The sequence below is a fragment of the Massilia orientalis genome, from assembly GCF_030411975.2.
GTDB classification, from domain to species: domain Bacteria; phylum Pseudomonadota; class Gammaproteobacteria; order Burkholderiales; family Burkholderiaceae_D; genus Telluria; species Telluria orientalis.
Genome location: NZ_JASNRB020000035.1, coordinates 1 through 41,692, shown reverse-complemented (window position 1 = coordinate 41,692; position 41,692 = coordinate 1). Strand labels below are relative to the sequence as shown.

General features: G+C 66.3%; 35 protein-coding genes, 2 tRNA genes and 1 pseudogene. 18 read left to right on the top strand and 20 right to left on the bottom strand.

Annotated elements, in window-relative coordinates; translation table 11 throughout:
- Positions 1-2: 2 nt before the first annotated feature.
- From QPK29_RS30985 to QPK29_RS30945, 9 genes are all read right to left on the bottom strand, one after another.
- Positions 3-76: transfer RNA gene (locus tag QPK29_RS30985), tRNA-Asp, on the bottom strand.
- A gap of 72 nt (positions 77-148) precedes the next feature.
- The gene (locus tag QPK29_RS30980; RefSeq protein ID WP_160410885.1) at positions 149-472 is read right to left on the bottom strand and encodes an HU family DNA-binding protein; all 324 of its coding nucleotides are present in this window, start codon (positions 470-472) and stop codon (positions 149-151) included.
- A gap of 131 nt (positions 473-603) precedes the next feature.
- Positions 604-3,021: an endopeptidase La gene (gene lon, locus QPK29_RS30975; protein WP_056129431.1), complete on the bottom strand. Its 2,418-nt coding sequence runs from the start codon at positions 3,019-3,021 to the stop codon at positions 604-606.
- Positions 3,022-3,299: 278 nt separating this feature from the next.
- Positions 3,300-4,568: an ATP-dependent Clp protease ATP-binding subunit ClpX gene (gene clpX, locus QPK29_RS30970; protein WP_056129433.1), complete on the bottom strand. Its 1,269-nt coding sequence runs from the start codon at positions 4,566-4,568 to the stop codon at positions 3,300-3,302.
- A gap of 179 nt (positions 4,569-4,747) precedes the next feature.
- Positions 4,748-5,365: an ATP-dependent Clp endopeptidase proteolytic subunit ClpP gene (gene clpP / locus QPK29_RS30965; protein WP_166861694.1), complete on the bottom strand. Its 618-nt coding sequence runs from the start codon at positions 5,363-5,365 to the stop codon at positions 4,748-4,750.
- 83 nt (positions 5,366-5,448) lie between these two features.
- Positions 5,449-6,789, bottom strand: coding sequence for a trigger factor (gene tig, locus QPK29_RS30960; RefSeq protein ID WP_056129435.1), 1,341 nt, complete (start codon positions 6,787-6,789; stop codon positions 5,449-5,451).
- Between the two features lie 31 nt (positions 6,790-6,820).
- A tRNA-Leu gene (locus tag QPK29_RS30955) sits at positions 6,821-6,907 on the bottom strand.
- Positions 6,908-7,065: 158 nt separating this feature from the next.
- A complete protein-coding gene (locus tag QPK29_RS30950; RefSeq protein ID WP_371771721.1) occupies positions 7,066-10,170 on the bottom strand; it encodes an efflux RND transporter permease subunit in 3,105 nt (1,034 codons plus the stop codon).
- Positions 10,167-11,333: an efflux RND transporter periplasmic adaptor subunit gene (locus QPK29_RS30945; RefSeq protein ID WP_371771720.1), complete on the bottom strand. Its 1,167-nt coding sequence runs from the start codon at positions 11,331-11,333 to the stop codon at positions 10,167-10,169. Before QPK29_RS30945 ends, QPK29_RS30950 begins: the two co-directional genes overlap by 4 nt.
- Positions 11,334-11,453: 120 nt before the next feature.
- Between QPK29_RS30945 and hpnC the strand changes: the two genes are divergently transcribed.
- The 6 genes from hpnC to QPK29_RS30915 all read left to right on the top strand — a co-directional run bounded on the left by hpnC (position 11,454) and on the right by QPK29_RS30915 (position 16,507).
- Complete coding sequence (hpnC, locus tag QPK29_RS30940) at positions 11,454-12,263, top strand: squalene synthase HpnC (RefSeq protein WP_371771719.1); 810 nt, start codon at positions 11,454-11,456, stop codon at positions 12,261-12,263.
- Between the two features lie 51 nt (positions 12,264-12,314).
- A complete protein-coding gene (hpnD, locus tag QPK29_RS30935) occupies positions 12,315-13,148 on the top strand; it encodes a presqualene diphosphate synthase HpnD (RefSeq protein ID WP_371771718.1) in 834 nt (277 codons plus the stop codon).
- Positions 13,135-14,472 carry a hydroxysqualene dehydroxylase HpnE gene (gene hpnE / locus QPK29_RS30930; protein ID WP_371771717.1) on the top strand — a complete coding sequence of 446 codons (1,338 nt, stop codon included), beginning with the start codon at positions 13,135-13,137 and terminating at the stop codon, positions 14,470-14,472. Before hpnD ends, hpnE begins: the two co-directional genes overlap by 14 nt.
- Before the next feature lie 240 nt (positions 14,473-14,712).
- Positions 14,713-14,844, top strand: coding sequence for a hypothetical protein (locus QPK29_RS30925; RefSeq protein ID WP_371771716.1), 132 nt, complete (start codon positions 14,713-14,715; stop codon positions 14,842-14,844).
- A gap of 22 nt (positions 14,845-14,866) precedes the next feature.
- Positions 14,867-15,682 carry a DUF1700 domain-containing protein gene (locus QPK29_RS30920; protein WP_371771715.1) on the top strand — a complete coding sequence of 272 codons (816 nt, stop codon included), beginning with the start codon at positions 14,867-14,869 and terminating at the stop codon, positions 15,680-15,682.
- A gap of 6 nt (positions 15,683-15,688) precedes the next feature.
- Positions 15,689-16,507 carry a head GIN domain-containing protein gene (locus QPK29_RS30915; protein WP_056129457.1) on the top strand — a complete coding sequence of 273 codons (819 nt, stop codon included), beginning with the start codon at positions 15,689-15,691 and terminating at the stop codon, positions 16,505-16,507.
- Here the strand turns inward: QPK29_RS30915 and QPK29_RS30910 are convergent.
- Positions 16,482-17,732: a TIGR03862 family flavoprotein gene (locus QPK29_RS30910; protein WP_371771714.1), complete on the bottom strand. Its 1,251-nt coding sequence runs from the start codon at positions 17,730-17,732 to the stop codon at positions 16,482-16,484. The two genes, QPK29_RS30915 and QPK29_RS30910, sit on opposite strands and share 26 nt — an antisense overlap.
- 141 nt (positions 17,733-17,873) lie before the next feature.
- Between QPK29_RS30910 and QPK29_RS30905 the strand changes: the two genes are divergently transcribed.
- The 6 genes from QPK29_RS30905 to dctP all read left to right on the top strand — a co-directional run bounded on the left by QPK29_RS30905 (position 17,874) and on the right by dctP (position 22,824).
- Positions 17,874-18,275 (top strand): hypothetical protein, encoded by a 402-nt coding sequence (locus QPK29_RS30905; RefSeq protein ID WP_371771713.1) that lies wholly within the window; start codon positions 17,874-17,876, stop codon positions 18,273-18,275.
- A complete protein-coding gene (locus tag QPK29_RS30900) occupies positions 18,272-18,475 on the top strand; it encodes a helix-turn-helix transcriptional regulator (RefSeq protein WP_056129474.1) in 204 nt (67 codons plus the stop codon). Before QPK29_RS30905 ends, QPK29_RS30900 begins: the two co-directional genes overlap by 4 nt.
- A complete protein-coding gene (locus QPK29_RS30895; RefSeq protein ID WP_371771712.1) occupies positions 18,472-19,422 on the top strand; it encodes an alpha/beta fold hydrolase in 951 nt (316 codons plus the stop codon). Before QPK29_RS30900 ends, QPK29_RS30895 begins: the two co-directional genes overlap by 4 nt.
- A 77-nt stretch (positions 19,423-19,499) precedes the next feature.
- Positions 19,500-19,967, top strand: a complete 468-nt coding sequence (locus QPK29_RS30890; protein WP_056129476.1) for an MgtC/SapB family protein — start codon at positions 19,500-19,502, stop codon at positions 19,965-19,967.
- Positions 19,968-20,078: 111 nt separating this feature from the next.
- Positions 20,079-21,443 (top strand): M28 family peptidase, encoded by a 1,365-nt coding sequence (locus tag QPK29_RS30885; protein ID WP_056129478.1) that lies wholly within the window; start codon positions 20,079-20,081, stop codon positions 21,441-21,443.
- Between the two features lie 361 nt (positions 21,444-21,804).
- Positions 21,805-22,824, top strand: coding sequence for a TRAP transporter substrate-binding protein DctP (gene dctP / locus QPK29_RS30880; protein ID WP_056129480.1), 1,020 nt, complete (start codon positions 21,805-21,807; stop codon positions 22,822-22,824).
- A gap of 121 nt (positions 22,825-22,945) precedes the next feature.
- On the opposite strand, the gene moaD is transcribed toward dctP, so the two are convergent.
- The 6 genes from moaD to kbl form a co-directional block, all read right to left on the bottom strand.
- Positions 22,946-23,203, bottom strand: coding sequence for a molybdopterin converting factor subunit 1 (moaD, locus tag QPK29_RS30875; protein ID WP_371771711.1), 258 nt, complete (start codon positions 23,201-23,203; stop codon positions 22,946-22,948).
- 8 nt (positions 23,204-23,211) lie between these two features.
- Positions 23,212-24,420: a molybdopterin molybdotransferase MoeA gene (locus QPK29_RS30870; RefSeq protein WP_056129524.1), complete on the bottom strand. Its 1,209-nt coding sequence runs from the start codon at positions 24,418-24,420 to the stop codon at positions 23,212-23,214.
- Positions 24,421-24,443: 23 nt separating this feature from the next.
- Positions 24,444-25,925 carry a threonine synthase gene (thrC, locus tag QPK29_RS30865; RefSeq protein ID WP_371771710.1) on the bottom strand — a complete coding sequence of 494 codons (1,482 nt, stop codon included), beginning with the start codon at positions 25,923-25,925 and terminating at the stop codon, positions 24,444-24,446.
- A 146-nt stretch (positions 25,926-26,071) separates the two neighbouring features.
- Entirely contained in the window at positions 26,072-27,448 is a 1,377-nt protein-coding gene (locus QPK29_RS30860) for an L-serine ammonia-lyase (protein ID WP_371771709.1), read from the bottom strand.
- 192 nt (positions 27,449-27,640) lie between these two features.
- Complete coding sequence (locus QPK29_RS30855) at positions 27,641-28,603, bottom strand: NAD-dependent epimerase/dehydratase family protein (protein ID WP_371771708.1); 963 nt, start codon at positions 28,601-28,603, stop codon at positions 27,641-27,643.
- A 99-nt stretch (positions 28,604-28,702) separates the two neighbouring features.
- Complete coding sequence (kbl, locus tag QPK29_RS30850; RefSeq protein WP_371771707.1) at positions 28,703-29,908, bottom strand: glycine C-acetyltransferase; 1,206 nt, start codon at positions 29,906-29,908, stop codon at positions 28,703-28,705.
- A gap of 134 nt (positions 29,909-30,042) precedes the next feature.
- Here kbl and QPK29_RS30845 point away from each other — a divergent pair, with 134 nt between their 5' ends.
- The gene (locus QPK29_RS30845; protein ID WP_056129496.1) at positions 30,043-30,612 is read left to right on the top strand and encodes a helix-turn-helix domain-containing protein; all 570 of its coding nucleotides are present in this window, start codon (positions 30,043-30,045) and stop codon (positions 30,610-30,612) included.
- Between the two features lie 70 nt (positions 30,613-30,682).
- Here the strand turns inward: QPK29_RS30845 and QPK29_RS30840 are convergent, their stop codons facing one another.
- The 4 genes from QPK29_RS30840 to QPK29_RS30825 all read right to left on the bottom strand — a co-directional run bounded on the left by QPK29_RS30840 (position 30,683) and on the right by QPK29_RS30825 (position 34,694).
- On the bottom strand, positions 30,683-30,826 hold the full coding sequence (locus QPK29_RS30840; protein ID WP_156403778.1) for a hypothetical protein: 144 nt from the start codon (positions 30,824-30,826) through the stop codon (positions 30,683-30,685).
- A gap of 342 nt (positions 30,827-31,168) precedes the next feature.
- Positions 31,169-32,584 (bottom strand): tetratricopeptide repeat protein, encoded by a 1,416-nt coding sequence (locus QPK29_RS30835; RefSeq protein ID WP_371771706.1) that lies wholly within the window; start codon positions 32,582-32,584, stop codon positions 31,169-31,171.
- A 195-nt stretch (positions 32,585-32,779) separates the two neighbouring features.
- A complete protein-coding gene (locus tag QPK29_RS30830) occupies positions 32,780-33,415 on the bottom strand; it encodes a 3'-5' exonuclease (RefSeq protein WP_371771705.1) in 636 nt (211 codons plus the stop codon).
- Between the two features lie 28 nt (positions 33,416-33,443).
- The gene (locus QPK29_RS30825) at positions 33,444-34,694 is read right to left on the bottom strand and encodes an Hsp70 family protein (RefSeq protein WP_371766922.1); all 1,251 of its coding nucleotides are present in this window, start codon (positions 34,692-34,694) and stop codon (positions 33,444-33,446) included.
- A gap of 100 nt (positions 34,695-34,794) precedes the next feature.
- On the opposite strand from QPK29_RS30825, the pseudogene QPK29_RS30820 reads away from it, so the two are divergent.
- From QPK29_RS30820 to cphA, 5 genes and pseudogenes are all read left to right on the top strand, one after another.
- A pseudogene (locus QPK29_RS30820) lies at positions 34,795-36,401 on the top strand (cytochrome c oxidase subunit I).
- A gap of 16 nt (positions 36,402-36,417) precedes the next feature.
- Entirely contained in the window at positions 36,418-36,870 is a 453-nt protein-coding gene (locus QPK29_RS30815) for a DUF2244 domain-containing protein (protein ID WP_371771704.1), read from the top strand.
- 230 nt (positions 36,871-37,100) lie between these two features.
- Positions 37,101-38,015, top strand: a complete 915-nt coding sequence (locus QPK29_RS30810) for an isoaspartyl peptidase/L-asparaginase (protein WP_371771703.1) — start codon at positions 37,101-37,103, stop codon at positions 38,013-38,015.
- Entirely contained in the window at positions 38,012-38,944 is a 933-nt protein-coding gene (locus QPK29_RS30805; RefSeq protein WP_371771702.1) for a cyanophycinase, read from the top strand. Before QPK29_RS30810 ends, QPK29_RS30805 begins: the two co-directional genes overlap by 4 nt.
- Positions 38,941-41,532 carry a cyanophycin synthetase gene (cphA, locus tag QPK29_RS30800; RefSeq protein ID WP_160410860.1) on the top strand — a complete coding sequence of 864 codons (2,592 nt, stop codon included), beginning with the start codon at positions 38,941-38,943 and terminating at the stop codon, positions 41,530-41,532. The genes QPK29_RS30805 and cphA overlap by 4 nt, the downstream gene beginning before the upstream one ends.
- Positions 41,533-41,692 lie beyond the last annotated feature (160 nt).

The window sequence follows — 41,692 nt, the reverse complement described above, 5'->3', positions numbered from 1 at the left end:
GGCGGAGCGGACGGGGCTCGAACCCGCGACCCCCGGCGTGACAGGCCGGTATTCTAACCAACTGAACTACCGCTCCACGAAATACTGGGTGCTACTCGACTGACTGGAATCCAGCAGCGTCCTGCTGCGTGTCAGCGCAGCGGAGGCATTAGTTTACTGCATCTTTCAGTGCTTTACCAGCCTTAAATTTCGGGACCTTGGCCGCCTTGATCTTGATGGCTTCCTTCGTGCGCGGATCGCGGCCCGTGCGTGCGGCGCGCTCGCCGACGGTGAACGTGCCGAAACCGACCAGCGTGACGCTGTCGTTGTTCTTCAGCGTGTTGGTCACAGCGTCGATCATGGCATCGAGGGCGCGCGCCGCAGAAGCTTTGGTCAGGTCCGCGGACTTCGCGATTTCTTCGATCAGTTCAGTTTTGTTCACTTTCTTCCCTCGTTGTGCGTTCTGGACACGGCATGCGCGACCGGGTCGGATTGACGGTCGGCAAAAACCGCAAGGGCGTATTAAACAAGCCGACAATGCGTTGTGTCAAGTAACGCACGAGCAACAGCACGACATAAAAAAACGGCACCCGAAGGTGCCGTATTTCACGCTGCCCAGCCGGTTCAGTGCTTGACGACGCCGCCCTGGCCGTCACTCGCGGCGGTCGTCACCGACGACGAGGACGCCGCTACCGCCGGCACGTCGACAATCGGTTCCGGCTGGCGTTCCAGTGCCACTTCCAGCACTTTCTCGATCCAGCGCACCGGGACGATCTCGAGCTTGTTCTTGACGTTGTCAGGAATGTCCGCGAGATCCTTCACGTTCTGCTCGGGGATCAGGACGGTCTTGATGCCGCCGCGCTGGGCCGCCAGCAGCTTTTCCTTCAGGCCGCCGATCGGCAGGACTTCACCGCGCAACGTGATCTCGCCCGTCATCGCCACGTCGGCACGGACCGGGATACCGGTGAACACCGACACCAGCGCCGTCGTCAGGCCGATGCCGGCGGACGGACCGTCCTTCGGCGTCGCGCCTTCCGGCAAGTGAACGTGGATGTCGGTCTTCTCGAACACCTCGTTCTTGATGCCCAGGCGCGCTGCACGGCTGCGGACCACGGTGCGGGCCGCTTCGATCGATTCCTTCATCACGTCGCCCAGCGTACCGGTACGGATGACGGCACCTTTACCCGGCACCTGCACGGCTTCGATCGTCAGCAGGTCGCCGCCGACTTCCGTCCAGGCGAGGCCCGACACCTGGCCGATCTGGTTTTCCTTCTCGGCCACGCCGAAGTCGTAGCGGCGGACACCCAGGAATTTATCCAGGTTCTTCGACGACACGATCACGCGCTTGCTGTCCTTCTTGAGCAGCAGCATCTTGACGACCTTGCGGCAGATCTTCGAGATTTCGCGCTCGACCGAACGCACGCCGGCTTCGCGGGTGTAGTAGCGGATGATGTCGCGGATCGCGGCTTCGTCGACCTTGATCTCTTCATCCTTCAGGCCGTTCGCCTTGATCTGCTTCGGCAGCAGGTAGCGCTGCGCGATGCTCGTCTTTTCGTCCTCGGTGTAACCCGACAGGCGGATCACTTCCATCCGGTCCAGCAGGGCCGGCGGGATGTTGAACGAGTTCGACGTCGCCACGAACATCACGTCCGACAGGTCGAAGTCCACCTCGACGTAATGGTCCGAGAACGTGTGGTTCTGCGCCGGATCCAGCACTTCGAGCAGGGCCGACGACGGGTCGCCGCGGAAGTCCGCGCCCATCTTGTCGATCTCGTCGAGCAGGAACAGCGGGTTGCGCACGCCGACCTTCGCCAGCGACTGCAGCACCTTGCCCGGCATCGAGCCGATATAGGTACGGCGGTGACCGCGGATCTCGGCTTCGTCGCGCACGCCGCCCAGCGCCATGCGGACGTACTTGCGGTTCGTCGCGCGGGCGATCGATTCGCCCAGCGACGTCTTACCGACGCCCGGAGGACCGACGAAGCACAGGATCGGGGCTTTCAGCTTGTCGACGCGCTGTTGCACCGCGAGGTATTCGAGGATGCGTTCCTTGATCTTGTCGAGGCCGTAGTGGTCGGCTTCCAGGACTTCCTGGGCCTTTTCCAGGTCAATCGTGACCTTGGATTTCTTTTTCCACGGCAGCGACACGAGCGTGTCGATATAGTTGCGCACGACGGTGGCTTCGGCCGACATCGGCGACATCAGCTTGAGCTTCTTGATCTCGGCCTGGGCCTTGTCCAGGGCTTCCTTCGGCATCTTGGCGGCGATGACTTTCTTCTCGAGTTCCTCGATGTCGGCGCCCTCTTCGCCCTCGCCCAGTTCCTTCTGGATGGCCTTGACCTGTTCGTTCAGGTAGTACTCGCGCTGCGATTTCTCCATCTGGCGCTTGACGCGGCCGCGGATGCGCTTTTCGACCTGCAGGATGTCGAGCTCGCCTTCCAGCTGGCCGAGCAGATGCTCCAGGCGCTTGGCGACGTTGAAGATTTCCAGGATGACCTGTTTCTGCTCGAGTTTCAGCGGCAGGTGGGCGGCGACGGTATCGGCCAGGCGGCCGGCGTCGTCGATACCGGCCAGCGAAGCCAGGATCTCGGGCGGGATTTTCTTGTTCAGTTTGACGTACTGGTCGAACTGCTGGACGATCGCACGGCGCATCGCCTCGACTTCGGAATCGTCGCCGATTTCCGAATTGATTGGGGTCAAGTCAGCGATGAAATGGCTGGGACCGTCGTTGATGTGATTGATACGGGCACGCTGCGCGCCTTCGACCAGCACCTTCACGGTGCCGTCCGGCAGCTTCAGCATTTGCAGAATATTGGCCACGCAGCCGATCTCGTAGATGTCTGCGGCGGAAGGCTCGTCCTTGGCAGCGGCCTTTTGGGCTGCGAGCATGATGCTCTTACCCTGTTCCATGGCGGCCTCGAGCGCCTTGATGGATTTCGGGCGGCCGACGAACAGCGGTATCACCATATGCGGGAACACCACCACGTCGCGCAGGGGCAGCAGCGGCAGCGTCATTTGCTCGGTCAATTTGGAAGTTGTCATGGCATACCTTATAGAAAGCGTGTAGACGATGTGGGAGCACACTGTCGAAACACAATACCGGCCCGGAAATATTTTCTACAAGTAAAAAAACTTTAACTTGATACGAATACTAGCCGTTTCTACAAAAGTCCTGAATTCAAATAAAAAAGCCACTTCACAGCATCGGCCGCGAGTGGCTTTTCGATTGAAGCCGTCTTTTGTTGAGATTGATTGTACCGTCTCAACTCAGCGATTCAATACCTTTGTTGTGTTTGCGCCCGGAAATTTTCAGCAAATTTTCAGTTCTCGCCTGCAGCCTTTGGCGATTCGCTGTAAATCAGCAAAGGTTTCGCGCCATTCGTGATCGTATTTTCATCGATAACGACTTTCACGACATTTTGCTGGCTCGGCAATTCATACATCACGTCGAGCAGAGCGTGTTCCAGGATCGAACGGAGGCCACGTGCGCCGGTCTTGCGCGCCAATGCCTTCTTGGCAATCGCGTGCAGGGCCGCCGGGCGGATTTCCAGTTCGGCGCCTTCCATATCGAGCAGTTTCGAATACTGCTTGATGAGGGCGTTCTTCGGCTCGACCAGGATCTGGATCAAAGCCTCTTCCGTGAGCTCGCTCAGGGTAGCTACGACAGGCAGACGGCCAACAAGTTCCGGAATCAGGCCAAACTTGATCAGGTCTTCCGGTTCCGCTTCCAGCAGGATGTCGCTGACGGAACGCTGCGTCTGGCTCTTGACGCTGGCCGCGAAGCCGATGCCGCTCTTTTCCGAACGGTTCTGGATGATCTTGTCCAGGCCGTCGAATGCGCCGCCGCAGATGAACATGATGTTCGTCGTGTCGATCTGCACGAAATCCTGGTTCGGATGCTTGCGGCCGCCCTGCGGGGGCACCGACGCCATCGTGCCTTCGATCAGCTTCAGCAGCGCCTGCTGCACGCCCTCGCCCGACACGTCGCGGGTGATGGACGGGTTGTCGGACTTGCGCGAAATCTTGTCGATCTCGTCGATGTAGACGATGCCGCGCTGGGCTTTCTCGACTTCGTAGTTGCAGCTCTGCAGCAGCTTCTGGATGATGTTCTCGACGTCCTCGCCGACATAGCCGGCTTCCGTCAGCGTGGTCGCGTCGGCGATCACGAACGGGACGTTCAGCATGCGCGCCAGGGTCTGGGCCAGCAGGGTCTTGCCGGAACCGGTGGGGCCGACCAGCAGGATATTGCTCTTGGCCAGCTCGACGTCGTCCTTCTTGCCCAGGTGCTTCAGGCGCTTGTAATGGTTGTAGACCGCCACCGACAGGATGCGCTTCGCCGTCTGCTGGCCGATGACATATTGATCGAGCAGTTCGGCGATCTCGTGCGGAGTCGGCAGGTCGGACTTGGCGCCCGCCACCGACTCGACGTTCGAGGTCTCGTCGCGGATGATGTCATTGCACAAGTCGATGCACTCGTCGCAGATGAAGACCGAAGGTCCCGCGATGAGCTTCTTGACCTCGTGCTGGCTCTTGCCGCAGAACGAGCAGTACAGGAGTTTTTCGCCGCTAGAGGATTTTTTGTCTGACATGGGGCAGGTTTCAGTTGAATTGCTATGAATATAACGCTAATACGAGGGCGCAACAAGTGCGCACGACACCATGCTACCCGATTTGAAAACAAAACGCCCGAAGCGCTGTCGCGTCCGGGCGTATTTGAGCAACAGTTGTCGAGAGCACCACGCGATCTCGAAAACCGCGCGGTTTAACCTCAGCCGCGGTTCGTCAGAACCTTGTCGATAAGGCCATATTCCACGGCCTCTTCGCTCGACATGAAACGGTCGCGATCGGTATCCTTGTGGATCTGTTCGATCGTCTGGCCGGTGTTGTCCGCCATGATGCGGGCCAGGCGTTCGCGCAGGTACAGGATTTCCTTGGCCTGGATCTCGATGTCCGACGCCATGCCCTGCGAGCCACCGGACGGCTGGTGGATCATGACACGCGAGTTCGGCAGCGAGAAGCGCTTGCCCTTGGCGCCGGCGGCCAGCAGGAACGCGCCCATCGAGGCGGCCAGGCCGGTGCACAGCGTCGACACGTCGGGCTTGATGAAGTTCATCGTGTCGAAGATGGCGAGGCCGGCCGACACGGAACCACCCGGCGAGTTGATGTACAGCGAGATGTCCTTGTCCGGATTCTCGCTTTCCAGGAACAGCAGCTGGGCCACGATGAGGTTGGCCATCTGGTCGTTGACAGGACCGACCAGGAAAATCACGCGCTCCTTCAGCAGGCGCGAGTAGATGTCGTAGGCACGCTCGCCGCGGCCGCTCTGCTCGATCACCATCGGCACGAGGCCGAGGGCTTGGGTATCCAATGCCGGATTACGATTCATACCTGTCAATTCCTTTGTAAAAGTTACGAAGCCGCACTATCTCAGATTTCTCAGGAGAATGTCGTACGGCTTCATCAAGGAAGTTAAGCCTGAGCAGCGCTTCCCATCAGTTCGTCAAAGGCGATGTCCTTGGTCGTCACCTTTGCCTTGCCGAGCACATAGTTAACGACGTTTTCTTCCAATACAAGAGCTTCCACTTCGCCCAGGCGGCGACGGTCGCTGTAGTAGTACTTCAGGACTTCCTTCGGATCTTCGTAGCTCTGCGAGAAGTCTTCGATCTGGGCCTTCACCTGCTCTTGCGTCGCTTGCAGGTTGTTTTCCGAGACCAGCTGCGACAGGATCAGGCCCAGGCGCACGCGGCGCTCGGCCTTGGTGGCGAACAGGTCGGCCGGGAACGGCAGGCTCTGCACGTCCATGCCGCGCTGGGCCATGTCCTGGCGGGTCTGCTCGGCCAGGCGCTGCGAATCCTGCTCGATCATGACCTTCGGCACGTCCATTTCGGTGTGCTTGACCAGGGCGTCCATCACGGCTTCCTTGTTGCGGGCCTTGATGCGGGCGTTGACTTCACGCTCCAGGTTGACCTTGATGTCCTCGCGCATCTTCTCGATGCTGCCGTCTTCGATGCCCAGCGTCTTGGCGAACTCGGCGTCGACTTCCGGCAGGTGCGCCCATTCCAGCTTCTTCAGCGTGATGGTGAACTCGGCGGTTTTACCGGCCACGTCCTTGCCATGGTAGTCTTCCGGGAATGCCAGCGGGAAGGTCTTGCTCTCGCCCACTTTCAGGCCGACGGTCGCGGCTTCGAATTCCGGCAGCATGCGGCCTTCGCCCAGAACGAATGCATAGTCTTCGGCTTTGCCGCCCGGGAATTCGACGCCGTCGATGACGCCGACGAAGTCGACGGTCACGCGGTCGCCGTTCGCTGCGACCGGCTCGCCGCCGTCACCGTGCTCACCGGCTTCGCCCTTGGTGTGGTAATGCACGCGCTGCTTGCGCAGGATGTCGATGGTCTTGTCGATCTCGGCGTCGGTCACGTCGGTCTTGACGGTCTCGATCTCGATCCCCTCCAGGCCCGGCAGCGACACTTCCGGATAGATCTCGAAGGTCGCGTCGAAGGCCAGCATGCCTTCCGGTGCGTCCTGCTTCGGCTCGATTTTCGGCATGCCGGCAACGCGCAGCTGGGCTTCGTTGGCGGCGTCGTTGAATGCCTGGCCAACTTTGTCGTTCAGCACGTCGGATTCGATCTGGTAGCCGTACTGGGCCGCCACCATCTTCAGCGGCACCTTGCCCGGACGGAAGCCCGGAGCACGCGCGGTCTTGGCCTGCTTCTTGAGGCGCTTTTCAACTTCCGTACGTACGTCGCTCAGCGGAAAAGAGAGAGTCAAGCGACGCTCGAGTTTACCCAGGTTTTCGACTGCAGTTGCCATTGTAAAAATCGTCCAAAAAAATAATTGTTCGTGGTGCGAGGAAGGGGACTCGAACCCCTACACCATTGCTGGCGTCAGGACCTAAACCTGGTGCGTCTACCAATTTCGCCATCCTCGCGCAGGATTGCTGATCTTGCCACAAAAACAAAGGGCGCCCGACAATGAAACCGGCCGCCCTGAATCCAATGTCTAGGGGCTACAACTTCAACCCGATATTTTACTGGATTTTCTGACACCATTGGGCAGATTTTAAATCGTAGTAAATCGCCCGATATTTCAAGGATTTAGAGCCGCCTCCCGCGCACGCACGGGCCGCTTTACCCGGAACCATGCCGCATACAGCGCCGGCAGGAACAACAGCGTGAGCGCCGTGGCGACCAATAATCCACCCATGATCGCGATCGCCATCGGGCCCCAGAACACGGAACGGGACAGCGGGATCATCGCCAGCGCCGCCGCGGCCGCCGTCAGCAGGATCGGCCGGCACCGCCGCACGGCGCTTTCCACGATGGCTTCCCAGGCAGGATGCCCGGCCGCGATGTCCTTTTCGATCTGGTCGACGAGGATGACGGAATTGCGCACCACCATGCCGAACAGCGCGATCACGCCGAGGTTCGCGACGAAGCCGAACGGCGCGTTGAACACCAGCAACCCCATCGCGGCACCGGCGATGCCCAGCGGCCCGGTCAGGAACACCATCACGGCGCGCGAGAAGCTGTGCAGCTGCAGCATCAGCAGCGTGAACACGATGAACAGCACCAGCGGCACGTTCGCCGAGATGGACTCCTCCGCGGTCGAACTGTTCGCGGCCGCGCCTTCCAGCTTGATGCGGTAGCCGGCCGGCAGCTTCGCCCGCAGGACGTCCAGTTTCGCATTGACCTGGTCGGACACGGTCGGCCCCTGCACGCCTTCGACGACGTCCGACTGGACCGTGATCGCCCATTCGCGCCCGTAGCGCTGCACGACGCCCGGCTCCCACACGAATTCGATGCGCGCCAGCTGCGACAGCGGCACGGCCCTGCCCGAGGGCGTCGGCACGTTCGTGTTGGCGAGCACGGACATGTTCGAGCGCTCGTCCAGCGGCTGGCGCACCACGATGTCGATCAGGCGGTTGCTCTCGCGGAACTGGCCCACCGTCGTCCCGGAAAGGAGGGTGGCGATCGTGCGGCGCACGGTCTGCGACGTGACGCCCAGCGCGCGCATCTTGTCCTGGTCCAGCTCCAGCCGCAGCACCTTGACGGACTCGTTCCAGTTGTCGTTCACGCCCACCGTGTTCGGGTTGGCGATCATGATCTCCTTGACCTGGTCGGCGACCTTGCGCACGACGCCGATGTCCGGCCCCATCACCTGGAACTGCACGGGGTAAGGCACGGGCGGTCCGTTCGGCAGCAGTTTTACGCGGCCCCGCACTTCGGGGAAATCCGACTTGAACTTGTCTTCGATCTTGCGCTTGAGGGCATCGCGCTGGTGCACGTTCTTCGGCAGCACGACGAATTGCGACACGTTCGACGCCGGGAAGATCTGGTCCAGCGGCAGGTAGAAGCGCGGGCTGCCCGTGCCGATGTACGACGTCACGCTGTCCGTTTCCCGCTGCGCGCGGGCGAAGGCTTCGAACTTCTTCGCCAGCGTCTCGTTGACGGCGAAGCTCGTCCCTTCCGGCGCCCACATCTCGACCATCAGTTCCGGGCGGCTGGAGTCCGGGAAGAACTGCTTCTCGATGAACTTGAAGCCGAACACGCCGAGGAAGAACACGGCCAGCGACAGCACGATCGTCGTCTTGCGCCATTCCACGCAGCGGTCGACGAGACGGCGGAAGCGCTGGTACATCGGCGTGTCGAACACGTCGTGGTGCCCTTCTCCGTGCGGTTTCACCCGCAGGAGGATGAAGCCGATGTAGGGCGTGAACGTCACGGCGACGACCCACGACACGAGCAGCGCGATCGCGTTAACGGAAAACATCGAGAACGTGTACTCGCCGGCCGCCGATTTGGCGAGGCCGATCGGCAGGAAGCCGGCCGCCGTGATCAGCGTGCCGGTCAGCATGGGGAACGCGGTCGACGTGTACGCGAACGTGGCCGCGTCGAAGCGCGACATGCCCTCCTCCATCTTACGCACCATCATCTCCACGGCGATGATGGCGTCGTCCACGAGCAGGCCCAGGGCGATGATCAGCGCCCCCAGCGAGATCTTGTGCAGCGAGATGTCGAACACGCGCATGAACAGGAACGTAATCGCCAGCACCAGCGGAATCGTCAGCGCGACGACGAGGCCGGGGCGCACGTCCAGGCGCAGCTTCGGCTTCGTGTGCAGGCCCAGCGCGACGAACGACACGACCAGCACGACGACGACGGCCTCGATGAGACTGTGCATGAATTCGCTGACGGACGCCGTGACGGCCGCGGGCTGGTTCGACACGCGCTCCAGTTCGATGCCGACGGGCAGTTGGCGGCGGATGCGCTCGACCGTCTGCTCGAGGCCCTTGCCCAGCTCGATGATATTGCCGCCCTTCTCCATCGATACACCCAGGCCGATCACATCCTTGCCGTTGAAGCGCATCTTGTCGTGCGGCGGATCCTCGTACGCGCGCTCGACCCTGGCGAAATCGCCGAGGCGGAACGTCGTGTTCCCCGCGCGCAGGCTCAGGTCTTCGAGCTGTTTGGCGGTCTTCAAGCCGCCGGTCACGCGCACCTGCAGGTTTTCCAGCGGCGTCACGAGCACGCCGGCCGATTCGATGCCGTTCTGCGTGGCGATCTGGTTCACGATCTGCTCGAACGGTATGCCCAGCTGCGCGAACTTCTGCTGCGAGAACAGGATGTTGACCTTTTCCTGCTGCACGCCGAACTGCTCGACCTTCGAGACGAGCGGCACGGCGAGCAGCTGCTGGCGCACGAAGTCGGCGTAGTCGCGCATCTCGGCATAGGTAAAACCATCGCCGGACAGCGCGAAGATGGAGCCGTAGGTGTCGCCGAATTCGTCGTTGAAGAACGGCCCGATCACGCCGGGCGGCAGGGTCCCCGCGATGTCGCCGACCTTCTTGCGCACCTGGTACCAGACGCCCTGCACCTCCGCCGGCGGCGTGGATTCCTTCAACTCGATGATGATCGTCGTCTCGCCCGGCTTGGAAAAGCTGCGCAGCTTGTCGATGTGCGGCGTCTCCTGCAGCTTCTGTTCGAGCTTGTCGGCCACCTGCTGGGCCATCTGCACGGACGTGGCGCCCGGCCAGTACGCCGTCATGACCATCACGCGGAAAGTGAACGGCGGGTCCTCGTCCTGGCCCAGTTTGCCGTAGCTGATGATGCCGCCGATGAGCAGCGCGGCGATCAGGTAGCGGGTCAGCGGGATGTGCTCCAGCGCCCAGCGCGACAGGTTGAAGCCTCTCATTTCAAAACCTCTTGAGGGCCCCCGACCGGTGCCCCCCGGGCACCGGTCGCTTCGGCCTCGGCATCGCCGCGGCGCGCGACGTCCGCCGTCAGCACTTTCACTTTCTGGCCCGGCTTGAGCAGGTGCACGCCCGCCGTGACGACCGTCTGGCCCGCCTTCACGCCGCCCGCCAGCACCACGTCGTTGCCGGACACCCCGCCCACCTGCACGGGCACGAGGTGCACGGCGCCGTTCTCGATCACCCACACCGACGTCGCGCCCTTGTTCTGGTACAGCGCGGACAGCGGCACCTTGATCGCGGCGCCCGTGTCCGCGTGCGCCAGCTGCACGACCGCCGTCATGCCGAGGCGGATGTCGTCCTGCGCCGGGATCGCCACTTTCACGGTGTACGTGCGCGTGGCGGGATCGGCCACCGGCGCCACTTCGCGGATCTTGCCCGGGATGCTGCGGTCCGGATCCGCCCATAGCCGGACTTTCACGTCGCTCACCTTGCGCAATTCGTCGACCTGGTCTTCCGGCACGCCGATCACCACTTCCTTCTCGTCCGTCCGCGCCACGCGCACGACGGGGGTGCCGGCCTGCACGACCTGGCCCACTTCCGCATCGATGCCCGTCACGACGCCGTCCGAGTCGGACACGAGGTTCGCGTAACCGGTCTGGTTGGCCTGCTCGCTCGACGCGGCGCGGGCCGCCTCCACGTTCGCCTGCGCCGAGCGCGCGGCCGCCACTTTCTGGTCGAGCACGGCCTGGCTGACGAAGTTCTGGCTGCGCAGGTCCTGGTAGCGCTTCAGGTCGGCGCGCGCCAGCTCGTACGTCGTTTGCGCCGCGCGCAGGTTCGCCTGGGCCTGGGCCTGGCCCAGGCGCAGATCTTGCGGATCGAGCTGCATCAGCACCTGGCCGCGCTTGACGACCGTGCCCACGTCCACCTTGCGGGCGCTGATCTTGCCGCCGACGCGGAAACCGAGGCGGGATTCGTAACGGGGGCGGACGTCGCCGGAAAATTCCGCCGACGAGCCGACCGTGCCCGTCGCGAGCGTCAGGGCACGCACGGGGCGTACGTCTTCGGCGCGGGTGTCGTTGCGGGAGCAGCCTGTCAAGGTGAGCGTCAATGCGCCGCTGGCCAGGACCAGGATCAAAGGAAGGGCGAACGAAATGGCACGCATTGGTTTCCTCATGGTGGCCCGGCCGGGACGGCGAGGCACTGTCGTGGATTTAACCAAGCAATTATAATCATGCAATTATCGCCAGTAAATGACTTTAGAGTCAGCAATCTACAGAGCCGCATGGCCGTCGACCATTACGAAAACTTCCCTGTCGCGTCGATCCTCCTCCCCCGCCGCCTCGTGCCCGCGGTGGAGGCGATCTATGCGTTCGCCCGCAGCGCCGACGACCTCGCCGACGAGGGCGACGCCAGCCCGGCCGAACGCCTGGCCGCCCTGCAGGCGTACGAGGCGGCGCTGGAGGGCATCGCCGCCGGCACGCCCCCGGCCGAGCCCATGTTCCAGCGCCTCGCCGCCGTGCTGGCGGAATACAGGCTGCCCATGCAGCCGCTGCGCGACCTGCTCTCGGCCTTCAAGCAGGACGTCGTCACGACGCGCTACCCGGATTTCCCGCACCTGCTGGATTACTGCCGCCGCTCCGCCGATCCCGTCGGGCGCCTGATGCTGGGCCTGTACGGCGTCGACGATGCGACGAGCCTGCGCGAGTCCGACGCCATCTGCACGTCGCTCCAGTTGATCAACTTCTGGCAGGACGTCGCCATCGACATCGCCAAGGGCCGCATTTATCTGCCCCTGGACGACCTGGTTCGCTTCGGCGTGACCCAGGACGTCATCGAGGAGAGCCGCATGGGCCCCGCCTGGCGCGCACTGATGCGCTTCGAGGTGGACCGGGCGCGCGCGCTGATGCTGGAAGGCGCGCCGCTGGCCACGCGCCTGCCGGGCCGCATCGGCTGGGAGTTACGGATGGTCGTCCAGGGCGGCCTGCGCATCCTGGAAGCGATCGAACGCGTGGATTACGACGTGTTCCGGCGCCGTCCGCGCCTGAAACGCCTCGACTGGCTCACGGTAGGCTGGCGCGCACTACGTATGTGACGCCTCATCGGCTAAGATAGCGGACTTGCTCCGCGCAATAACAACCTAATTATGTCCCCCGACGAATACTGCCAACAAAAGACCGCGCAAAGCGGCTCCAGCTTCTACTACAGCTTCCTGTTCCTGCCACCCGAGCGCCGCAGGGCGATCACGGCGCTGTACGCATTCTGCCGGGAAGTCGACGACACGGTCGACGACGCCACCGACCAGTCGGTCGCGCGCATCAAGCTCGCATGGTGGCGCAACGAGGTCACGCAGATGTATTCGGGCACGCCCACGCATCCCGTGATGCTGGCGCTGAAGCCGCACATCCAGCCGTACGACCTGAAACAGGAACACCTGCAGGCCATCATCGACGGCATGGAGATGGACCTCGACCAGTCGCGCTACCTCGATTACCCGAACCTGAAGAAATACTGCTGGCACGTGGCCGGCGTCGTCGGGATCCTGTCGGCCAGCATCTTCGGCGCGACCAATCCGCAGACCCTGAAATATGCGGAAACGCTGGGCCTCGCGTTCCAGCTCACGAACATCATCCGCGACGTGGGCGAGGATGCGCGCAAGGGCCGCATCTACCTGCCGATCGACGAACTCCAGCAGTTCAACGTGACCGCGGCCGACCTGCTGAACGCGCGCCACAGCGAGAAGTTCGAAGCGCTGATGAAATTCCAGGCCGCCCGCGCGCAACAGCTGTACGACGACGCGTTCGCGCTGCTGCCGAAGGAAGACCGGCGCGCGCAGCGCCCCGGCCTCATGATGGCCGCCATCTACCGCACCTTGCTCGACGAGATCGAGCGCGACGGCTTCCACGTCCTCACCCAGAAGATCTCCCTGACGCCGCTGCGCAAGCTATGGCTCGCGTGGAAGACCTATGTCCGCGGATAACAAGCGGGTTGCCATCGTCGGCGGCGGCTGGGCCGGCTGCGCGGCGGCCGTCGCGCTGCTGGACGGGGGCTGCGGCGTCACCCTGTTCGAAGCGGCGCGCACCCTGGGCGGCCGCGCCCGCGCGATCGAGACGAACGGGCGCCTGCTCGACAACGGCCAGCACATCATGCTGGGCGCCTATGCGGACACGTTGCGCCTGATGCGCCGCGTCGGGGTCGACCCGAAACAGGCGCTGTTGCGGCTCCCACTGCAGATGCGCTACCCGGCGGGCGCCGACGGCATGGATTTCGTCGCCCCGCGCCTGCCCGCGCCGCTGCACATGCTCGTCGCCCTGCTGCGCGCCCGTGGGCTGGACCGCGCCGACAAATTGGCCCTCGCCCGATTCACGACGACCGCGCGCTGGATGGGCTGGCAGCTGCACACCGATTGCAGCGTGGCGGAACTGCTTGTCCGCTACGACCAGACCGAACGCCTGAATCGCCTGATGTGGCGCCCGCTGTGCCTCGCCGCGCTGAACACGCCGCCGGAACGCGCGTCCGCGCAGGTCTTCCTGGCCGTGCTGCGAGACAGCCTGGGCGCAAAACGGGCCGCGTCCGACATGCTGATTCCGCGCGTGCTGCTGGACGCCCTGTTCCCGCAAGCGGCGCGCCGCTACCTGGAAAGCCGCGGCGCCGCCGTGCACACGGGCCGCCGCATCGATGCGCTCGGCCCCGACGGCGGCACGTGGCGCGTGCGCGCGGGCGCCGACGTGCAGACGTTCGACGCCGTCGTGCTCGCGGCCCCGCCATGGCAGGCGGCGGCGCTGCTGCGGCCTCTGGACGGCACCGCTGGCATCGTCTCCCGGCTCGATGCGCTGGCCTATGAACCGATCGCCACCGTGTACCTGCAATACGCGGCCGGGGTCCGCCTGCCGCTGCCGTTCTGCGCGCTGACCGATGCGCCGCACGACAACCGCTGGGGCCAGTTCGTGTTCGACCGCGGCCAGCTCGATCCGGGCCAGGACGGGTTATTGGCCGTCGTGATCAGCGGCGCGGATCCGGCCGGCGACATCGGCCCGGAGGCGCTGGCGGCCAGCGTCGCCGCCCAGTTGGCCACTGCATTCGGACAGCCGGGCCTCGCGTCTCCCGAGTGGAGCCGCGTGATCACGGAAAAGCGCGCCACGTTCGCGTGTTCGCCCGCCCTCGACCGGCCGGCCAACGCCACCGAGCTGCCGGGCCTCGCGCTGGCGGGCGACTACACCGCGTACGACTATCCCGCCACGCTGGAGGCGGCGGTGCGCAGCGGGGTCGCCGCGGCGGGCGTCATTACAGGAGCCGGACGATGAGCGGCCAGTCGCCCGCAACCTCGATACCGTCATCCCCGCGCAGGCGGGGATCCAAGTTCTGCGTCCAGGCCCGCGGAAATCGGGGTCCCGCCTCCGCGCGAACGACGGGCTGGGGCAGCCGGTCATCCCGCCTCGGTGCGCCCTGCCCCGTCAAATCCGCAGCCTGTCGCACACCGGTAGCACTCGCCGCCCCGGATCCGTACAGTGTCAACATCGAAACGAGTGTTGGCGGAAATGCAAATGAACATCCATCTCGGCGTACGTACCCTTGTCCTGCTGGCGGTCGTGGCGGCCGCGACGGTCATCCTTGTGCACGCGGGCGGGGCGCCCGATCCGGCACTGAACGCCATGCTATTGCTGGGCCGAAATTAATACCGCCCTGCCGGGAGTAACGATGGGCAAACTGGAATACCTCGAGGCGCTCAAGCGGGCCATGCTCGGCCTGCCACCCGACGTCCAGGCCAAGACACTGGCCTATTACGAGCAGCGCTTCGTCGACGGCGTCGCTGCCGGACGGGGCGAGCCGGACGTGGCGCGCGAGCTCGACGATCCGACCAGGATCGCCATGACCCTGCGCGCGAGCGCCCACCTGGACGCGTTCACCGAAAAGAAGAACCCGGCGAACGGGTTCGCCGAAAAGCGCAACCCGGCCAACGTGCTGCGCGTCGCCGTATCCGCCGTCGGCCTGGCCATCTTCAACCTGTTCATGATCGTGCCGGCGATGGTCTACTCGGCGCTGCTGTTCGCCCTGTACGTGTGCGCGCTGACGTTCTACCTGGCCGGCATCGCGACGACCGCGAGCGGCCTGGCCGGCGCCAACGAACTCGTACTGGACTGGCCGAGCCGCTTCGTCACCATCGACGACGACGGGCGCGGGCGCCAGATGCGCATCGAGATCGGCAGCCACGGCATCAACGTCACGCAGGAGCGGCCGCAGATCGCGGACCCGCTGCCGCCCGCCGAGGCCGACCGGGGCAGCCGCCTGGAGCGCTCGCGCGCCATGCGCGGCGCCGAGGCGCTCGCGGACAGCACGGTGCGCATCAGCACGGAGATGGACGCGGAATCGCGCACGACGCAGACCCTGTTCGGCTTCGGCCTCGTGCTGGGCGGGATCGCGCTGTTCCTGCTGTCCCTCGTGATCACGCGCTATACCTTCGTCGGCCTGAAACGCTACCTCCAGATGAACCGTTCCCTGCTCAAGGGGAGCTGACCCACCATGCGCGCGCTACTCAAAGTCGGCTTCACCCTGCTCCTCATCGCCTTCCTGCTGATCGGCGTCTCGTACAGCATGCTGCGCGCCCACGGCACGAACGGCCCGTCGAACCCGGGCGGCCGCCTGCTCACCACCGAACACCGCACGCTCGCCCAGCCGGTTGCCAAGGTCGACCTGTCCGGCCCCGTCAATCTCACCCTGCGCCAGGGCCCGACGCCGGCGCTGGAAGTCCGGGGCGAGCAGCGCCTGCTGGCCAACATCGACACGACCGTCGACGGCGACATGCTGCACATCGGCCCGCGCGGCATCCTGCTGCGCCACCGGACCCCGATCGAAGTGACGGTCACCTTGCCGGCGCTGGAATCCCTCAGCATCAACGGCAGCGGCGAGCACACCGTCAGCGGCTTCGCCGGCGACCACCTCGACGTCGCGCTCGATGGTTCCGGCAGCATGCGCTTCAACGGCCGCTACCGCGAGATCATGGCCGCGATCCACGGCAGCGGCGACATGGAGCTGACGGGCGGCACGAGCGACACGGTGGATGCCGCCGTCATCGGCAGCGGCCGCCTCACGCTCGTCGGCTCGACGCGCGCGCTGCATGCGGAGTTGCGCGGGTCCGGCGACCTGGATGCGCGCCACCTGCGCGCCGACGAGGTCGACCTCGCGCAGGAAGGTTCCGGCGACAGCGCGGTGTATGCCCGCAAGCGCCTGCATGCGGACCTCACCGGCAGCGGCGAGGCGCGCGTCTTCGGCAATCCGGACGAGCGCTCCGTCAGCCGCAACGGCAGCGCGACGGTCAGCTTCGACGACAAGCGCGATTGAGCAGCCAGTCCAGCGCCGCGCGTCCCGCCGCGCGGCCGCTGCCGAAGCAGGCCGTCAACAGGTAGCCGCCCGTCGGCGCTTCCCAGTCGACCATCTCGCCCGCCACGAACACGCCCGGCAGGCCGCGCAGCATGGCGCCGTCGAGGGCCTCGAAGCGCACGCCGCCCGCGCTGCTGATCGCTTCAATGATCGGGCGCGGACGTTTCAGCACGAGCGGCAACGCCTTCAGCGCCCGCGCCAGCTTCACGGGGTCCGCGTAGTCGGCCTTGCCCAGGCATTCGTGCAGCAGCCCCGATTTCACGCCCTTGATGCCCAGGCGGCTCTGCAGATGGCTGGACATCGAGCGCGTGCCGCGCGGGCGCATCACTTCGTCCAGCACGCGCTGCGGATCATGGTCGGGCAACAGGTCCAGCAGCACGGTCGCCTGGCCGTCCTGCGCGATGCGGTCGCGGATGCCCGCCGACAGCGCGTACACGAGGCTGCCCTCGATGCCGGTCGCGGTCACGACGAACTGGCCCTTGCGGAACGGGCCGCCGGCCAGCGCCAGCGCGACCGTCGTCAGCGGCGCGCCGGCGTGACGCGCCGCGAAGTGATCCGACCAGTCGGCGTCGAAGCCGCAATTGGCCGGCACGAGGGGCGCCACGTCCACGCCGCGCGCGGCCAGCAACGGCACCCACGCGCCGTCGGACCCGAGCCGCGCCCAGCTCGCGCCGCCAAGGGCCAGCACGGTCGCGGCGCCCGCCGTCTCCACGGTCGTTTCTGCGTCGGGCGTATCGAATACGAGGGCGCCGTCGCGCCAGCCGGTCCAGCGGTGGCGCATGTGGAACACGACGCCCGCCTCGCGCAGCCGGTGCAGCCACGCGCGCAGCAGCGGCGCGGCCTTCATGTCGGTCGGGAATACGCGGCCCGACGTCCCCACGAACGTATCGACGCCCAGGCCGTGGATCCATTCGCGCAGCTGCGCCGGGGGGAACGCTTCGACCCACGGCTTCACCGCATCGGCGCGGGCGCCGTAGCGGCCGACGAACGCGTCATGGGGTTCCGCATGCGTGATGTTCATGCCGCCCTTGCCGGCCAGGAGGAACTTGCGGCCGACGGACGGCATGGCATCGTACACGTCGACGCCGACGCCGCCCGCGGACAGCACCTCGGCCGCCATCAGGCCGGCGGGGCCGCCGCCGATGACGATGGCGCGATGGGGACGGGTTTCGATTGGCTGGGACATGGCGGTCGCGGGAGGGAAACGAGAAAACGCGGAGGCGAGCATTGTAGTCGAACGGGCGCCAAAAAAGGATGTAAAGGAAGCTTGACATCGCCTTGCACGCGACCTACGATGTAAAGCATACTTTACATGAGGAGGTGTGTGATGCATGAGAAGCGTGTCGGCCGGGCCTACCGCAGCGAATTGTTGACGGCCATCGCCGTGTATGTCGTACTGCTGCTCGCGTCGATCCGGTACGGCCGCCCGCTGGACGACGGGGCGCTGCGCACTGCCGCCTTGCTGTCGCCGATGATCGGTTTCTGCCTGATGATCCGCGCCATCGCCCGCCACGTGGCCCGCATCGACGAATACCAGCGCATGCGTCTCCTGGAAAGCCTGGCGCTCGCGTTCGGGATCACCGGCGCGGTCACGTTCAGCTACGGCTTCCTCGAGACGGCGGGCTTCCCGAAGCTGTCGATGTTCAGCGTGTGGATGGTGATGGGCGTCAGCTGGGGTGTCGCGAGCACCATACTGTCGCTGCGCGCCCGCCGCGCCGTCGAATCATGAAGAACGCCATCCGCGACCTGCGCGCGGCGCGCGGCTGGAGCCAGGCGCACCTGGCCGAGCTGCTGGACGTCTCGCGCCAGACCGTCATCGCCATCGAGACGGGCCGCTACGACCCGAGCCTGCCGCTGGCCTTCGCGCTGGCCAGGCTGTTCGAACAACCGATCGAAACCATCTTCTTCCCCGACCAGGAGACCGCATGAACCTCGTACGCAACAAGACACTGTTCGCCGCCATCGTCGTCACGCTGTGCATGAGCACCGCCCATCACAGCCGCGCCGCCGACGCCGCGCCGGCGACCAACCGCTACGCCGCCACCATCGCGCCGGCCGAGCGCTTCGAAGTGGGTGGCGTATTGGTCGAGCGACACGGTGGCAAGGGACGGCCGCTGGTCCTGATCCCGGGGCTGGCGAGCGGCAGCTGGGTGTGGCAGGACACGATCCGCGCCTTCGCGCCCGACCACGCCGTCTACGTCCTGACCTTGCCCGGCTTCGACGGCCGCCCGCCGGCCGGCCCCGCGCCGTTCGCGGCCGCGCGCGCCGCCGTCGAGGAGCTGATCGCGAGCCGCCGGCTCGACAAGCCCGTCATCGTGGGCCACAGCCTGGGCGGCATCCTCGCGCTCGCGGTGGGCGAGGACAAGCCGGCGCTGGTCGGCGGCATCGTCAGCATCGACGGCCTGCCCGTGATGCCCGGCGCGGAAGACATGACGCCGCCGCAGCGCGCCCAATTCGCCGAGCGCATGCGCGCCCAGGTCGGCAACCAGCCGCCGGAGCGGTTCGCGCAGCAGCAGCAGGGTTATATGCGCACGATCGGCGTGATGGACATGGCCAGGGCCGACGCGCTGGCCCAGCTGACGGCGCGCAGCGATCCGGCATCCGTTGGCGCATGGGCCGCCGACGTCGTGACCGTGGACCTGCGCCCCGGCCTCAAGGCGATCCAGGCGCCGGTGCTGGCGATCGTGCCCTACCTGGACCTGGACAGCAGCCAGCAGGGGCTCACACCCGCAGCCAAGGCCGACTACTACCGCGCGCTGATGGAAGGCACGCCGAAACTGCAGGTGGTGACCGTCGCGCCGTCGCGCCACTTCGCGATGGTCGACCAGCCGCAGGCCGTCACCGCCGCGATCCGCACCTTCCTCGATACGCTGTAAGCGCGTGCGCCGCCGTAAGGGCTGCGCTGGCATCATGATCGTCATCGCCATCGAGGAGACGGCAGGAAGGAGATGACATGAGCTGGGACGATGTGTGGGGCACGGTACGCGAGGAATTCACCGACATCGGCGACGGCGCGAGCATCGTGCGCATCGTCGTGCGCCTGCTGGTGGCGGTGGTGCTCGGCGGGGTGCTGGGCTGGGAGCGCGAATCCGTCGGCGCGCCCGCGGGCCTGCGCACGCACATGCTCGTGTCGCTCGGCTCCGCGCTGTTCGTCCTGATCCCGCTGCAGGCGGGCATGAAGATGGAAGACCTGTCGCGCGTGCTGCAGGGTGTCACGGCCGGCATCGGCTTCCTCGGCGCCGGCGCGATCCTCAAGCAGCGCGACCGCAACGACGTACGCGGCCTCACGACGGCGGCCAGCATCTGGCTGACGGCCGCCCTCGGCGTCGCGGCGGGCATGGGCCGCGAAGCGACGGCGCTGCTGTCGACCTTGTTCGCCCTCGTCATCCTCGCCATCCTGCGGCGCTGGTCCAAGACCTGACGCTGTAAAGATTTCCCGGTTTGCCGCCGTCGGGTACAGTGCATGGCGGTGACGCCCGCGCATCCGCACGTCGCCCCACCATACAAAAAGCCCAACCGGCCAAGGAGTCCCATGCATCCCGTTCACAAGACCGCCCTCCCCATCCTGCTGCTGCTCGGCGCCGGCGCCCACGCCGCGCCGCTCACGGACGCCACGCTGCCCGCGCGCCAGGCCGACGTCGACACCATCGTGCGCGAGATCTCGCCGCAGCGCATCCACGCCTACGTCGAAAAACTCGTGAGCTTCGGCACGCGCCACACGATGTCCGACACGGCGTCCGACACGCGCGGCATCGGCGCCGCCCGGCGCTGGATCAGGGCCGAGCTGGAACGCTGCGGCGCCGGCAAGCTGGACGTGCAGTTCCAGAGCCACGTCCACCCCGTCGCCAACCGCATCACGCGCCCGACCGAGATCGTCAACGTGGTGGCCACGCTGCCCGGCACGCAGCCGGCGTCGAAGGACCGCTACTACGTCGTCAGCGGCCATTACGATTCGCGCGTGACGGACGTGATGAATGCCACGGCCGACGCGCCTGGCGCCAACGACGACGCCTCGGGCACCGCGGCCGTCATCGAGATGGCGTGCGTGATGTCGCGCCACAAGTTCGACGCCTCGCTCGTGTTCATGACCGTCGCGGCGGAAGAGCAAGGCCTGTACGGCTCCGGGGACTACGCGGCGAAGGCGAAAGCGGCCGGCATGAACATCGCGGGCATGCTGAACAACGACATCATCGGCAGCTCGCACGACGAGAACGGCAAACTGGATAACGCGGAAGTCCGCCTGTTCGCGGAAGGCGTCCCGCCCGTGAAGGAGACGACGCCGGCGCTGCGCACTCTGCTCCAGACGGGCGGCGAGAACGACTCGATCACGCGCCAGCTCGCGCGCCACGTGAAGGAAACGGGCGAGCGCTACGTCCCGAACTTCAAGGTGAACATCATCTACCGGCGCGACCGCTACCTGCGCGGCGGCGACCACAGCCCGTTCCTCGACGCCGGCTACGCGGCCGTGCGCTTCACGGAACCGCACGAGGACTTCAACCACCAGCACCAGGACCTGCGCACGGAGAACGGCAAGAAGATCGGCGACCTCGTCGAGTACGTCGATCCGGACTACGTGGCCCAGGTCGCGCGCGTCAACGCGGCGGCGCTCGCGTCACTGGCGCTGGCGCCGGCCGCGCCACAGGACGTCAAGGTGAAGACGGCGAACCTCGACAACGGCACGGACCTCGTGTGGAAGGCGAACGCGGAGCCCGACCTGGCCGGCTACCGCATCGTATGGCGCGACACGACGGCAGCGCAGTGGCAGGGATCGAAATTCGTCGGCAACGTGACGACGTACCGCGTCGACCTGTCCAAGGACAACCTGCTGTTCGGCGTGCAGGCCGTCGACAAGGACGGCAATGTGAGCCCGGCCACGTATCCGTTCCCCGCACGCTGATTCTCCCCCGGTCATGCAGGGCGCATGTCCCACCCTGCATGATCTGTCAAAAAACGCCGCCGACCGCCTGGCGACGGATGTCACATTCGCGGCGCCGCAGCACGCCGCACTTCAGATCCAGCGCAAACCTCCTCGACTCTGCGGCGCGATACTGCGCCCTTGACGGCGCCCTTGTGCAGCCTGTGTTTATGCTGCGCTGCATGGTTTTTCAGCGCAATATTTTCTTGACAAGGCCACTGCTGAGCCTATTCTTATAGGCTACAAAAAATGTAAAAAGCTCGAACGATGTACGCCCATGGCGGTCGTCAAGAGGCGTCCACGATTCGTCCGGTAGTCCGCAATATCATCTTGGAGGATGTGTATGTCGGTTATCACCCGTAGGACAATGCTGGTTGGAATTGCGGCCAGTCCGCTCTTGTTGCACGCTGCATGGGCCCAGCCCACGAACCTCAAGATTTCCCATCAATTCCCCGGCGGCAGTGTCGCCGAAGGTGATTTCCGTGACCGCCTGTGCCGCATGTTCGCGGCCGAGACGGAGCGGCGGACCAAAGGCAAAGTCAAATTCTCGATCTACCCCCGCTCCACCCTGATGAAGAGCGATGCGCAGATCCCCGCCCTGGCCAAGGGCGCGCTGGACATCTCGCTGGTGCCGCTGTCGTACGCCGGCGCCGACCTGCCCGAAGTGAACATCGGCCTGATGCCCGGCCTCGTCACCTCGTACGAACAGGGCTATGCGTGGAAGAACGAAGAGATCGGCAAGGAATTCAATCGCGTGCTGGCCGACAAGGGCCTGATCATGCTGAGCTGGATCTGGCAGGCCGGCGGCATGGCGTCGCGCGGCAAGCCGATCGTCGATCCGGAAGACGCGGCCGGCCTGAAGGTGCGCGGCGGCTCGCCGGAAATGGACATGATCCTGAAGGAAGCCGGCGCCACGGTCGTCACGCTGCCGTCGAACGACATCAAGGGCGCGATGGAAAAGGGCCAGCTCGACGCGGCCATGACGTCGTCGTCGTCGCTGATCTCATTCCGCCTCGACGAAGTGAGCAAATCCGTGACGACCGCGCGCGGCGGCACTTACTGGTTCATGCTGGAACCGCTGCTGATGTCGCGCGCCGCCTTCGAGCGCCTGCCGAAGGACCAGCAGGCCGTGCTGCTGGCGGTAGGTGCCGACCTGGAAGCGTTCGCGCGCAAATCGGCCCAGCAGGACGATGCGGCCGTGGCCGCGCTGTTCCAGGGTGCCGGCGGGCGCACGGTCGACCTGAACCAGGACTCGCTGCGCAAATGGCAGGAGCTCGCACGCGCGACGGCGTGGCGCGACTATGGGGAGCGCAATGCGAATTGCGCGAAGCTGCTGGCGCTGGCGGAGAAGACGATCGTCTAATCCACCGTCGTCCCCGCGAACGCGGGGACCCATACTGAGCCCCCGACAGCAGTACCAGTGATACGTGTTTGCGGCTTCGGAAGCTGTGAATGGATTCCCGCCTTCGCGGGAACGACGTGCATTATCCGCCGGTGACTGGCGGGAAGAACGCCACTTCCCCGCCCTCCTGCACCGGCGTCCCCGCTTCGCACATCACATGGTTGAACGCCATGCGCAGCGCCCGCTCGTGCGCGAGGGCTTCGGCCCACACGCCGCCGCGCGCAATCAGGAAATCACGCACGGCGCCCACGGTCGCCACGTCCGCAGGCAGGTCCACCGACTCGCCCGACGTGCCCAGCGCTTCACGCACGCTGGCAAAGAATCGCAGATTGATTTTCATGACATCTCTCAGTACTGCAGCGACGCGAACGGAATGAAGCGCACGATGTCGCCCTTCGCGATCGCCTGGCCCGGCGGATTGTCGATCAGGCCGTCGGCCCATACCGTCGACGTCAGCACGCCGGAGCCCTGGTTCGGGAACAGATCCAGCCCGCCGGCGTCGTTGACGCGGGCACGCAGGAATTCGTTGCGGCGGTCCGGCTTCGTCCAGTCGAAATCCGCGCGCAGCGGAATCGCCTTCGGTGCCATGGCGCCCGTGACGCCCTGCAGGCGCAGCAGGAACGGCCGCACGAACAGCAGGAACGTGATGAAGCTCGACACCGGATTGCCCGGGAGGCCCAGGAAGAACGCGGAGCCCGCCCCTTCACGATGCACTTCGCCGAACGCCAGCGGCTTGCCCGGCTTGACGGCGATTTGCCACATGTTCAGGCGCCCTTCCGCTTCCACGGCCGGCTTGATGTGATCTTCCTCGCCGACGGAGACGCCGCCCGACGTGATGATCAGGTCGTGCTCTGCGGCCGCGGCACGCAAGGTGTCGCGCGTGGCCTGCAGCGAATCGGGCACGATGCCGTAGTCGCTGATCTCGCAACCGAGGTTTTCGAGGAGGCCGCGCAAGGTAAAACGGTTCGAGTTGTAGATGGCGCCCGGCGCCAGCGGCTCGCCCGGCATCGCCAGCTCGTCGCCCGTGAAGAACACGGCCACGCGCACGCGCCGGCGCACGGGCAGGCGCGCGAGGCCGACGGAGGCAGCCAGTCCCAGCTCCTGGCTGCGCAGCCGCGTACCGGCCGGCAGGATCACGGCACCGGCGACGATGTCCTCGCCGGCGCGGCGGATCCACTCGCCCGATTGCGGCACGTGCTTGATGGTGACCTGGTCGCCGTTCGCTTCGCACTGTTCCTGCATCACGACGGCATCCGCGCCCTCCGGAATCAGCGCGCCCGTGAAGATGCGCGCGGCGGTGCCCGGTTCCAGCGGCTGGCCGACGGTGCCGGCCGGGATGCGCTGGGCGATGCGCAACGTGGCCGATCCGCTTGCGCAATCGGCCGCGCGCACGGCATAGCCATCCATCTGCGTGTTGTCCGCGGACGGCACGTTCAAGCCCGACACCTGGTCGCAGGCGAGCACGCGGCCGTTGGCGGCAAGCGTGTCGACGTCCTCGACGCCGTCGACGGCACGCGCCGCCGCCAGCAGGAAGTCCAGCGCCTCGCGCACCGGCATCAGGGGCCTGCGCGCAGGCTGGTTCACTTGGCGAGCCCCGTATGCGCCGCGATGAATTGCTTCATCTCGGCGACGTTCGGCTGCATGACGACGAAGCGCTGCGGCAGCGTTTCGATGTCCTCGAAGCCGGCCGGACGGGCGGCATCGGTGCCCAGCGCTTCCAGGATCGTCTCGTTGAACTTGGCGGCGAGCGCCGTCTCCAGCACGATCATCGGCACGCCCGGTTCGACGTGTTCGCGCGCGACCTTGATGCCGTCGGCCGTGTGCGTGTCGATGGTGATGCCGTAGTCGTCGAACACGTCGCGGATCGTCGCGAGGCGGTCTTCGTGCGTCGAGCAGCCCGACTGGAACCCATAGTTCGCGACCAGCTTGAATTCGTCGCCGTCGCTGCCCGGCGCGCCGGACAGGTCGAAGCCGCCGTGCGTGTCGACCTTGCGGAACAGCGCGTGCGTGCGGTCGGCGTCGCGGCCGACGAGGTCGTACACGAAGCGCTCGAAGTTCGATGCCTTCGAGATGTCCATCGAGGGGCTCGACGTGTGGTACGTTTCGGACGATTTACGCACGCGGTACACGCCCGTGCGGAAGAATTCGTCCAGCACGTTGTTCTCGTTCGTCGCGACGACCAGCTTCGCGATCGGCAGGCCCATCATGCGCGCGATGTGGCCGGCGCAGATATTGCCGAAATTACCCGACGGGACTGTGAACGACACTTTCTGGTCGTTCGACGTCGTCGCGCTCAGGTAGCCGCGGAAGTAGTACACGACCTGCGCCACGACGCGCGCCCAGTTGATCGAATTCACGGTGCCGATCTTCTGGCGGACCTTGAATTCGAGGTCGTTCGACACGGCCTTGACCATGTCCTGGCAATCGTCGAACACGCCTTCGACGGCGATGTTGTGGATGTTCGGGTCCTGCAGGCTGAACATCTGCGCGGTCTGGAACGCGCTCATCTTCTTGTGCGGCGACAGCATGAACACGCGGATGCCGCGCTTGCCGCGCATCGCGTATTCGGCCGCGCTGCCCGTGTCGCCGGACGTGGCGCCGAAGATGTTCAGCTCGTCGCCATTCTTCGCCAGCGCATATTCGAACAGATTGCCCAGCAGCTGCATCGCCATGTCCTTGAAGGCCAGGGTCGGGCCGTTCGACAGGCCTTGCAGGATCAGCGTGCGTTCCGGCGACTGTTCCAGCACGCGCAGCGGCGTGATCTGGCTGGCGGACTCGTCGGCGCGGGCGTTCTTGTAGACCTCCGGGGTGTACGTCTTCGCCGTGAGGGCCTTCAGGTCCGCATCCGGAATGTCGGTCGCGAACTTGCGCAGGATCTCGTACGCGAGTTCCGCGTAGGACAGCTTGCGCCAGGCGTCGAGTTCGGCGCTGGTGACCTGCGGGTACTGTTCGGGCAGATACAGCCCGCCGTCCGGCGCCAGGCCGCCCAGCAGGATGTCGGAAAATTGTTGGGGATTACGTGCAGCGGACGCGCTCGTTGCGCGGGTGGACACATATTGCATACGATAGAAAAGATCGGGGTTGGCTGGCGTTGGATATTTATTATAGTCCGGACGAGCAATATTGTCTTTTTACCGAATATTGTTTTGTTATTTCGTTGGAAAATGATGCACTGCAATGCGGCGGGCGTGAAAGCCCACCGTTTGCATCAGCACGCGGCGTGATTCACCGTCACCACGTGGATCGCCAGGCCGCCCAGCGACGTCTCCTTGTACTTGGCCTGCATGTCGAATCCCGTCTGGCGCATCGTCTCGATGACGTCGTCCAGGCTGACGAAGTGCGTCCCGTCGCCTTTCATCGCCAGCGACGCCGCCGTGATGGCCTTGATCGCGCCCATGCCGTTGCGCTCGATGCACGGGATCTGCACGAGGCCGCCGATCGGGTCGCAGGTCATGCCCAGATGGTGTTCGATACCGATCTCGGCCGCGTTTTCGATCTGGCCGTTGGTGCCGCCCAGCGCCGCGACGAGTCCCGCCGCCGCCATCGCGCACGCGACGCCGACCTCGCCCTGACAACCGATCTCGGCGCCGGAGATGGACGCGTTCTTCTTGCACAGCATGCCGATCGCGGCCGCCGTCAGCAGGAAGTCGTGGATGCCGCGGCGCGCATCGCTCGGACGGCAATCCTCGGCGTAGTAGCGCAGCACGGCCGGGATGATGCCGGCCGCGCCGTTCGTCGGCGCCGTCACGACCCGGCCGCCGGCCGCGTTCTCTTCGTTGACGGCCATCGCGTACAGGCTGACCTGGTTGACGGCGTCGTGCGGCAGGTGGTTCGTCGCGTTGCGCGCCGCCCGCTCCTGGCGCCACAGCTTCGCCGCGCGGCGCTTGACGTTCAGGCCACCCGGCAACTCGCCTTCCATGACGAGGCCGCGTTCGATGCAGCCGCGCATCACTGCCCAGATGCGGTCCAGGCCCGCATCCAGCGCGTCGTTCGTCATGCGCGCGCACTCGTTCGCGCGCAGCATGGCGGGGATCGTCAGGCCGTCGCGGCTACCCTGCTCCAGCAGCTCGCGCATCGTCGAAAACGGGAACGGCACCGCGACCGTCTCGCGCGCCGCCTGCGTTTCGCCCGGCGCCGTGATGAAGCCGCCGCCGACCGAATAATAGATGCGTTCGATGACGCTGCCGTCCGCCAGCTTCAGGACGAAGCGCATGCCGTTCGGGTGGTCCGGCAGCGTGGACTGCTTGTGCCACACGAGGCCCGTGGCGCGGGTGAACGGCACAGGCTGCGTGCCGAGCAGGTTCAGCACGCCGTCCAGTTCCGCTTCCGCGAGCTTGTCCTCGACCGCGTCCGGCTCGACGTCCTGCGGCGTCTCGCCCATCAGGCCGAGGATCACGGCCTTGTCGGTGGCGTGGCCGATGCCCGTCAGCGCCAGTGAGCCGTACAGATGCGCTTCGACGCCGACCGCGTCATCCAGCGGCCCGCATTCGGTGAGGAAGCGGCGCGCGGCCACCATCGGGCCGACGGTGTGCGAGCTGGAAGGCCCGATGCCGACCTTGAACAGGTCAAATACACTCATGTCCATGAGCTGTCTCCTTGTTGTGTAGCGGGCTGTTGAAACGTCTCGTGGACGCCGCCCTCAAAAAGCGTCATTCCCGCGGAAGCGGGAATCCATGCTGAATCGGCAATGCCAGCTCAGCTCGGATTCCCGCCTTCGCGGGAATGACGGTGCATATGTTGTCCACTTATGGTGAATCCACACATGCGCATAGTGTACTCAAGCCGCCTTGCTCATCCCGACATCGACATTGGCCAGCATGTCCTCGACCATCTCGTCGACCTTGACGCGCGCCTTCCAGCCCCAGTCCGCGGCCGCGCGGCTGTCGTCGAGGCTCTTCGGCCAGGAATCGGCGATCTGCTGGCGGCTGTCCGGCTGGTATGCGATACGGAACGCCGGCAGTTTTTTCTGGATCGCGGCGGCCAGTTCGCGCGGGTTGAACGACACGCCGGCCACGTTGTACGAGGAACGGATGACGACCTGCTCCGCCGGCGCGTCCATCAGCTCGATGGTGGCGCGGATCGCGTCCGGCATGTAGATCATCGGCAGCGTCGTTTCCGGGCCGAGGAAGCATTCATACGTCTCGCCGCGCAGCGCCGCGTGGAAGATCGCGATCGCGTAGTCCGTCGTGCCGCCGCCCGGGGGCGACTTGTAGCTGATGATGCCGGGGTAGCGGATGCTGCGCACGTCCACGCCGTACTTCGCATGGTAGTACTCGCACAGGCGCTCGCCGGCCAGCTTGCTGATGCCGTAGATCGACGTCGGGTCCATGATCGTGTACTGCGGCGTGGATACACTCGGCGTGTTCGGGCCGAACGCGGCGATCGAGGACGGCCAGAAGACCTTCAGCGGCTTGCCGGCTTCGCCCCGTTCGCGCGCGATCTCGAGGATGTTCAGCAGGCCGTCCATGTTCAGCGTCCACGCCTTCAACGGCGCCTTTTCGCCCGTGGCCGACAGCAGCGCCGCCAGCTGGTACACCTGGGTGATGTCGTCGTCGGCGATCAGGCGCGCCACCGCGTCCTTGTCGAGCACGTCGACGCGGACGTAGCGCGCGGCGCCGTAGATATTGTCGGTGCCGATGTCCGCCGCGATCACGTTGGCCGCGCCGTGCTGCTGCGCGAGGGCGGTCACCAGTTCACTGCCGATCTGGCCGTTGGCGCCGATGATGAGGATGCGTTCCATGCTTGTTTCCCTTGCTCTTTGTGCGGCTTCGTGAGCCGGTTCCCGGCGCTTCGCTTCGTGGGCGGCGCATCCGGTCGATCGATGGTCCAGCGGCCGCGGTCAGGCGGCCTTGAGGATGCCCAGTTCGCGGCCGGCCTGCTCGAAGGCGCCCAGCACCTTGTCCAGCTGTTCGCGGGTATGCGCGGCCGACAGCTGCACGCGCACGCGCGCCTGCCCCATCGGCACCACCGGGTAGAAGAAGCCCGACAGCAGCACGCCCAGTTCGAACATGCGGGCCGCGAATTTCTGCGCGACGGGTGCGTCGAACAGCATCACCGGCACCACCGGGTGCGTGCCCGGCTTGATGGTGAAGCCGATGCGTTCGATCTCGCGGCGGAAATAGGCGGTGTTCTCGTGCAGGCGGTCGCGCAGCTCGGTCGACTTGCCGATGCGGTCCAGCACCGCGAGCGACGCGCCGGCGATCATCGGCGCCAGCGTGTTCGAGAACAGGTACGGACGCGATTTCTGGCGCAAGGTCTCGATGACTTCCTTGCGGCCCGAGGTAAAACCGCCCATCGCGCCGCCCAGCGCCTTGCCCAGGGTGCCCGTGATGATGTCGATCTTGCCGATCACGCCGCAGTGCTCGTGCGTGCCGCGCCCCGTCTTGCCCATGAAGCCGGACGCGTGCGACTCGTCGATCATCGTCAGCGCGCCATATCGTTCGGCCAGCGCCACGATCCTGTCGAGTTGCGCAATCGTGCCGTCCATCGAGAACACGCCGTCCGTGACGATGATCTTGTGGCGCTTGCCCGCGTCCGTCGCGGCCTGCAGCTGCTGTTCCAGGTCGGCCATGTCATTGTTGGCATAGCGGTAGCGCGCGGCCTTGCACAGCCGGACGCCGTCGATGATCGACGCGTGGTTCAGCGCATCCGAGATGATGGCGTCGTTCTCGTCGAACAGCGGCTCGAACACGCCGCCGTTGGCGTCGAAGGCGGCGGCGTACAGGATCGTGTCTTCCGTGCCGAGGAACTCCGACAGCTTGCGTTCCAGTTCCTTGTGCACCGTCTGCGTGCCGCAGATGAAACGCACGGACGACAGGCCGTAGCCGTATCGCTGCAGCGCCGCTTCGGCCGCCTTCTGCGTCTCCGGGTCGCCCGACAGGCCGAGGTAGTTGTTGGCGCACATATTGATCAGCGTGCGGCCATCCTCGGCGACCACTTCGGCGCCCTGGCGCGAAGCGAGCACGCGTTCGGGCTTGAACAGGCCTTCGGTCTTGAGCGTGTCGAGTTTCTGCTGGAGGCCGCTATAGAATGCTTGATCGCTCATGTTTCCTCGTCCTTGTCGGTTGGCGAATGGTATAGTGTGGATTCGTTCGATGTATGGAACTTGTTCTATATTTCGAACAGAAATTCAATATATTGAATATTACTCCCAGCCATTGAACTTGGCAAGCAAGCTCCATGAACAACAATACCAGCGCTCCGCCGGAAGTCGGCGCCACCCTGCAGCGGCTGCGACTCGCGCGCGGCCTGACCCTGGAAGACCTGTCGCGCATCGCCGGCGTCTCCAAATCGATGCTGTCGCAGATCGAACGCGAAAAGGCCAACCCCACCATCGCCATCACGTGGCGCCTGGCCAATGCGCTCGGCGTGCAGATCGGCGAATTACTATCGTCCGAAGTGCGCGCCGTCGACCTGATCCGTGTCGTCGACGCCCACGAAATCCCCACCTTGCCCGGCAGCCACGCGGGCTACTCGCTGCGCATCCTGGGACCGATGGACCTTGCCGGCAAGTATGAATGGTATGAACTGACGTTGCAGCCGGGCGGCGAACTGGCGTCGCAGGCCCATGATCCTGGTACCAATGAGCATTTGACCGTGGTAACTGGGACGGTGGAATTGGAGGTCGGGGCCGAGAAGCGAAAAATCAAGCACGGTGCGACGGCGCGCTATCCGGCCGACCAGAATCATGCCATCCGGAATGCCGGCAAGACGGAGGCGAAGGCCTTGCTGGTGGTTGTGCACCGGTAAATGAAAAAACCCCGCACACGGCGGGGTTCATTCCTGGCGCCTGGGCGCCCGTAATACCTGCGGCTCGCGCTTACAGCGGCGGCGTATGGCGATACGACGCGCCGACGGTTTCGATGGCGCGGCGGGCTTCCTGGCAGAATGCGCGGAACAGACGGCCGAGCTTGCTCTCAGCGGTCAGGCGGGTCGAGGTCGGGATCGTGGTCGTGGCGTTCATGGCAACTCCATTCATCATTTCGTTCAGTGATGAATCCAGTGTACGCCGCCGGCAGATATCAATCCAATTTCCTTTTTCGATCACCACGATACGTTTTTGTGATGACTCCCCGCTGTCATATTGCGTGCGATGACAGCAGGGATCACGCAAGCTTATATCTCCGCGCCGCCCGCGGCGGTGGGCGACACCTCCACGTCGAGCGCCTTCGTCAGGAAGCCCCAACGGTCGGCCACTTCCTCGATCTGCTTGCTCGTCGGCTTGCCCGCGCGACGATGGGTTGTCGGCGGATGCCGCTGAGCACGAGAACCCGCCTCAGCTGTCAGGACGACAACACCACGAGACTCACGCGGCACGCCGCTCCGGTCCCGCGTACGACCGGGCACTCTGCCACCGGCGCCGCATGTCGTCCGCGCTCGCGATCTGTTCCTCCGACAGGCGGCGCGCGACGATCGCCTTGTTCGCGCCGGCGGCCGGGTCGCCGGCGTCGGCCGCCAGCAGCATCCACATGTACGAGCGCACGGTATCGCGCGCGACGCCGCGGCCGCTGTTGTACATGCCGCCCAGGTTGTACTGGGCCAGCGCGTGGCCCTGTTCGGCGGCCAGCCGGTACCAGTGCACGGCCTGCGCGTCGTCCTGCGCCACGCCCTGGCCGTTCGCATACATGACGCCGAGATTGTTCTGGGCGCTCGCGTCGCCCTGCTCGGCGGCGCGCCGGTACCACGCCGCCGCCAGCGCCTCGTCGCGGCGCACGCCCTGGCCGTTCGCGTACATCACGCCGAGCGTGAACTGGGCCTTCGCGGCGCCCTGCTCGGCCGCGCGCCGGTACCAGTACAAGGCCTGCTCCGGATCGCGCGCAACGCCGCGCCCGAACGTGTAGCGGTTGCCCAGGTTCACCTGGGCCAGCACGTGGCCCTGCTCGGCCGCGGCCAGCGTCCACGCCAGCGCGGGGCCGCTCCAGCGCGCCCCATCGCCCGCGCCCGCGAGCGCCTCCGCGTCGGCCGCGCCCAGCAGTTGGGCGAGGCTGAACTGCGCTTCCGCGTCGCCCTGCTCGGCGGCGCATTCGAGCCAGGCGCGCGCGCCCTGCGCGTCGAACGGCAACCCATGCCCCACCAGGTACGCGAGCCCCAGCAGGCGCTGCGCCGGCGCATGGCCGCGCGCGGCCGCACGCCGGAACCAGTACAGCGCCTCGGCCTCGCTGCGCGCCACGCCCTCGCCGCCGCGGTACATCAGGCCGAGGAAGACGGCGGCCTCGGCATCGTCCAGCAGCGCGGCCTTGCGGAACCACGCCATCGCGAGCGGCAGGCTGCGCGCCACGCCCTCGCCGTCCCGGTAGCACGTGCCGAGCAGCCGCTGGGCGCTGGGCAGGTCCTGCTCGGCGGCCTTGTAGTACCAGGCGACCGCCTCGGCGGCATCGCGCACGACGCCCCGCCCGGCCCGGTACAGGTCGCCCAGGTTCTGCTGCGCCGACGCGTCGCCCTGGGCGGCGGCGAGGCCGAACCAGTACGCCGCTTCGTCGTCGGACTGCGCCACGCCCCGCCCCAGGAAATACATGCTGCCCAGGTGGTTCTGGGCGAACGCGAGGCGCTGGCGCGCGGCCCGCTCCAGCCACCGGCAGGCGGCGACGTCGTCCTGCGGGGCACCGTCGCCTTCCTTGTACATCATGCCCAGGTTGAACTGCGCATAGGCATCGCCACACGCGGCGGCGCGGGCGAACCAGGCGAGCGCGCCGGCGCGCGGGAGGGACTCGTGACTGTGCATGCGGTAGCTCCTGACGGACTCGCGTTGAGGTCAAAGAATTGCAAAAAGTGTAATGACGAGATGCATTACGGATTTGACTTGCGCCAACGTGGAGGGGATGGACGACGGCAAAAACGACGCCGGCGCGACGGCTCGGCCGGCGGGGACAGTGCCACGCGACGAAGCCCTACTGCGTGCAGGAAATAAGAGGCCGGATCAGGCCGTTGCGCGCCGCCCGGACGCGTACACGCCCATGAACGCGTCGACCTTCGCCGCCGCCACGCGGTTCAGCGCGACGAGCAGGTCCGGATCGACGCCCGCCAACCCGTAGGCGTCGCCGAGGTGGCGGCCGATATGCAGCAGCAGCTGGGCGGCCGCTTCGGCGTCGGCCTCGGCCCGGTGGGCGTTGCCTTTGAAGACGATGCCGAGCGCGCGCGACAACTGGCCCAGCTTGTAGCTCGCCATGCCGGGGAACACGCGGCGCGACAGCTTCAGCGAGCACACGAGCCCGGCATGCCGGCAACCGTGTCCGAGCAGCGCGCCCTCGGCCTTGAGGAATTTTTCGTCGAAGCTGGCATTGTGCGCGGCCAGCACGTCGTCGCCGATGAAGTCGATGAGCGCGGGCACGACCTCGGTGGCCGGCGGCGCGCCGTCGACCATCGCCTGCGTGATGCCCGTCAGCTGGGTGATGAACGACGGCACGCGCACGCCGCAGTTCACCAGCGAGACGTAGCGCTCGACGATCCGGCCGTCCGCGATGCGCAGGGCCGCGACCTCGGTGATGCGGTCGCCGGCGCCGGGCGACAGGCCGGTGGTCTCGAAGTCGAGCATGACGATGGGACGTTCGAACACGGTACTTCCTTTCTTCAACCAGATCGCGTTAACCAAACTTGCGGGCGGCGTCGATCGCCAGTCCGGCGCCGATGCTGCCGAACAGGTCGCCCTCGACGCGGCGCGCGTCCGGGACGATGGCGGCGATCCGCTCGCGCAGGCTCGCCACGCCGCTGGAGCCGCCCGTGAAGAACACGGTATCGACGCGCTCGGGCCCGATGCCCGCTTCGTCCAGCAGGCGCTGCACGGTCGCGCCGACGCTGTCGATCATGCCGGCGATCGCGCCCGTGAACAGGTCGCGGTGGATGCGCAGCAGTTCGGGCGGTTCGAGGCGGTCGAGGTCGAGCGCCACTTCCGGCGTGTCGGACAGGCCGATCTTCGCTTCTTCCACGCGCATCGCGAGCCAGTGGCCGGCGCGGTCGTCGATGAGGCGCTGCAGGCGCTTGAGCTTGTCCGGCTCGGCCGCATCGCGCACGAGGTCCGCGAGCTGCGCGACGCTCTTGCGCGTATAAGCCTGGTTGATCGTGTGCCACGTCGCCAGGTTGAAATAATAGCTCGACGGCACCGAGGCGCCCGACAGCAGCGTGCTGCCATGACCCAGCAGCGGCATGACGGACGCGAGGCTCAGGTATTTGTCGAAGTCCGTGCCGCCGATGTGCACGCCGCCGGTGGCGAGGATGTCGTCGCGGCGGTCCAGGCGGTTCGCGCGCGCCGGCCCCAGGCGCACGAGCGAGAAGTCGGACGTGCCGCCGCCGATGTCGGCGATCAGCACCAGCTCCTCGCGTTCGATGCGGGATTCGTAGTCGAACGCGGCCGCGATCGGTTCGTACTGGAAGCCGATCTCGGCAAAGCCCACGGAACGGGCGATGTCGGCGAGCGTGTCCTCGGCGAGGCGGTCCGCCTCCGGATCGTCGTCGACGAAGTACACGGGGCGGCCGAACACGGCGCGGTCGAAACCGCGGCCCGCCTCGCGCTCGGCGCGGCGCTTGACCTCGCCGATGAAATGCCCCAGCAGTTGACGGAACGGCAACGCGCGCCCCGCGACTTCCGTCTGGCCATCCATCAGGCTGGTGCCCAGCAGGCTCTTCAGCGACCGCATCAGGCGCCCGTCATAGCCCTCCAGGTAGTCGGCCAGGGCGGCGCGGCCATAGCGCACCTGCTCGTCGTCCGCGTTGAAGAACACGACGGACGGCAGGGTCGCCTTGCCGTCCTCGAGGGGCAGCAGCGTGGGTTGGCCGGGCCGCACCCAGCCGACGGTGGAATTGGACGTGCCGAAATCGACGCCGCAAGCGTTGGCCATGGAAGTCTCTCGATGAAAGGGGCGAGATGTTACCAGATTCCGGCCGCGGAACCAACGCCGGCCCGGCTTGTCTCATGCACACGACGCCAACGGAGCAGACATGACGACGACGGCAGGCAGTTCCGATTACGCCCCCGGCGGCCATTCCGGCGCGCACGCGCACCCGCACGGGTGGCGGCGCTGGCTGTTCGCGACGAACCACAAGGACATCGGCACGCTGTACCCGTGGTTCTCCGTCACCATGTTCATGGTCGGCGGCGTGCTGGCCCTGCTGATCCGGCTGGAACTGTTCCAGCCCGGCCTGCAATTCTTCCAGCCGGAGCTGTACAACCAGTTCGTCACCATGCACGGCCTCGTGATGATCTTCGGCGCCATCATGCCCGCCTTCGTCGGCTTCGCGAACTGGATGGTGCCGCTGCAGGTCGGCGCGGCCGACATGGCGTTCGCCCGCATGAACAATTTCTCGTTCTGGCTGCTGCCGCCCGCCGCGATCCTGCTCGTCGGCTCGTTCTTCGTCGCCGGCGGCGCCAACGCGGCCGGGTGGACCATGTACCCGCCCCTGTCAGTCCAGATGGGCCCGGGGATGGACATGACGATCTTCGCCGTGCACATGATGGGCGTGTCGTCCATCATGGGCGCCATCAACATCATCACGACGATCCTGAACCTGCGCGCGCCCGGCATGTCGCTGATGAAGATGCCGATGTTCTGCTGGAGGTGGCTGATCACCGCCTACCTGCTGATCGCCGTGATGCCGGTGCTGGCGACGGCCGTCACGATGATCCTCACCGACCGCCATTTCGGCACGACGTTCTTCAACGCGGCCGGCGCCGGAGATCCCGTCATGTACCAGCACATCTTCTGGTTCTTCGGCCACCCCGAGGTCTACATCATGATCCTGCCCCGCTTCGGCATCATCTCGCAGGTCATTCCGGCGTTTTCGCGCAAGCCCCTGTTCGGCTACGCGTCGATGGTCTATGCGACCGCCGCCATCGCCATCATCTCGTTCATCGTGTGGGCGCACCACATGTTCACGACCGGCATGCCCGTCACGGGCCAGCTGTTCTTCATGTATGCGACGATGCTGGTCGCCGTCCCAACGGGCGTGAAGGTGTTCAACTGGGTCGCCACGATGTGGAAGGGGTCGCTCAGTTTCGAAAGTCCGATGCTGTTCGCCGTCGGCTTCATCTGGGTGTTCACGATCGGCGGCTTCACGGGCCTCATCCTCTCCGTGGCGCCGATCGACGTCCAGGTGCAGGATACTTACTACGTGGTCGCGCACTTTCCACATTTTCTTTCCGTGCTGGCGGCGGGGTAGCTATCGTCCTGGACGCCGGTTATTACGACTGGGCGCCGAAATGGACCGGACACATGATCGACGAACGACGGGGGCCTTTTCACTTCTGGAATTCGCTCGTCTGGGTCAACGTGACCTTTTTCCCGATGCACTTCCTCGGGCTGGCGGGCATGCCGCGCCGCTACGCCGACCATCCCGTCCAGTTCACGGACTTCCATGCCATCACGTCCGTCGGCGCCCTGCTGTTCGGCCTGTCGCAGGTGTACTGGCTGTTCCGGGTCGTGATTCCGAACATCCGCGGCGGCGCGCCTGCGCCGCCGAAGCCGTGGGAAGGCGCGGAAGGCCTCGAATGGACCGTCCCCAGCCCGGCGCCCTTCCACACGTTCGAGACGCCGCCGCTCGTCAAGTGAACCCGGGAGTGCGTCCATGACGCGCGAATGGACATTGCGGCGCAATTGCTCCCTGTCCCCGCGCCAGGTCGCGCGCGCGTATGCCGTCCTGTGTCTCGGCTCGCTCGCCGTCGCGCTCGGCTTTCTCCTCCACGGCATCTGGTTCGTCCTCGCGTTTTCCCTGCTCGAACTGGCACTCGTGGGGCTCGCCCTCCTCGTCTATGCGCGCCACGCGACGGACCACGAGCGCATCGCCCTGTCCGAGTCCGGCCTGCTCGTCACCTGCGTCCAGGCCGACCACCGGGAACTCGTGCGGCTCGATCCCCTGTGGACCCGCGTCGTCGTGCCGGACGAACGCCGCCGCACGCTGATCCAGCTGGAATCGCGCGGGGTCAAGGTGGAGATTGGACGCTTCGTGGACGATTCCCGGCGCCGCCAGGTGGCGCGCGAACTGCGCCAGGCGCTGCGCAGCGTGTCCGCGATGCGGTAGCGCAACGTTGTCAAGACATTCCTGGCTGAAACGAAGCAAGCTGGGATATCCGCATTCCCACTCCTTCGGACGGCTTTCTCGTCGAGCTGATCCGTGTAAGCCGCGTCCGACAACCACACGGCAACGCGACCGATGTTTCTATTTTTTTATGTTTTGCATAATGCGGTATCTGCTTTGCCGCACCGCGTTGGTGCGCCCATTGCGCAAGTTTCCCAGGAGAGAAGAACAACATGAGCGTTACGCAAGGATATGCAATCGTCGTGCACGGCGGCGCCGGCAGCCCGCGCGCGTACGACGACGGCTGCGAGCGCGCCGCGCAGCGGGCCGTCGAGGAGCTGGCCATCAGCGCCGACGCGCTCGAGGCCGCCATCGCGGCGGTCGTATCGATGGAAGACGACGGCCGCTTCAATGCCGGCAGCGGATCGGTCCTGTGCCTGGACGGCGCGACCGTCGAGATGGACGCCTCCATCATGGACACGCGCGGCCGCCTCGGCGCCGTCGCCTGCGTGCAGGGCGTCAGGAACCCCGTGCTGCTGGCGCGGGCCGTTGCCGAGACACCGCACTGGCTGCTGGCCGGCGACGGCGCCGCCCGCTTCGCCGCCGCCATCGGCCACCCGACGCACACCACCATCTCCGACCACCAGCGCCAAGCGCACGAGAAAGTCGTGCGCGAACTGGCGGGCAGCGTGCCCGCGATGCCCGGGATCTCGGAAGAAGCGAAAGCCTTCCTGCGCTTCTGGAATTACCAGACGCCGCTCGACCTGCCCGCGCACGCCGCATGCGACACCGTCGGCGCCGTCGTGCGCGGACCGGACGGCCACTTCGCCGTCGCGCTGTCCACGGGCGGCTCGGCGCCGTCGCTGCTCGGCCGCGTGGGCGACACGCCGATCATCGGCAGCGGCTTCTATGCCGGCCCGGAGGGCGCCGTCGCGGCCACCGGCATCGGCGAACAGATCGTGCGCCACCTGCTGGCGCGCACGGTGTACGGCTGGATCGAGGACGGCATGCCGCTCGAACAAGCCCTCCAGCGCGGCGTCGACCTGTTCGATCCGAAGGTGCCCGTCGGCCTGATTGCCGTGACGCGCACCGAAGCCGCTGCGCACAGCAACCAGGACATGCCCCACGCAAGGATCGTCCAACCATGACCGCACAGGACAAGAACGCCATCGCCCTGGCGGAACAGGCGGATCAGGTCGCCAAGAGCCATGGCCACCTCGTCATCATCGGCGGGGGCGAAGACAAGCAGAACGACATGGCGATCCTGAAACGCTTCGTCGAGCTGTCCGGCGGGCCGGGCGCGAAGATCGTCGTCATCACGGCGGCGAGCAGCGTCGCGGTGAACATGTGGGACACGTATGACCGCGCGTTCGCGGACCTGGGCGTCACCCGCCACTCGCACATGCACCTGCAGAGCCGCCATGACGCGAACGACGACAGGCATATCCGCGACGTCGCCGACGCCGACGGCATCTTCATGACGGGCGGCGACCAGAAACGCCTGCTCGCGGTCATCGGCGGCACGGCGCTGGACGCCGCGATGCACGCCGCGCTCAAGCTGCGCGGCGCCTGTATCGGCGGCACGAGCGCCGGCGCCTCCGCCATGTCCGGCCACATGCTCGCGCAGGGCCGCGCGGAACTGCATCCCGAAAAGGGTTCCGTGAGCCTCGGTGCGGGTCTCGGCTTCCTGCACAAGGTCGTCATCGACCAGCATTTCTCCGAACGCCAGCGGCTGTCGCGGCTGTTGTCCGTCGTCGCCCAGAACCCGTATTTGCAGGGGATCGGGATCGACGAGGACACGGCCCTCGTCGTCGAGCGCGGCGTCGGCATCGAAGTGGTGGGCCAAGGCGCCGTCACCATCGTCGACGGCCGGACGATGTCGACGAACGTGGCGGAGATCGCCAATCACGAGACGCCGGAACTGATCGACGTCCGCCTCCACCTGCTGCCGGCCGGCAGCAAATACGCACTACCCGGCAATGACGGCGACGACGCAAGCCGTGGCGACGGACCGCGCATCCCGCAGCCCCTGCTCGAGTTCCTGGAAAACATCACGAAACGGAATCCGATCTCATGAACATCGTAGAACAACGCTTCCTGCGCGGCCCGAGCCTGTATGCCGCGACGCCCTGCCTGCTGGCCGTGATCGACCTCGCCGGCCAGCAGAACGCGGCCGGCCTCGGCGCGCGCCTGCTGGCCCTCCTGCCGGCGATGCCGGCCGAAGCGGCGGCGCGCCTGTCGGACTGCCAGGCCGCGCACGAAGCGCTCGAACCCGTCGTGATGGAATTGCAGCGCCTTGCCGGCGCGCCTGGCACCTTCGGCATGACGAAGACCGATCCCGCCAGGCCGGGACAGGGTCGCGTCGTCTGCGGCTACACGGTGGAACAGGTCGCGGGCCAGGCGCTGCGCACGGCGGCCGCGCTGATCGATGCATGCGCGGGCCATGTGCCGTTCGACCTGGACGCCGCGCTGGACGACCTGCGCGACACCGCACACCGCCACGCCATCGGCACGAGCACCGCGGCTGTTCTGGCGGCCGCGCACCGGCGCGGCATCCCGAGCCTGCGCCTGATCGAGGAAGCGAACCTGTTCCAGCTGGGCTGGGGCAGCCGCCAGAAGCGCCTGCAGGCGACGATCACGGGCGCGACCAACCACGTGGCCGTCGGCATCGCCAGCGACAAGCAGCTGACCAAGACGCTGCTCGACCAGGCCGGCGTCCCCGTGCCGGCGGGTTCCACGGTCACCACGCTCGAACAGGCGCTGCGCGAGGCGCGCCGCATCAAGGGACCGGTGACGGTGAAGCCGCTGGACGCGAACCAGGGCAAGGGCGTGACGGTCAACTGCGCGACCCAGGACGAGATCGCGCGCGCGTTCGAATTCGCCTGCAAATACGGGCGCCACGTCATCGTCGAGGAATTCCTGCAGGGCCGCGACTATCGCGTGCTCGTCACGGGCCGCAAGGTGGCCGCCGCGTCGTGGCGCCGGCCGCCGCACGTGACCGGGGACGGCGTGTCGACGGTGCGCGAACTGGTCGAGAACGAAAACCGCAACCCCGCGCGCGGCGACGGCCATGCGAACATCCTCACGAAGATCCCGCTGGACGACCTCGCGCTGCAGGTGCTGGCGAACCAGGGCCATGACCTGGACTCGGTCCCCGCGGAGGGCAGCGTGGTCGACCTGCGCGGCAACGCCAACCTGTCCACCGGCGGCACCGCGGAGGACGTGACGGACCTGCTGCCGGAAGAAACCCGCGACATCTGCATCCGCGCCGCGCGCACGATCGGGCTGGACGTCGCAGGCATCGACATCGTCTGCCAGGACATCGCCCGCCCGCTGCGCGAACAGAACGGCGGCATCATCGAAGTCAACGCGGCGCCGGGCATCCGCATGCACCAGTACCCGAGCCGCGGGACGCCGCGCGACGCTGGCGCCGCCATCGTCGACGCGCTGTTCGGCGAGGACGACGGCCGCATTCCGGTCGTCGCCGTGACGGGCACCAACGGCAAGACGACGACCAGCCTCCTGATCGCGCACGTGACGCGCCTCGCGGGCCTGCGCACGGGCGTGACGACGACGGAAGGCGTGTACATCGACGGCGAACGGATCGTGAAAGGCGATTGCACCGGGTACCGCTCGGCGCGCACCGTCCTCGCGTCGCCCGACGTCGACTTCGCCGTGCTGGAGACGGCGCGCGGCGGCATCCTGAAACGCGGCCTCGCGTTCGACCGCTGCGACGTCGCCGTCGTGCTGAACGTGTCGGCCGACCACCTGGGCCTCGACGGCATCGACACGGTCGAGGAGCTCGCGCGCGTGAAGTTCGTGATCGCCGAGCGGGCGCGCCGTGCCGTCGTGCTGAACGCGGAAGACGACCATTGCGTCGCGATGTCGTCCGAGCTCGCGCATGGCGTGGAGATCCTGTACTTCTCGCTCGACGCGGACAACCCTGTCCTGCTGCGCCACCTGGAGAACGGCGGTCGCGGCGTCTACCTGGAAGACAACACGATCGTGCTGGCGAACGGCACGCGCCACGAGGCGCTGCTGGACGTGCGCACGATGCCCTGCACGATGAAAGGCGCGGCGCGCTACAACATCGCCAACGCGCTGGCCGCCGCCGCCGCGCTCAGCGCGACGGGCTTCGGCAATATCGAGATCGCGGCCGGCCTGCGCACGTTCGTCTCCGACTGGAAGCACAACCCGCTGCGCTCGAACGTGTTCGACGTGGACGGTGTGACCGTCATCTTCGACTACGCCCACAACACGGCCGCCTATGCCGCGCTCGCGGAGACGGCACGCGCGCTGACGCCGGGCCGCCTCGTCGGCGTCGTCGCGGCGCCGGGCGACCGCCGCGATGAAGACCTCGTCGCCATCGGCGAGACGTGCGCGGCCGGCTTCGACGAGCTGGTCGTGTACGAGACGGAGAACCGGGGCCGCGCGGCCGGCGAGGTGGCCGCGCTGCTCGTGCAGGGTGCGCGCCTCGGGAAGTACGAGACGGATCACCTGCAGGTGGAGCTGGACGTGCACGAGGCGATCCGCGCCGGCCTCGCGCGCTGCGAGCCGGGCGACGTACTGGTGTTCGGCTGCGGCTCGGCGCTCACCGAGCTGACGGAAGCGATCCGGCCGACATCGCCCGCGACGGCGAGCAGGATCGAGGCAGAGGCAGTATAGGAGCCGTGGTTACCGCGCAGGCGGGAACCCATACTGAGTGTCCCAACTGGGTCAGTATGGATCCGCGCCTTTGCGGGGACGACGGTTTAGATCGCGCGGCGTACCAGCAATTCCTTGATCTTGCCGATGGCCTTGTTCGGGTTCAAACCCTTCGGGCACA

What these genes read in the sequence shown, in the direction of transcription:
- QPK29_RS30950 (WP_371771721.1), bottom strand. Translation starts at nt 10,170, where the DNA reads ATGAGAGGCTTCAACCTGTCGCGCTGGGCGCTGGAGCACATCCCGCTG.
- QPK29_RS30915 (WP_056129457.1), top strand. Translation starts at nt 15,689, where the DNA reads ATGCGCGCGCTACTCAAAGTCGGCTTCACCCTGCTCCTCATCGCCTTC.
- QPK29_RS30905 (WP_371771713.1), top strand. Translation starts at nt 17,874, where the DNA reads ATGCATGAGAAGCGTGTCGGCCGGGCCTACCGCAGCGAATTGTTGACG.
- QPK29_RS30920 (WP_371771715.1), top strand. Translation starts at nt 14,867, where the DNA reads ATGGGCAAACTGGAATACCTCGAGGCGCTCAAGCGGGCCATGCTCGGC.
- cphA (WP_160410860.1), top strand. Translation starts at nt 38,941, where the DNA reads ATGAACATCGTAGAACAACGCTTCCTGCGCGGCCCGAGCCTGTATGCC.
- QPK29_RS30945 (WP_371771720.1), bottom strand. Translation starts at nt 11,333, where the DNA reads ATGCGTGCCATTTCGTTCGCCCTTCCTTTGATCCTGGTCCTGGCCAGC.
- QPK29_RS30825 (WP_371766922.1), bottom strand. Translation starts at nt 34,694, where the DNA reads ATGGCCAACGCTTGCGGCGTCGATTTCGGCACGTCCAATTCCACCGTC.
- lon (WP_056129431.1), bottom strand. Translation starts at nt 3,021, where the DNA reads ATGACAACTTCCAAATTGACCGAGCAAATGACGCTGCCGCTGCTGCCC.
- QPK29_RS30910 (WP_371771714.1), bottom strand. Translation starts at nt 17,732, where the DNA reads ATGTCCCAGCCAATCGAAACCCGTCCCCATCGCGCCATCGTCATCGGC.
- clpX (WP_056129433.1), bottom strand. Translation starts at nt 4,568, where the DNA reads ATGTCAGACAAAAAATCCTCTAGCGGCGAAAAACTCCTGTACTGCTCG.
- QPK29_RS30895 (WP_371771712.1), top strand. Translation starts at nt 18,472, where the DNA reads ATGAACCTCGTACGCAACAAGACACTGTTCGCCGCCATCGTCGTCACG.
- QPK29_RS30925 (WP_371771716.1), top strand. Translation starts at nt 14,713, where the DNA reads ATGAACATCCATCTCGGCGTACGTACCCTTGTCCTGCTGGCGGTCGTG.
- QPK29_RS30835 (WP_371771706.1), bottom strand. Translation starts at nt 32,584, where the DNA reads ATGCACAGTCACGAGTCCCTCCCGCGCGCCGGCGCGCTCGCCTGGTTC.
- thrC (WP_371771710.1), bottom strand. Translation starts at nt 25,925, where the DNA reads ATGCAATATGTGTCCACCCGCGCAACGAGCGCGTCCGCTGCACGTAAT.
- moaD (WP_371771711.1), bottom strand. Translation starts at nt 23,203, where the DNA reads ATGAAAATCAATCTGCGATTCTTTGCCAGCGTGCGTGAAGCGCTGGGC.
- kbl (WP_371771707.1), bottom strand. Translation starts at nt 29,908, where the DNA reads ATGAGCGATCAAGCATTCTATAGCGGCCTCCAGCAGAAACTCGACACG.
- hpnC (WP_371771719.1), top strand. Translation starts at nt 11,454, where the DNA reads ATGGCCGTCGACCATTACGAAAACTTCCCTGTCGCGTCGATCCTCCTC.
- QPK29_RS30810 (WP_371771703.1), top strand. Translation starts at nt 37,101, where the DNA reads ATGAGCGTTACGCAAGGATATGCAATCGTCGTGCACGGCGGCGCCGGC.
- clpP (WP_166861694.1), bottom strand. Translation starts at nt 5,365, where the DNA reads ATGAATCGTAATCCGGCATTGGATACCCAAGCCCTCGGCCTCGTGCCG.
- tig (WP_056129435.1), bottom strand. Translation starts at nt 6,789, where the DNA reads ATGGCAACTGCAGTCGAAAACCTGGGTAAACTCGAGCGTCGCTTGACT.
- hpnE (WP_371771717.1), top strand. Translation starts at nt 13,135, where the DNA reads ATGTCCGCGGATAACAAGCGGGTTGCCATCGTCGGCGGCGGCTGGGCC.
- QPK29_RS30840 (WP_156403778.1), bottom strand. Translation starts at nt 30,826, where the DNA reads ATGAACGCCACGACCACGATCCCGACCTCGACCCGCCTGACCGCTGAG.
- QPK29_RS30870 (WP_056129524.1), bottom strand. Translation starts at nt 24,420, where the DNA reads ATGCCGGTGCGCGAGGCGCTGGACTTCCTGCTGGCGGCGGCGCGTGCC.
- QPK29_RS30805 (WP_371771702.1), top strand. Translation starts at nt 38,012, where the DNA reads ATGACCGCACAGGACAAGAACGCCATCGCCCTGGCGGAACAGGCGGAT.
- dctP (WP_056129480.1), top strand. Translation starts at nt 21,805, where the DNA reads ATGTCGGTTATCACCCGTAGGACAATGCTGGTTGGAATTGCGGCCAGT.
- QPK29_RS30855 (WP_371771708.1), bottom strand. Translation starts at nt 28,603, where the DNA reads ATGGAACGCATCCTCATCATCGGCGCCAACGGCCAGATCGGCAGTGAA.
- QPK29_RS30885 (WP_056129478.1), top strand. Translation starts at nt 20,079, where the DNA reads ATGCATCCCGTTCACAAGACCGCCCTCCCCATCCTGCTGCTGCTCGGC.
- QPK29_RS30900 (WP_056129474.1), top strand. Translation starts at nt 18,272, where the DNA reads ATGAAGAACGCCATCCGCGACCTGCGCGCGGCGCGCGGCTGGAGCCAG.
- hpnD (WP_371771718.1), top strand. Translation starts at nt 12,315, where the DNA reads ATGTCCCCCGACGAATACTGCCAACAAAAGACCGCGCAAAGCGGCTCC.
- QPK29_RS30845 (WP_056129496.1), top strand. Translation starts at nt 30,043, where the DNA reads ATGAACAACAATACCAGCGCTCCGCCGGAAGTCGGCGCCACCCTGCAG.
- QPK29_RS30890 (WP_056129476.1), top strand. Translation starts at nt 19,500, where the DNA reads ATGAGCTGGGACGATGTGTGGGGCACGGTACGCGAGGAATTCACCGAC.
- QPK29_RS30860 (WP_371771709.1), bottom strand. Translation starts at nt 27,448, where the DNA reads ATGGACATGAGTGTATTTGACCTGTTCAAGGTCGGCATCGGGCCTTCC.
- QPK29_RS30815 (WP_371771704.1), top strand. Translation starts at nt 36,418, where the DNA reads ATGACGCGCGAATGGACATTGCGGCGCAATTGCTCCCTGTCCCCGCGC.